The 57,671-nt window shown below is 42.8% G+C and carries 64 protein-coding genes, 1 tRNA gene and 1 pseudogene (2 of these 66 only partly in view); 27 read left to right on the forward strand and 39 right to left on the reverse strand.

The features are described 5' to 3' along the window. The 3 genes from gndA to NST45_RS15175 all read right to left on the reverse strand — a co-directional run. Positions 1–322, reverse strand: partial view of an NADP-dependent phosphogluconate dehydrogenase gene (gene gndA, locus NST45_RS15165; RefSeq protein ID WP_076104782.1) — the start only. The gene continues 1,094 nt to the left of window position 1, outside the view; 322 of the gene's 1,416 nt are visible here — the first part of the coding sequence; it begins with the start codon at positions 320–322; its stop codon lies beyond the left edge, outside the window. A 259-nt stretch (positions 323–581) separates the two neighbouring features. Beyond that, a complete protein-coding gene (locus NST45_RS15170) occupies positions 582–1,178 on the reverse strand; it encodes a hypothetical protein (protein WP_036686566.1) in 597 nt (198 codons plus the stop codon). 381 nt (positions 1,179–1,559) lie between these two features. Beyond that, entirely contained in the window at positions 1,560–2,849 is a 1,290-nt protein-coding gene (locus NST45_RS15175; protein WP_036686122.1) for an MFS transporter, read from the reverse strand. 97 nt (positions 2,850–2,946) lie between these two features. On the opposite strand from NST45_RS15175, the gene NST45_RS15180 reads away from it, so the two are divergent. Beyond that, complete coding sequence (locus NST45_RS15180; protein WP_036686120.1) at positions 2,947–4,422, forward strand: aminotransferase class I/II-fold pyridoxal phosphate-dependent enzyme; 1,476 nt, start codon at positions 2,947–2,949, stop codon at positions 4,420–4,422. Between the two features lie 130 nt (positions 4,423–4,552). Here NST45_RS15180 and NST45_RS15185 read toward each other — a convergent pair whose 3' ends face one another. Together NST45_RS15185 and NST45_RS15190 are read right to left on the reverse strand one after the other, a co-directional pair. Next, positions 4,553–4,864 carry a DUF1292 domain-containing protein gene (locus NST45_RS15185; protein WP_036686118.1) on the reverse strand — a complete coding sequence of 104 codons (312 nt, stop codon included), beginning with the start codon at positions 4,862–4,864 and terminating at the stop codon, positions 4,553–4,555. 80 nt (positions 4,865–4,944) lie between these two features. Beyond that, positions 4,945–5,499, reverse strand: a complete 555-nt coding sequence (locus tag NST45_RS15190; protein ID WP_036686116.1) for a copper amine oxidase — start codon at positions 5,497–5,499, stop codon at positions 4,945–4,947. A gap of 164 nt (positions 5,500–5,663) precedes the next feature. Here NST45_RS15190 and NST45_RS15195 point away from each other — a divergent pair, with 164 nt between their 5' ends. Next, positions 5,664–6,401 carry an MBL fold metallo-hydrolase gene (locus NST45_RS15195; protein WP_036686115.1) on the forward strand — a complete coding sequence of 246 codons (738 nt, stop codon included), beginning with the start codon at positions 5,664–5,666 and terminating at the stop codon, positions 6,399–6,401. Between the two features lie 65 nt (positions 6,402–6,466). On the opposite strand, the gene NST45_RS15200 is transcribed toward NST45_RS15195, so the two are convergent. The 4 genes from NST45_RS15200 to NST45_RS15215 form a co-directional block, all read right to left on the reverse strand. Then, a complete protein-coding gene (locus NST45_RS15200; RefSeq protein ID WP_036686113.1) occupies positions 6,467–6,706 on the reverse strand; it encodes a DUF3892 domain-containing protein in 240 nt (79 codons plus the stop codon). Positions 6,707–6,792: 86 nt separating this feature from the next. After that, positions 6,793–7,236: a GNAT family N-acetyltransferase gene (locus NST45_RS15205; RefSeq protein WP_036686111.1), complete on the reverse strand. Its 444-nt coding sequence runs from the start codon at positions 7,234–7,236 to the stop codon at positions 6,793–6,795. 107 nt (positions 7,237–7,343) lie between these two features. Beyond that, positions 7,344–7,556, reverse strand: a complete 213-nt coding sequence (locus NST45_RS15210; RefSeq protein WP_076100641.1) for a hypothetical protein — start codon at positions 7,554–7,556, stop codon at positions 7,344–7,346. 100 nt (positions 7,557–7,656) lie between these two features. Next, positions 7,657–8,730, reverse strand: a complete 1,074-nt coding sequence (locus NST45_RS15215; RefSeq protein WP_036686564.1) for a site-2 protease family protein — start codon at positions 8,728–8,730, stop codon at positions 7,657–7,659. Between the two features lie 202 nt (positions 8,731–8,932). On the opposite strand from NST45_RS15215, the gene NST45_RS15220 reads away from it, so the two are divergent. The 3 genes from NST45_RS15220 to NST45_RS15230 all read left to right on the forward strand — a co-directional run bounded on the left by NST45_RS15220 (position 8,933) and on the right by NST45_RS15230 (position 10,833). Then, positions 8,933–10,147 (forward strand): copper amine oxidase N-terminal domain-containing protein, encoded by a 1,215-nt coding sequence (locus NST45_RS15220; RefSeq protein WP_081382569.1) that lies wholly within the window; start codon positions 8,933–8,935, stop codon positions 10,145–10,147. Positions 10,148–10,309: 162 nt separating this feature from the next. Continuing rightward, on the forward strand, positions 10,310–10,612 hold the full coding sequence (locus NST45_RS15225) for a hypothetical protein (protein WP_036686108.1): 303 nt from the start codon (positions 10,310–10,312) through the stop codon (positions 10,610–10,612). Between the two features lie 149 nt (positions 10,613–10,761). Further along, positions 10,762–10,833 (forward strand) — tRNA-Val (locus NST45_RS15230). A gap of 143 nt (positions 10,834–10,976) precedes the next feature. Here the strand turns inward: NST45_RS15230 and NST45_RS15235 are convergent. Genes NST45_RS15235 through NST45_RS15250 form a run of 4 tightly spaced genes read right to left on the reverse strand, consistent with a single transcriptional unit; the run spans position 10,977 to position 12,068 of the window. After that, positions 10,977–11,156: a helix-turn-helix domain-containing protein gene (locus NST45_RS15235; RefSeq protein ID WP_076100890.1), complete on the reverse strand. Its 180-nt coding sequence runs from the start codon at positions 11,154–11,156 to the stop codon at positions 10,977–10,979. Positions 11,157–11,160: 4 nt separating this feature from the next. After that, a complete protein-coding gene (locus NST45_RS15240; protein ID WP_076100642.1) occupies positions 11,161–11,622 on the reverse strand; it encodes an ArpU family phage packaging/lysis transcriptional regulator in 462 nt (153 codons plus the stop codon). A 57-nt stretch (positions 11,623–11,679) separates the two neighbouring features. Further along, complete coding sequence (locus NST45_RS15245; RefSeq protein WP_143758675.1) at positions 11,680–11,874, reverse strand: hypothetical protein; 195 nt, start codon at positions 11,872–11,874, stop codon at positions 11,680–11,682. Between the two features lie 23 nt (positions 11,875–11,897). Next, positions 11,898–12,068, reverse strand: a complete 171-nt coding sequence (locus NST45_RS15250) for a hypothetical protein (RefSeq protein WP_178420353.1) — start codon at positions 12,066–12,068, stop codon at positions 11,898–11,900. A 585-nt stretch (positions 12,069–12,653) separates the two neighbouring features. Here NST45_RS15250 and NST45_RS15255 point away from each other — a divergent pair. From NST45_RS15255 to NST45_RS15295, 9 genes and pseudogenes are all read left to right on the forward strand, one after another. Continuing rightward, complete coding sequence (locus NST45_RS15255; protein ID WP_254924592.1) at positions 12,654–12,821, forward strand: hypothetical protein; 168 nt, start codon at positions 12,654–12,656, stop codon at positions 12,819–12,821. A 470-nt stretch (positions 12,822–13,291) separates the two neighbouring features. Then, positions 13,292–13,989: pseudogene (locus NST45_RS15260) on the forward strand (dihydrodipicolinate synthase family protein); the annotation flags it as partial. Between the two features lie 110 nt (positions 13,990–14,099). Continuing rightward, positions 14,100–14,285, forward strand: a complete 186-nt coding sequence (locus tag NST45_RS15265; RefSeq protein ID WP_143763110.1) for a hypothetical protein — start codon at positions 14,100–14,102, stop codon at positions 14,283–14,285. 370 nt (positions 14,286–14,655) lie between these two features. Continuing rightward, a complete protein-coding gene (locus NST45_RS15270) occupies positions 14,656–14,781 on the forward strand; it encodes a hypothetical protein (protein ID WP_256717054.1) in 126 nt (41 codons plus the stop codon). A gap of 143 nt (positions 14,782–14,924) precedes the next feature. Beyond that, positions 14,925–16,010, forward strand: coding sequence for a hypothetical protein (locus NST45_RS15275; protein WP_256715480.1), 1,086 nt, complete (start codon positions 14,925–14,927; stop codon positions 16,008–16,010). Between the two features lie 586 nt (positions 16,011–16,596). Next, positions 16,597–16,848, forward strand: coding sequence for a DUF3951 domain-containing protein (locus NST45_RS15280; protein ID WP_036686019.1), 252 nt, complete (start codon positions 16,597–16,599; stop codon positions 16,846–16,848). Between the two features lie 192 nt (positions 16,849–17,040). Continuing rightward, positions 17,041–17,571: a GNAT family protein gene (locus NST45_RS15285; protein ID WP_036686017.1), complete on the forward strand. Its 531-nt coding sequence runs from the start codon at positions 17,041–17,043 to the stop codon at positions 17,569–17,571. A 328-nt stretch (positions 17,572–17,899) separates the two neighbouring features. Beyond that, the gene (locus tag NST45_RS15290; RefSeq protein ID WP_036686015.1) at positions 17,900–18,106 is read left to right on the forward strand and encodes a hypothetical protein; all 207 of its coding nucleotides are present in this window, start codon (positions 17,900–17,902) and stop codon (positions 18,104–18,106) included. Positions 18,107–18,479: 373 nt separating this feature from the next. Next, positions 18,480–19,307, forward strand: a complete 828-nt coding sequence (locus NST45_RS15295) for a hypothetical protein (RefSeq protein WP_036686014.1) — start codon at positions 18,480–18,482, stop codon at positions 19,305–19,307. 162 nt (positions 19,308–19,469) lie between these two features. Here the strand turns inward: NST45_RS15295 and NST45_RS15300 are convergent, their stop codons facing one another. The 3 genes from NST45_RS15300 to NST45_RS15310 form a co-directional block, all read right to left on the reverse strand. Further along, the gene (locus NST45_RS15300; RefSeq protein WP_036686011.1) at positions 19,470–19,796 is read right to left on the reverse strand and encodes a YolD-like family protein; all 327 of its coding nucleotides are present in this window, start codon (positions 19,794–19,796) and stop codon (positions 19,470–19,472) included. A gap of 313 nt (positions 19,797–20,109) precedes the next feature. Further along, on the reverse strand, positions 20,110–20,310 hold the full coding sequence (locus NST45_RS15305; protein ID WP_036686009.1) for a hypothetical protein: 201 nt from the start codon (positions 20,308–20,310) through the stop codon (positions 20,110–20,112). Between the two features lie 416 nt (positions 20,311–20,726). After that, complete coding sequence (locus NST45_RS15310) at positions 20,727–20,966, reverse strand: hypothetical protein (RefSeq protein WP_339826071.1); 240 nt, start codon at positions 20,964–20,966, stop codon at positions 20,727–20,729. Positions 20,967–21,100: 134 nt separating this feature from the next. Between NST45_RS15310 and NST45_RS15315 the strand changes: the two genes are divergently transcribed. Beyond that, on the forward strand, positions 21,101–22,060 hold the full coding sequence (locus tag NST45_RS15315) for a hypothetical protein (protein ID WP_339826074.1): 960 nt from the start codon (positions 21,101–21,103) through the stop codon (positions 22,058–22,060). Between the two features lie 33 nt (positions 22,061–22,093). On the opposite strand, the gene NST45_RS15320 is transcribed toward NST45_RS15315, so the two are convergent. The 3 genes from NST45_RS15320 to NST45_RS15330 all read right to left on the reverse strand — a co-directional run bounded on the left by NST45_RS15320 (position 22,094) and on the right by NST45_RS15330 (position 24,224). Continuing rightward, entirely contained in the window at positions 22,094–22,528 is a 435-nt protein-coding gene (locus NST45_RS15320) for a hypothetical protein (protein ID WP_051491432.1), read from the reverse strand. A 308-nt stretch (positions 22,529–22,836) separates the two neighbouring features. After that, positions 22,837–23,427: a DJ-1/PfpI family protein gene (locus tag NST45_RS15325; RefSeq protein ID WP_038574385.1), complete on the reverse strand. Its 591-nt coding sequence runs from the start codon at positions 23,425–23,427 to the stop codon at positions 22,837–22,839. Between the two features lie 5 nt (positions 23,428–23,432). Further along, positions 23,433–24,224 carry an AraC family transcriptional regulator gene (locus NST45_RS15330; RefSeq protein WP_036686005.1) on the reverse strand — a complete coding sequence of 264 codons (792 nt, stop codon included), beginning with the start codon at positions 24,222–24,224 and terminating at the stop codon, positions 23,433–23,435. A 248-nt stretch (positions 24,225–24,472) separates the two neighbouring features. On the opposite strand from NST45_RS15330, the gene NST45_RS15335 reads away from it, so the two are divergent. Then, complete coding sequence (locus NST45_RS15335; RefSeq protein WP_339826076.1) at positions 24,473–27,034, forward strand: Ig-like domain-containing protein; 2,562 nt, start codon at positions 24,473–24,475, stop codon at positions 27,032–27,034. Between the two features lie 141 nt (positions 27,035–27,175). On the opposite strand, the gene NST45_RS15340 is transcribed toward NST45_RS15335, so the two are convergent. Beyond that, entirely contained in the window at positions 27,176–27,817 is a 642-nt protein-coding gene (locus NST45_RS15340) for a phosphoribulokinase (RefSeq protein WP_038570174.1), read from the reverse strand. Between the two features lie 118 nt (positions 27,818–27,935). Between NST45_RS15340 and NST45_RS15345 the strand changes: the two genes are divergently transcribed. Next, a complete protein-coding gene (locus NST45_RS15345; RefSeq protein WP_038570172.1) occupies positions 27,936–28,184 on the forward strand; it encodes a hypothetical protein in 249 nt (82 codons plus the stop codon). 132 nt (positions 28,185–28,316) lie between these two features. Beyond that, entirely contained in the window at positions 28,317–28,994 is a 678-nt protein-coding gene (locus NST45_RS15350) for a DUF1796 family putative cysteine peptidase (protein WP_038574383.1), read from the forward strand. Here the strand turns inward: NST45_RS15350 and NST45_RS15355 are convergent. Together NST45_RS15355 and NST45_RS15360 are read right to left on the reverse strand one after the other, a co-directional pair. Beyond that, positions 28,984–29,304 (reverse strand): hypothetical protein, encoded by a 321-nt coding sequence (locus NST45_RS15355; RefSeq protein ID WP_339823104.1) that lies wholly within the window; start codon positions 29,302–29,304, stop codon positions 28,984–28,986. The genes NST45_RS15350 and NST45_RS15355 overlap by 11 nt on opposite strands. A 257-nt stretch (positions 29,305–29,561) precedes the next feature. Then, positions 29,562–30,359, reverse strand: a complete 798-nt coding sequence (locus NST45_RS15360; RefSeq protein WP_339826173.1) for an SDR family oxidoreductase — start codon at positions 30,357–30,359, stop codon at positions 29,562–29,564. A 386-nt stretch (positions 30,360–30,745) separates the two neighbouring features. Between NST45_RS15360 and NST45_RS15365 the strand changes: the two genes are divergently transcribed. After that, a complete protein-coding gene (locus NST45_RS15365) occupies positions 30,746–30,937 on the forward strand; it encodes a DUF6199 family natural product biosynthesis protein (protein ID WP_036685995.1) in 192 nt (63 codons plus the stop codon). Position 30,938: 1 nt separating this feature from the next. Here the strand turns inward: NST45_RS15365 and NST45_RS15370 are convergent, their stop codons facing one another. Continuing rightward, complete coding sequence (locus NST45_RS15370) at positions 30,939–33,473, reverse strand: ABC transporter substrate-binding protein (protein ID WP_339823107.1); 2,535 nt, start codon at positions 33,471–33,473, stop codon at positions 30,939–30,941. Between the two features lie 288 nt (positions 33,474–33,761). Here NST45_RS15370 and NST45_RS15375 point away from each other — a divergent pair, with 288 nt between their 5' ends. Further along, on the forward strand, positions 33,762–34,817 hold the full coding sequence (locus tag NST45_RS15375; RefSeq protein WP_036685989.1) for a LacI family DNA-binding transcriptional regulator: 1,056 nt from the start codon (positions 33,762–33,764) through the stop codon (positions 34,815–34,817). A 176-nt stretch (positions 34,818–34,993) separates the two neighbouring features. Further along, the gene (locus NST45_RS15380; protein ID WP_036685988.1) at positions 34,994–37,429 is read left to right on the forward strand and encodes a glycosyl transferase; all 2,436 of its coding nucleotides are present in this window, start codon (positions 34,994–34,996) and stop codon (positions 37,427–37,429) included. A 93-nt stretch (positions 37,430–37,522) separates the two neighbouring features. Here the strand turns inward: NST45_RS15380 and NST45_RS15385 are convergent, their stop codons facing one another. The 4 genes from NST45_RS15385 to NST45_RS15400 all read right to left on the reverse strand — a co-directional run bounded on the left by NST45_RS15385 (position 37,523) and on the right by NST45_RS15400 (position 41,218). Further along, the gene (locus tag NST45_RS15385; RefSeq protein ID WP_076104769.1) at positions 37,523–37,831 is read right to left on the reverse strand and encodes a hypothetical protein; all 309 of its coding nucleotides are present in this window, start codon (positions 37,829–37,831) and stop codon (positions 37,523–37,525) included. Positions 37,832–37,935: 104 nt separating this feature from the next. Continuing rightward, on the reverse strand, positions 37,936–38,571 hold the full coding sequence (locus tag NST45_RS15390) for a pyridoxamine 5'-phosphate oxidase family protein (RefSeq protein WP_036685984.1): 636 nt from the start codon (positions 38,569–38,571) through the stop codon (positions 37,936–37,938). Positions 38,572–38,589: 18 nt separating this feature from the next. Next, the gene (locus tag NST45_RS15395) at positions 38,590–39,087 is read right to left on the reverse strand and encodes an HIT family protein (RefSeq protein WP_052097463.1); all 498 of its coding nucleotides are present in this window, start codon (positions 39,085–39,087) and stop codon (positions 38,590–38,592) included. 163 nt (positions 39,088–39,250) lie between these two features. Next, a complete protein-coding gene (locus NST45_RS15400) occupies positions 39,251–41,218 on the reverse strand; it encodes a beta-L-arabinofuranosidase domain-containing protein (RefSeq protein ID WP_339826176.1) in 1,968 nt (655 codons plus the stop codon). A 162-nt stretch (positions 41,219–41,380) separates the two neighbouring features. Here NST45_RS15400 and NST45_RS15405 point away from each other — a divergent pair, with 162 nt between their 5' ends. The 5 genes from NST45_RS15405 to NST45_RS15425 all read left to right on the forward strand — a co-directional run bounded on the left by NST45_RS15405 (position 41,381) and on the right by NST45_RS15425 (position 47,169). Beyond that, positions 41,381–42,247, forward strand: a complete 867-nt coding sequence (locus NST45_RS15405; protein ID WP_036685980.1) for an AraC family transcriptional regulator — start codon at positions 41,381–41,383, stop codon at positions 42,245–42,247. Between the two features lie 1,596 nt (positions 42,248–43,843). Continuing rightward, on the forward strand, positions 43,844–44,446 hold the full coding sequence (locus NST45_RS15410; RefSeq protein ID WP_036685975.1) for a YitT family protein: 603 nt from the start codon (positions 43,844–43,846) through the stop codon (positions 44,444–44,446). Positions 44,447–44,527: 81 nt separating this feature from the next. Further along, complete coding sequence (locus NST45_RS15415) at positions 44,528–45,790, forward strand: DNA polymerase IV (RefSeq protein WP_036685972.1); 1,263 nt, start codon at positions 44,528–44,530, stop codon at positions 45,788–45,790. A gap of 157 nt (positions 45,791–45,947) precedes the next feature. Beyond that, positions 45,948–46,712, forward strand: a complete 765-nt coding sequence (locus tag NST45_RS15420; protein ID WP_051491428.1) for a threonine/serine exporter family protein — start codon at positions 45,948–45,950, stop codon at positions 46,710–46,712. Between the two features lie 28 nt (positions 46,713–46,740). Further along, complete coding sequence (locus NST45_RS15425; protein WP_036685970.1) at positions 46,741–47,169, forward strand: threonine/serine exporter family protein; 429 nt, start codon at positions 46,741–46,743, stop codon at positions 47,167–47,169. A gap of 113 nt (positions 47,170–47,282) precedes the next feature. Here the strand turns inward: NST45_RS15425 and NST45_RS15430 are convergent, their stop codons facing one another. The 4 genes from NST45_RS15430 to NST45_RS15445 form a co-directional block, all read right to left on the reverse strand. Continuing rightward, complete coding sequence (locus tag NST45_RS15430; RefSeq protein WP_076105516.1) at positions 47,283–48,167, reverse strand: DegV family protein; 885 nt, start codon at positions 48,165–48,167, stop codon at positions 47,283–47,285. 534 nt (positions 48,168–48,701) lie between these two features. Continuing rightward, positions 48,702–49,163, reverse strand: a complete 462-nt coding sequence (locus NST45_RS15435; RefSeq protein WP_038570144.1) for a DIP1984 family protein — start codon at positions 49,161–49,163, stop codon at positions 48,702–48,704. Further along, on the reverse strand, positions 49,160–49,690 hold the full coding sequence (locus tag NST45_RS15440; protein ID WP_244886468.1) for a GNAT family N-acetyltransferase: 531 nt from the start codon (positions 49,688–49,690) through the stop codon (positions 49,160–49,162). The genes NST45_RS15435 and NST45_RS15440 overlap by 4 nt, the downstream gene beginning before the upstream one ends. A gap of 2 nt (positions 49,691–49,692) precedes the next feature. Next, a complete protein-coding gene (locus NST45_RS15445; protein WP_036685967.1) occupies positions 49,693–51,711 on the reverse strand; it encodes a Na+/H+ antiporter in 2,019 nt (672 codons plus the stop codon). Positions 51,712–51,961: 250 nt separating this feature from the next. Between NST45_RS15445 and NST45_RS15450 the strand changes: the two genes are divergently transcribed. Beyond that, positions 51,962–52,723 (forward strand): MBL fold metallo-hydrolase, encoded by a 762-nt coding sequence (locus tag NST45_RS15450; protein WP_339279695.1) that lies wholly within the window; start codon positions 51,962–51,964, stop codon positions 52,721–52,723. Between the two features lie 77 nt (positions 52,724–52,800). Here the strand turns inward: NST45_RS15450 and NST45_RS15455 are convergent, their stop codons facing one another. From NST45_RS15455 to NST45_RS15490, 8 genes are all read right to left on the reverse strand, one after another. Further along, positions 52,801–53,436 (reverse strand): NAD(P)-dependent oxidoreductase, encoded by a 636-nt coding sequence (locus tag NST45_RS15455; RefSeq protein WP_036685963.1) that lies wholly within the window; start codon positions 53,434–53,436, stop codon positions 52,801–52,803. 18 nt (positions 53,437–53,454) lie between these two features. Beyond that, positions 53,455–54,333 (reverse strand): beta-1,6-N-acetylglucosaminyltransferase, encoded by an 879-nt coding sequence (locus tag NST45_RS15460; RefSeq protein WP_036686534.1) that lies wholly within the window; start codon positions 54,331–54,333, stop codon positions 53,455–53,457. A gap of 82 nt (positions 54,334–54,415) precedes the next feature. After that, entirely contained in the window at positions 54,416–55,282 is an 867-nt protein-coding gene (locus NST45_RS15465; protein WP_339279694.1) for a VOC family protein, read from the reverse strand. A gap of 154 nt (positions 55,283–55,436) precedes the next feature. After that, on the reverse strand, positions 55,437–55,949 hold the full coding sequence (locus NST45_RS15470) for an N-acetyltransferase (protein WP_036685959.1): 513 nt from the start codon (positions 55,947–55,949) through the stop codon (positions 55,437–55,439). Further along, positions 55,939–56,283: a protein tyrosine phosphatase gene (locus tag NST45_RS15475; protein ID WP_076100670.1), complete on the reverse strand. Its 345-nt coding sequence runs from the start codon at positions 56,281–56,283 to the stop codon at positions 55,939–55,941. The genes NST45_RS15470 and NST45_RS15475 overlap by 11 nt, the downstream gene beginning before the upstream one ends. A gap of 36 nt (positions 56,284–56,319) precedes the next feature. Continuing rightward, positions 56,320–56,871 carry a GNAT family N-acetyltransferase gene (locus NST45_RS15480; protein ID WP_036685956.1) on the reverse strand — a complete coding sequence of 184 codons (552 nt, stop codon included), beginning with the start codon at positions 56,869–56,871 and terminating at the stop codon, positions 56,320–56,322. Further along, complete coding sequence (locus NST45_RS15485) at positions 56,868–57,626, reverse strand: peptidase E (RefSeq protein WP_141240364.1); 759 nt, start codon at positions 57,624–57,626, stop codon at positions 56,868–56,870. The genes NST45_RS15480 and NST45_RS15485 overlap by 4 nt, the downstream gene beginning before the upstream one ends. A gap of 5 nt (positions 57,627–57,631) precedes the next feature. Beyond that, positions 57,632–57,671, reverse strand: the 3' end of a protein-coding gene (locus NST45_RS15490; RefSeq protein WP_051491425.1) for a GNAT family protein. 563 nt of this gene lie beyond the right edge of the window; 40 of the gene's 603 nt are visible here — the last part of the coding sequence; the start codon falls outside the window, past its right edge; it ends in the stop codon at positions 57,632–57,634.

Below are 57,671 nucleotides of genomic sequence, written 5' to 3' on the forward strand. Positions count from 1 at the left end.
TATCAGGGAAGTAAGCATTCCCTCCGTCGATAATGATGTCGCCTTGATCAAGATGCGGCAGCAGTTGCTCGATGGTAGCATCAGTAGCTTTACCAGCTTGAACCATGATCAGAATTTTGCGCGGTGTTTCCAGCGAAGCTACAAATTCCTCAACGGAAAATGTGCCTACGAGGTTTTTACCTTCCGCTTCAGCAAGAAGATCATGTGTCTTCTCCGGGGAGCGGTTGAATACGGATACGGAAAAACCTTTGCTTTCGATATTTAGAGCCAAATTCTTGCCCATTACCGCCAAGCCAATAACGCCGATTTGTTGTTTTGCCATCTGGTCCTCCACCCTTTGCACCCTATATTTTTGTGAAATCCATTTCTCGCAGTATAAGAATACCACCCTTTATCAGAGACAGCAAAGCCTGCCCTGCGAATAGAGATCAATTTCATTGACAAATTCAGTCTAAGAAATGATCACAATGACTATTTTAACGTTTTTAACGTCAGAAGTGAACCCCTGTCTGCAAGTTCCAATACAAATATAAGACACCCCGATGAACGGGGTGCCTTGAAAGAACATTTGCGGCACTTGCTTACCATTCTAACATAAACAATTCCTTGGTCAAAAAGGCAAGCTCAGCTCGACATTTGTCCGCGCGAACCGTATCTCCAGCTTTTAGTGCATCATTTAACCGATCCAACTGTTCATCCACTTCAATTCTCCGCTGGCGAACCCGTTCTTCCCCTTCAATAGAATAAAAGAGTCTTGTCAGCTCCTCATCTGTGAGCATAGGTCCTTTCTGATATAACACACGCTGCTGATAACCAGAAATTTCAACTAGGCGAATCACTTCGCCAAACAAAATATTTTCAATAATAATCTGCCGATCCCGGAAACGTTTAACGATAGCATGCCCGCGCATATCCCCAATTAATTTCTCCATCCACTCTGACAAGCGAGCATCACGGATCATATAATCGCCCACAAGCTTATAGCCGTCCTTAATCCTTTGAAACCGCAATTTCACTAACTTGCGACCCGTACGGACCGAAATCACAAAGACCTGTTCATTCTCGCTCCAATATAGGGAATAACCTTCTTGAATCAAATCCTTGATCAGGTCCTGGATATGCTGTCTGTCGAACCGCAGTTCCAGGTTACAATATTCCACCTCGTCGTTTTTGTTCACGGCACTCCCCCCTAACAGCTTCACATCTGTAAAGCCAGCCTTCATTAGTTCAATTCCAGAGTAATCATGGCTGCCGGACCTCTTCTTGAGTTAACTTCCTTTTTGCGTTCGTCTTAATCTTATTTTATACTTCAGTTTATGTAGCGGTAACTTGGTTTATTGACTATTTTTACCCGCAACAGCCTTTCTCCAAACGCTGAGCGAGAATTTTAATGCCTTTTAGTCCTTTTGGAGCATAGACGTTCTAGTCCTTCAGCTGCACAGTGTCATACAGAAGACCTTCGAAACTTACTTCCGTTATATCTTATGTCCTTCTAATTTTCTAAAAAAACCGCTGATATACCGGATCATTCTTCGGTTATCAGCGGCTCTTTATTTTCCTCAGCTAGTCTTAAATTTCTGTTTCGTTCTATGCACAATAAGCAGATGCAGCCCGAAGAGCAGCAGCATTACAATGGCACTTGCCAGGAATGGGACACCATGTCCTACATGATCCCATAATCTTCCTGACAAAACTGGCCCCGCTACCATTCCTGATCCTTGGAGTGTCAGGAACAACCCCCAGACCGTCCCTCGTTCTCCCTTAGGTACTTGCTTAGCCAGAAAGGCATTCCATGCCGGGAGGATAAGCGCGTAGCTTATACCGACCAGTGCCACCGCGATAAAGGCAAGTGGCAGCCAGCGAACCTGAGAGAAAAAGGCCAGTGAAAAGGCAGCTAACAAAAAACCTATATTCAGAAACACCGTTGTCCCTATGCGGTCCACCAGCTTGCCTGCGGGAATAAGTGCAAGAACTGTAATCCCTCCCCCTGCAATGAGGAGCAAACTGAATTGATTGGGACTAACATGCAGCTCTGTACGTGCAAACAAGGTAACTACAGGCGTCATCAAGCCAATGGCGAAGGCTTGTAGGAACAACGCCGGGTACAGCCATCTGCTGACTTTCAGGGTAGTTCTCACCTGATGCAGCGTTCTTTTTATACTTTCTATCGGACTAAGCTTTTTACGATCCATTGCTCCGCCAAGTCCATGCATGTCCCTCACGACAGCATGAGACCCGCTGGAAGAGATTCGTTTAGGTAAGAAAAGGGCTACTACAACTACAGCGGCAGCACAACCTAACAAGACCAGAAAAGCCACATGATAACTCTGTCCACCCTGATCCATTAAAAAATTCACAACAATTGGACCGATTCCTGTTCCTGCGAGAGAGGCCATCTCAACAGCGCCCATGGCCGCACCACTGCTGCCGCTTTTGGTTGATCCGGCGAGTTCGGTAATTCCGGTCATCACACATGGCCAAAGCGGAGATGTCCCGATCCCAAGAATGAGACAGGCGATGGATAACGCAACGGCCGTTTTGGCATAGATTATCAAGCCAATGGCTACTAGAATCAGCAACAATGCACCTGTCATCGTCCAGCGGAACCCTATGCGCTCCATAACCCAGCCTGAAGGGCTGCGGAAGACGTTGTCCCCCAAATACTGTAGGGCAAAAGCGAATCCCACTACTGTCACCGACAGGCCCAGTATATTCTCCATATACACCGGCAACAAGGCAACAAGCAGCGAACCTTTAACAAATTCAACTAAAAAAATAATTACCCACATCTCCACAATAAATGGTGATGCTAAACTAATATTCATCCGTTGTTCAGCTTTCGTGGACATTCTATCACATCCAAATCCTAGTATTCTGAAGATTGTTTTGTTATACTGATGCTTGCCTTAAAAATTAACTATTCGCGAAAGGTTGTGACAGCATTAAATGAATCAACACCGTACTCCCCTCTTCACAGCTCTAAAAAAGCATGCCGCCGGCAATCCAGTTCAATTTCATATTCCCGGGCATAAGAAGGGGCTAGGAACCGATGCCGAATTCCGTGAGTTTATCGGCGATAACGCTCTATCCATAGATCTAATCAACATCGCACCGCTTGATGATCTACATCAGCCAACTGGCGTAATCCAGGAGGCTCAAAAGCTGGCTGCGAAGGCTTTCGGCGCCGACTATACGTATTTTAGCGTACAGGGCACGAGCAATGCCATCATGACGATGATCCTCTCTGTCTGCTCACCGGGTGAAAAAATAATTGTGCCGCGTAACATTCATAAATCCGTAATGTCGGCCATTATCTTCTCCGGAGCCAAGCCTGTGTTCGTCTCGCCTGTACAGGATGAGAATCTCGGGATAGATCACGGCATAACCACCAGTGCGCTGGAACGAGCGTTAAAGCGTCATCCAGACGCTAAAGGAGTTCTAGTTATCAATCCAACGTACTTCGGCGTATGTGCCGACCTGCGTTCGATTGTCGACCTGGCTCACCGTTACGGGGTACCCGTACTGGTGGACGAGGCACATGGAGTACTGATTCATTTTCATGAGGATCTGCCGGTATCGGCCATGCAGGCCGGTGCGGACATAGCTGCCACTAGTGTGCATAAGCTTGGTGGTTCCATGACGCAAAGCTCGGTACTGAATCTAAATGCGAAGACTGGGCTGATTAACCCACAACGGGTGCAGACCATTATGAGCATGCTGACAACAACATCAACCTCATATATTTTATTGGCGTCTCTCGATACATCTAGACGTAATCTCGCGCTGAACGGACATGAAATGGCGGAAAGAACGATCCAATTGTCCAACTACGCACGCGAGACCATTAACACTATCGAAGGCTTGTACAGTTTTGGTAAAGAAATACTTGGAACTGAAGCAACTTTCGATCTAGATCCAACCAAACTTAACATTCATGTTCGCCATTTAGGGATCACAGGTTACGAAACCGAAAACTGGCTGCGTGAGAAATACAACATCGAAGTTGAACTGAGTGACATGTATAATATTCTTTGCCTTATTACCCCAGGTGATACTCAAGAATCAGTAGATAAATTATTAGCTGCTTTGCGGGTGTTGTCCGCCATCCATTATAGCAAGGGTGAAATCTATGAACTGAAGGTTCAGGTTCCAGAAATCCCGCAGCTTGCTTTGATTCCAAGAGATGCTTTTTATGCTGACACTCAGTTAGTTCCGTTCCGCGAATCTGCCGGGTACATCATTGCAGAGTTTATCTATGTATATCCACCGGGGATACCGATTCTCCTCCCTGGCGAAGTCATTACTCAGGATAATATCGACTACATTATCGACCACGTCGAAATCGGTTTGCCGGTTAAAGGTCCTGAGGACCGCAGCATCACTAATGTTAAGGTGATTGTTGAAGCCGATCCTATATCCTAAGATCCATCTTTTCCTAAAAAAACTTCAATCATTTATACAAAAACCCGATACCATAATGAGTATCGGGTTTCTGTATATAAGCATCAACTGTCCCATTCACATAGAACAGCTTAAGTTTAGTCGCTAGAATCTATTCTTGCTGAGCAAGCAGATTGTTGTAAGCTTCTTCAACAGCTTTCCATTCTTCTTCATCTTCGATATTATACAATACCATTTCTTCGTCTTCTTCTTCCATACGCAGAATAATGCCGTCTGCTTCTGGATTCTCGCGCTCTAACAACAGAGCATATAATTTCTCGCCTATGTCGAACGTTTCTACAAGCACCATTTCCACATCTTCGCCCTGCTCGTTCGTCAAGGTCAGCACAAACTCCTCGTGCTCATGGTCGTGATCATGCCCGCAACCGCATGCTTCACCATGCTCATGTTTGTGATCGCTCATTGTAATACCTCACTTTGAATTGTATTATCCTACATCTGGTATCGTACCACGTTAGATTAGTTCAGGTCAATTTAGAACACCTAATTTAACGCTGTAATTACCTTCTCCGACACAAGTACGTAATCTGCATTTTTGGATGGCTTAATATAGAAGCCTACCCGATATTTGCCCGCTTCTTTAAAGTCATAAGTAAACTCAGAGGTTGGAAACCAGAAATTATCCTTCTGTGAGCCTTCAAGCACCTGCGACTGAATATCCTTAACGTTACCAGACGGATCTGTCATGGCTACTTTCACAGCTGAAATCTCTTCAGTCAGGCTATCTACCTGTGTTAATATCTTAATTTTCAGCTTGCCTACGTTGACATTGCCAAAAACCGTATCCCCTTTAAAAAGTACAATATGGACATTAGGTTTAAGAATCGTAACTTTCCCAGAACCGTCCCAAGTAACAACCCCGCCTGTTTCTCTAGCAGGAATGTACGTTTTTCCATCAATTAGATAACCGCCGTCTACAATTTCTTTTCCGTTGCTCCATACTCTAATTTTCTGATTAACGGAATCGGCGAATAATAATGAGCCACCCATTAAGGAAAAAGCAAACACGCACAAAGTGATTTTTTTCCATCTATTCATTTGAGACCCTCCAGATAATTCATGCTGTTAATATATACTTACTTTGTTTCAGCAAGTTGCGCTAATTTTAGGTGAATATTTCATTGATCTTGCGAAAAATGATATTATGGTCTTATTCGAAGCAGAAACATTAGCTATAACCGATTTCAGGAGGGTTCTTTCTTATGAGTCTAAGCCTACAAATGCTAGGAACAGGCAATGCTTTTGCGAAAAAATATTTTAACAACAATGGCTTGCTGCTAGATGAAAATTACACCCTGCTGATTGATTGCGGGATAACAGCCCCGCTTGCCATGCATAGACTTGGAAAATCCTTCAATGACGTAAATGCTACGCTCATTACACATATTCATGCGGATCACGTTGGAGGGCTGGAAGAGCTTGCGCTAACCTTAAAGCATGTGCACGGTAAAAAAATGACCTTGCTGCTTCCTGAGACACTTATAGAGCCCTTGTGGAACAATACATTAAAGGGAGGCTTGTACCAAGAAGATGCTGTATCTTCCTTATCTGATATCTTCGAAGTTAAGCCCTTGCAGCCTGAAATTACCTACAACCTCTCTCCTACTCTTTCATTAGAGATCGTACAAACACCGCATATTCCCGGCAAAAACAGTTATTCCCTTCTAATAAATAACGAGATTTTTTATAGTGCGGACATGACCTTTCAGCCGGATCTACTGATTAGCCTTGTGCGGGAGCGCGGGATCCGGATCATCCTGCATGACTGCCAATTAGGCGGAACAGGCGTTGTTCACACTACGCTGGAAGAGCTGATGTCTCTGCCTAAAGATGTTCGCGAACGGATCAAGCTCATGCATTATAGCGATGAACAACCAGATTTCGTCGGACTTACAGGGGAGATGGAATTTTTAGAGCAGCATGTGAATTATAAGTTCTGATCTTTGCATATAAAAAAAGCCGTACATAAACGTCTGTTGACGTATGTACGGCTTTTCGTGTTGAACTATGAAAATGTCGGCAAATTATCCAGATTGTTAGTTGGATCTCCATCCGCATCTCCGCGGATATAAGTTTCTCCATCCTTACCTTTAAAAGCGTTCACTCCGGCAATATTTCCGGCCTGTACTTCTTGCAGGGCTTGGTCATACGCCAGCACACGTCCTGTAGAGGTCTGGAAGCTTGTCAAATCGCCATCCCCATTTTTTTGAACAGCTACGAAAGATTCTCGTTCGTTATTTGGCACTTTAGCTCGCCCCTTGCACTTGGATTTGCCATCATTCGGCACATCCTAGCTTGCGTAAAGAGTCCAATAATTATGTGCGCCAATCTTTAAAGCATTTTTTGCATCCGTACATGTAATATACCTGCATCATAGAATGGCTCCGTAGAAATAACTTCATAGCCGAGTTTCTTATAGAAATTCTCTGCCTGACACTGAGCATCTAAAATTGAAGCTTCCAGTCCAAGCTCCCGAGCAAGCTCTTCCATAGCCAGCAACAAGACACGTCCGTATCCTTTGACCCGATAGTCTTTCAATACGGCGATGCGCTGCATTTTAGCAGTACCTGCTTTGTAATAGATCAATCTCCCCGTTGCTACAGGTACCCCTTCATCTATAATCAGAATATGGTGCGCATTCGGACTGATGGCATCGTATTCGTCAATTTCTTCCTCGGCCGGTACCTTTTGTTCCTCAACAAATACTTTAGTGCGGATATCCAGCCCCATCTGAAGCTGTTCCTCTGTAGTTACCCGTAAGATTTCTGCCGCCATGTTAGTTGCAAACTCCTCTCTCTATGTAGCCAACGATAGTTGTCTATTATATAAAATAATGACTAGAAAGAAAAGCCTACATATGGAATCCGTAACCTCTCAGTAGACTAATCCACAGAATATACTTCTTCAGGGATCGAACGGTTATATACGTCTTTCATCACAGGTGATAACGGAGGATACTGACTTTTAGATTTGCCATCCAGATTGGTCATCTCATTGATTTCCATAACTTTTGTGGGTTTCGCCGTAGAACAACCCACTACACCCAGTAGTAACACTAGGCAAACGCTGACTTCCCATTTCACAATTTTAGACATTAAAAAAGCTCCTTTCACCGCAGCTGCAGTTATACTCACTACAGCTTTGACGATTCAGGAGCTTTATAAACAATAGGAGCTATTCATTCCAGTTGCCCTCTTAGAGATTGACGTTTCCAACCAAATGGACTAAATACATCATCCCAACCAGAAAGCCTGCTAAAACAAAATAAGCTGTCCCATATTTCCAACGTGTACTGGCTGGTACATCGTAATACTTATCATTATCATGGACTGTATAGCTGATGTCACAATGCATTTTTAAATGAAGACCATTCTCTAACGTTACTTGCTCCAGCTGCGAAATTCTTACCTTTTCAATAATACATTGCTGTGGCAGTGTAGCTTTGCCATAATAATTCAGCTGATCCCATCTCACCACAACATACTGCTGTCTCTCTAGATCACTGTAGGTGGTAAAAGGTAAATCCCGGCGATGCTCAGCTCCTGGAATCATGTAACCCGCCTCTCTCAAGGGCTCCACTGGAATTAAGAAACCCTTAGTCACAGACTGCGGCCGGTTGTTGTTACGTCTTTTCACAAATTTGTTATACAGATCGTAAGCAAACATTGCCCAGATGATAAAGAACAAAATCGAACGCAAGTAAACGATTATAGCTAAGCCACCGACCAGACCCACAAGCCACAGCCAGCGCGTAACCGCGGTAGCGATACGTCCACCGTCTAGCGGATGGATTGGCAGCAGGTTAATCAAATTAAGCAAAAAGCCTATATAAGCCAGGGAATAAAGAAGCGGACTATCCATATAATATGCCGCTCCAAAAACAGCAGTAGACCCAATAGTACCCAGAATCGGTCCGCCAAAAGCTACATACGCTTCTGTCTTCGCATCCAGCGGATGTTTTTTCATAGTAATTAACGCGCCTAAAAAAGGAATAAATAGCGGAGCGCTGACGGGTAGCCCGATGCGCTTAGCGGCTATAACATGTCCCAATTCATGAACAAGCAAAAGCAGGACGATACCTATGGCAAACCCCCACGGATAAATTAAAGCATATGCCCCTATCGAAACCATCATGGAAATTAACGGCCCGGCAATTTTACCTATTTTCAGCAGAGACAAAATCGCCTTTCCTTTTAACAGGAGCATAGCGGCTCCGCCCCCCAACCATTTCAGCGGAGTAGAAGTATTCTTTTTCTGCTCATTTTGCATTTGCGGCAAGATCACAAGCTCCTTTATCTTTCAATTTTAAGAAACTACTGTACAGTTCCATCTATCTTATCATAGAAGCATTAAGGATATTTCTACAGTGAGCCCTTCGGAAAGTATACGACGCAACTTTTAGAAACGTTTCAGCGTCAAACCAACTATCTTGGATAAATTTTACTGCCATTTAAAGAAAGGGTTGGTTCACATGCTCTCTTTTCACTCCAAAGCTTGGTTATCCGTCTTAATGCTCTCAACACTTCTACTCCCTGCCACCGTGTCAGCAAACTCTTCATTAACTGTATCGGAGTCCTCTGCGCTCGCCCAAGCTTCCTTTGCTAATACTTCGCAAGTATACTACCAATTTGGCGTTCCAGGCAGAAACATTGGCGGACCTGCGCTGCTCAAAAATGGTGTAATCTACGTAGATGTTCGGGGGATCGCTGAGCAAGCTGGCTTAAAAATGGACTGGGATAAATCCGGCAAACGTGCTCTGTTCAAAGGCTGGACTAAAAGTTTTGCTGTTCGAATCGGGAGTCAAACTGGCGTGCTTGACGGGAAAGCGGTAGATCTAGGAGGAATACCTTTTAAATCCAAAGAAGATGGGATATATGTGCCGGCGCGTTTTATCGTTAAGGCTTTCGAAGGCAGTCATCTCCGTCTGGACTCCACAACGAATACACTTTTAGCGGATAATCTGAAGACCTACAATGTTTTTACAGAATCCTATGGAGGGCGTACCTATACGCTGGTCAAGGCTAATGGTGATTTATATGTCTCACAAGGCAAGGATACGGTGATAAAACTCACTTCACTCCAAACAGACTTTGACTGGGCAGGAATGAAGATCGAGAAAACGGCGGGGGGTCTGCTAGTCATTAAGATTATTGACTCCTATGGAGAGCCTCATATTAATACACGCGAAATCACACTTATATTCAAAAATGGTGCATTACTACGCAAGGCCACATTCGCCTACCAGTTCAGAGGAGATGCGGATTTCAAACCTTATGATGGCAACCTAATCTTGCATGATGGTAATACCTTACGTTTCATCCAAGACGGCACAGGCAATGTAATAGATACTCTTGATCTTGTAAAGCTGGGTGGCGAGGAGGATGCTTACTATGTAGAAGGCATTGATAAAGAAATCATACTGCTTCGTGGAAATCAGAATGGATTGCTTACCTTAATCAACCGCCAAACAGGCGAGCGAACCCTTTTGTATAAGGAGCTACTCACAGCAAAGGATCAGGAATACGCGGAAAATAACGATGTTCCTTTTAAAGGAGATAATTTGAAATTCGTAAAGCGGAGCGGTGACAAATTGTATTTTATAAATGACTCCCCGCTTACTGGCAAAAAAGAAGTTATCTACTCCATTGAAGCTCATTCCAATAACTCCAAGAATAATACTGATTAGAAAGTACAGTACAAGCATGTGTATTGATTAAAGAACTAATCGAATCCTCCTCAGTGATTATCCCTGAAAATTAACCTTCCTACATATAGGCAAACGCCGTGAACGTTGTAGGCAAAGGACCATAGACTGTTATCAGGATTGAAACATTCGAGGAGGATATCCATGGAATCAAATACAAATTTTCATCAACAGGTCGCTTGGAATTGCATGAATAAATATGTAGGTATAGTAACGACTGATGGTCAATCCTTTGACGGCTTCATCGCTCACGTGGACCAGAACTATATCACCCTTGCGGTTCCCAGCAACGAAATGGTCGATCGTATGAACGGAATGCCTGCTGAGCAATCGAACTATAGACAATTCGGGTTCCAGCCCGGCTTTTACCCAAGACGCCGCTTCTATCCACGCCGTATCCCTTTTTTCGGAATAAGCAGTCTATTTCTACTCCCGTTTTTTATCTGACTCGGTGCAGGGGGATGATGGGTCATCCCCTTTCTAGCTATTAACTACTTAGTCGGAGGAGATAAGAGAAAACACCACTCTACATCTATATTGATTATAAAAAAGAATTGCCATCCTACTCTATCGTATGGTATTATAAATTTCGTCGCAGGACGGTAGCTCAGCGGGAGAGCACTATCTTGACAGGGTAGGGGTCATGGGTTCGAACCCCATCCGTCCTATACTGAAAAAGCCTTATTATATAAGGCTTTTTCTTTTGTTCAGGAATGGAATGTTTAGGTTTTGACTGAAATACAAATTGGTGCCATTATGGTGCCCTGTAGTAGACTAAAGCAAAAGTGGTGCCATAATCGGCACCACTTTTTTATCCCTGTAACCATTTAAGAAATACATCTTTTGAGACTTTTATCATCTTTCCGACCCGCACGATATGAAATTGACCCGAGTTTAATAGTTCATATGTTTGACGCTCACCTATACCAAGTATTTGTTGGATTTCCTTCGCTGTAAGTACAGAGGGATAATCAGAAGTAGTCTTATACATTTGTTCAATCACCCTTCTCTTCCTCCTTCTCGATTACTAGATTCAAATTCAAGGCCAGCTTATAAAAAGCCTTCCAACGTATCTTGCTATATGTCCCCGAGCTAATCGGCGGCTGAAATTTAAAGTAATACACTTTCTCATGAGTAATATAATCATGCTCTGTTGTCATATAACGTTCTTTAATCAAGAACCCTTCCATCTTAGGCATGCGGTTCACCACTCGTTCTATCCGTTCACAGAAGCTCTTGCGGTTTGCTTGAGTATCTACATTATGAATAGCTATGTTGGAGGTTTGATCAGTTGTAACTCCAGTGGATCCTTTTGGGGTGTCTAACCATGCTGCGGTTGTCGTTGCCTCTCTCTCCTCGAAAGACAAAAACTTAAATATCCTATATTTTTCAAGAGCCGCCTCAACGGTAGCTTGCGTCCGTTCTCTATCTATCTCAGGCAAAAAACTCTGTTGCACCGGGCAATCCCCCCCTTTGTTAAGAATCCCCCGACCGAAGCCGGGGAGTATACCATCTTAGAACGGTAGATCATCGTCACCTTCAGGTATCGGCGGACCGTTTTCACCAGCGGCAGCGATCACCTCAATGGTTAGTTGATCCTTGTCTTCAAGCTCAATAGTACCGTCTGGATTAACCTTGCCTCGTACGCCTTCTCTTGGCTCTTCATGATCCTCTTCATCGTCATCACCTCGGAACTCTTCAATGCTCATTTGAGATTCAGCGATTTCCAAGACTACATCTGATCAGCCTTCCGGTAGAATTCATAGGAGTTTTCAGAGGATGTGTCACCCTTAACGATGAACTCCAGCACTGTCTTCTTCGCATCCTTCGTACTTTTGCTGAATTCGGTTGTCAGCGCCTGTTCTACGCCGTCAATGTTCAACACAACCACTGATCTCGTCATTGCGTTAAGCTCAGGCTTCTTCTCGTCATCACCTTTTACGTGGAACTATAAAAGTTCCTTTTTGGAATCCTTCGTTTGCTTATTGAAATGTGCTGCTATCTGAACTTTCATTTATAATTACTCCTCTCAAATTTGGGTTTTATGAAAAAATAACGTCTGCAGCTAGTGCAATAATTGAAGCAACACATATTGCTGCCATGTGCATGCCACGTTGCTTGTAAAGAATAGATTCTTTGTCAGCTGCTGAAATAAAAGATAGGATAGCGATAAAAGCAAAAATAATTTCAATCCACGTTGACGTCAGTTCCTCCCTCAATCCGTGATATATTAAATAAGAGGTGAATTTTATGAACGGTAAGAAAGTTATCACTATTCTTTTATCCATCTCTTTACTGGGTGTGATTGCTTACTTCGGAATAGCTTATGGATTACTATGGTATATCTTTAATGGGTAAGAAATGAAGATTATCCATCCCCTTTATAAGTTCAGTACAGCCAAACTATCTCTTATATCCTCCTTGTGGGAGAGAGTCTTTTTTTTGAAATTTGTTATAATTAAATAAAAACTTTTAATGAGGTGTTATCTTGCAATATTTTTTTTTAATACCGTTGGCATTTGTTTTGGCAATTCCCTTGGTTTTACTGTTAAAAGGTGATTATGGAACCAAAAACAAGGTTTCAGATAAAACTACTAGCATAGAGAAAAAATTAGACAGAATAATAGAATTACTTGAAAAAGATAAGGATGCATAAGCATTTTTATCTTTTTTCATGTCGCAATATGTATCTACTACGTCATAACCTTTGTGAGAGGAGGGCTATTAACCCTCTCTGTCCATGTATCTTCGTACTGTGAGTATCCGATTTTGAATCTGTTATGAGCCGATTTCAAGCGAGACGAACTGATAAAATAACTCAACTCACTGGGACACTCCCAGCGTATTACGCCATCTTTGATATCTTGATATACAAAGGTAAGGATACGGAGTTTGTACATCTGGAGTCCCGGCTACAAGCAAAGGTAAGAATGAGGAACTGGACCAAATCTGGCATGCTTCGAAGCCCAGTATTTACAGAGTTTATCGTATAAGCACTAATAGACCCTTCAGGCATAAGCTTGACAGGTTATTTTATGTTTGTTCTGAATCTAAATCGCTACGGGACAAACGTGGCAACTCATAATTTCTAACAACACCTAGCCTCTAAAATTGGTCCCTTTTTTTATTAAAGAATTGGTAAAGGCAGGAGTAGACTCAATTGGTGTACTGGGATCAACTGGAAACTATGCGCATCTTAGTAGAGGGGAGCGTTTGCGTGTCCTTGAGCTTGCTGTTAGTTCTGCTGAAGGGATTCCCGTGATGACAAGCATAAGTGCGATTCGAACTTCAGAAGTACTTCGATTAGCGGAAGATGCACAACAAGCTGGGGCAAGTGCAGTACTCTTGGCTCCTATCTCCTATCAGGCGCTAACAGATGAAGAAGTGTTTTTTGTATACGAACAGGTGACAAGTTCACTCTCCATTCCACTTTGTGTTTATGATAATCCCGGCACTTCACATTTCCATTTCAGTGATGAGCTGCCCAGCAAAATTGCTAGGTTACCTAATGTTTGTTCCATTAAGATTCCCGCATACCGTCAGAATCTGATAAAGCCAAGTTACGTGTAGAAAAACTCAGAGCTGTTATTCCACTCCATGTTACGTTTGGAATAAGCGGGAATCCATCTGCATATCTAAGCTTGAGTGCAGGTTGTGACTTATGGTACTCAGTGCTAGGTGGTTTATTTCCGAGGTTATGTCTAGATATCACAAGAATGACTCAAAGTGGCCATTTAGAAGAAGCACAACACCTTTCAACATTACTAGAACCGATCTGGAAGTTATTCAATAGCTACGGTAGCCTTCGAGTGATTTCAGCAGCAAAATCACGCTTAAAATATTACAACATTGTCAATTGTCAACTATTTTGCGTTCATTAACAATGAAGTGGGTATTTTATGAATATAATCATCTTATGCAAGGGGGCTTTAATATGAATCTCACACTGATTTTTCACGCAATTGAAACAGAATTACAACTACAAATACATTTAGTCAGTGGAGAGACATATGTTGGTTTTTGTCAGGAGAGCGACTCTTCAGGTTACTTCACAATAAGAACTAAGATTGGTTTATTTTCTTTTCCTTCTTGGGCGATCAAACGAATTAAAGAAGTGTGATATCGTAGGTTATTTAATGCATGCTCTAAATTCAAATCACTCCCAAACAAAATGGGATCCAGCAAGTTTAATAGATCCGGTGTATCCCCCTCTACAATCCCACCATAATCCATAAGATGACCTATTGGATCTGGTTCCAAACGAAACCAATCCAAGTATGAGTATCCATAGAGTTGCTGGATTCCCCACAATAAAGTATGTCTCTCTGTATTGAAAATCTTTATTGTTCATCAGTACAAAAACTCCTTGTTCTCCGAACTATCTATTTCTTCGCAACCAATCGTTTTTCTGCTTTAAAGTCCTTCTTAATAACTTTATTGTTGTTCATGTAATTATCCCACGAATCATACTTACAATTAGGTGAAAAGTTATGACTAATCACATCGATGTAAATACGATACTAAGTAAACACTTCCCGCTTCTGGCACATTTTTATTGTAAAGACACTTCTTGCATTGTAGCTGTGGCTCTTGAAGAAGAACGTGGACAAAATTGAGATTAACTCCTGACTGTCCTTGGTGGAGGGGAAGTATCCGATCTTTTTACAACTCCATAACAACTATCCTCCTAATTCTATAATAACTTGGTGTTAAGATGTATAAAGATTCATCATCTTAGATCCCAATGGAGGTAATCCGATTGAACAAGAAAAAGCGGTTCGCTACATTAGTTGTTATCCTGTTTTCAGCTGGTGTGCTTGCAGCCAGTGCTCTGATCGTCCCCAGCCTGATGAATTCCGTAGTTTTCGCCAAGAACAGTTCGTCAATTCAGGGCAGTAACCGGCTGGCTTTGAGCGAAAGCACGATACCCGTGCTAAAGGTGGAGGCGCCGGCGCCGGTATCCACCATACAACAAGACCTGTATCAACAGATGACAGCGGCGCAAATCCAGCAAATCTATGACTTTATAGACAAGGCAGAAGATCCCCATATTTCAGGTCGGGAACAAACCGAATCCGAAATCAACCGCAGACAAGTGTTGGACGATAAGTATGTGTATGACGGCCTCCGCCCCAAGCAGCAGCTGCCGTTAAAGGCTGGACAAGCAGATATGTATCTAGATTTAGAAACCAATACGTACACCTACCCGGAGAGGAGTATGACTGATGAGGAACTGTTACAGCTGATTGACTGGTACTACCGGCTGAATTACTTCGTGTCAAAACGAAATCCGCCTGTGCCTCAGCTTCAGCCTCAGAAAATCAGCCAGGTTGAAGCTGAGGCACTAGCCTCTGACAGTGTGCGCAAGCTGTTCGATGCCGACGTGTCCAAGCTAAAAATATCGAGAATGCTGATTGAGCTGGGAATAAACAAACGTCCAACCTGGACAGTTCATTTTGCTCCTTACAAGAATCTTACCCTGCTCGGATCAGGCGAGGTATTCTGGGAATATGATGTGTTGATTAATGCAACAACCGGTGCCGTAGAGGATACGACAGCCATTAATTTGGCACTGAAGAGAACTCCCATCGACGACGACGCAGCCGGCACCATCCAGAAGGATGCCAGTTGGATTCATAAAGCCGTGCAGGTCATCACGGACAAACAGGGAGAAACAAGAACCATTGTCAAAGCTTATCTAACCGACACCGAGTTTAACAACAAACGCGGAATGGTGGATGTTAAACTGTTGTTGGAAGATGGAAGTAGCTATATCGCGGAGTTCCGCTATCCCGATCAGACCCTTCGTTGCCTAATCTATGAAGCTTCTGACAAAGCCAATTAAGCGGAAACGTTACAGAAATACAGCAGTCGGGGCACCGCCGCCACACTGACTTTTTCAAGACCAGTTATTAATGTAATTGTGAGTATTGCGCGAACACCAGATGGTTCTGGTTCAGGTTGATCTGCCTTCTGAGGGGTAGCTGATGCTTCGTTTGAAACTTAACTTTCCATTATTATTCAATGTAGTAACTACATAAAAATTGGTCTTACCGTTAGAAACTGATATATCTAAAAACCTATCTTATTACCAAGAAGCACAGTAGATGAAATATACAACATTAAAGGTTCTGTCTCTAAGAGCAGTATCTGTCGATATGGTGCAGAGGTTACATTTAAAGATGAGATCGGATATCCATATGATTATGGTGTCTGTAAAACAACCTTTCTGTGATGCTTTAAAGTAATGTAGGTATGACTATTGTGCTACACTTCATTCGTATGTTCGAAGGTTCCACCATTTGTAAAATCTAGTGGCCCAAGCATTTCCTACTGTGCATCAAATCTCAGTCGAATGAATAGTACTCAGCAGCCTGATTCTTGTAAATATTACCATTTGATTATAAAATCAAACAAAGGCGGTGTTAACAATGAGATTAGTACTATTCATGTTGGCTGGAGTAGGCGCGATTTTCTATCTCTCATTAGGAATCATTATTGTAAAGGTAATCCTTACAAGAAAATTACCAAATAATAATTACACTCCATTTGACTACATCACGGCCCAATCTCCTGTTGAGTTTCACGATGAGAAAAAAGAGATAGAAGAAAATGCGGACCATGGTGATGATAAGGATAAAAACATCATTTCGTTATCAAAACGACGACCTTCTCTTCCCTGATGCGCAATAGGCTTCTACTTCGTCATAACCTTTGGAGGGATACTCCTACTCCTTTAATGATCTGTATCTTCGTACTGTGACATAAAAAAACTCTTACGTTATAATAGTGTTGAATTAAATATTGAAGGGACTGAACTATGCGCAGATATCGATATCTTAACCCCAAAATAAATAGATAATGGAGGTAATATATTGATTACAGAAATACAAACCAAAAGACTAAAATTAAGAAAAATGAAATTATCTGACTCTGCTAGTTTGTTTAACATTTGGTCTGATCCTGAGGTTACAAAGTTTATGAATATCAATAGTTTCACTGATGAAAGCCAAGCAGTAGAAATGATTAAAATTCTTAATAACCTGTCTTTGGAAAGCAAAGCTATTCGTTATTCCATAATCGAGTTAGAATCAAATCGCATAATTGGTTCCTGCGGTTATAATTCTATAGATTCTTCAAACGCTAAAGCAGAGATTGGATACGATATTAGTAAAGATTATTGGGGCAAGGGATATGCTCCTGAGGCCATTCAATCTCTGATGGATTATGCGTTCAACACTTTAAATTTCAACAGGATAGAAGCAAAAGTCGAACCCGAAAACAATAATTCCATAAGAGTTTTGCAAAAGTTAAACTATACATTCGAAGGAACAATGAGAAAGTGCGAAATGTCCAAAGGAAAGTTTATTGATTTAAGCATTTTCTCAAAATTAGTAACAGAGTAACTTTTAATGGGTGGGCCTACATTTTTATGGTGTAGGCCTTTTATTTACTTCACGTTGCTCAACTAAATGCGTACTGTGTATTAAGTAGAGCAACTGTTGTCACATCTTCCAAACGTAGAGGGCTAGACAGACTCTCCTAGCCTCTTTTTTTGAAACCAGTAAATTAACACCTCTTTACCGAAAAGATAGCTAGATAAAATCTCGACACAGCCGATTCCGGATCGAGCTTAACCGCCTTCTGCCAGCAGCTCTGAGCTTCTGTTTACAGATATTCAAATTAGGTATTTATTGATAATATTTATTCCTTAAGGAGGTGGACGCACTGTTAATGATCTTTGATAAGTTATTTAATATTTCCAAGGTTGCTGCATATGCAACAATTGCGATGTACACATTCTTCCAGTTTGTACTCACAAAACATAATACGGTAAATGATTTAATCAATAGCAACCTTTTAGTTTATGTCGTAGCTGCTGCTATTCTTGAAGCATTACATAATCTATATGACTTTTTATGTGGTCATCTAGAGCGGTAATTCTACTACTACCAAACCTCACCAGCCCAGCGTTCCGTTTCCGTTACTTCAATACCTCGACGAAAATAACTCGGAAATACGGGAGCGCGACCGCATGAGTCGCGGGCTCTCCCAAACTGACGATATGTTCGCTAGACAGTTGATTTCCACCGATCGCCTCACTTTCTTTTAATAAACTTTGGCCATACGCAGTACGTGTCAGTGCCATCGGGCCAAAGCTTACCCAGGCACACATCATGGCGCAACAATGGATAGATTTACTTTATTGGTCCCTATTAATCATCTATTTTTTATATGGAGCACTTAATTGACCATCTATTGATTACATTGTATAATACAGGTATATTATGTAAAATAAAGGCAGGTGAGGCTGTTGGATGGAAATATCGATTTAGATTTAGATATAAATCTTCTAGATCTTGATCCAGCCGTAAAAGTTCTTAAAATGATATATTCTTTTGAAAGCTGGCCCAATCTTCTAAAACTAGCAGATACCTTTTTCAACCGAATAACTCAAATTTATAATAATTACACACACAATAATGAACTGGAACTAAAACACCAACGACCTTTAATTTATTATTATGGATACAGCTTGCTTATGTTGGGACTAGCCCACAAAGAAATTGAAAATTATGATAAAGCTCGAACTTACATTAAAGCTTATAGCGATTTGAGTTGGTTCAAGGGATTAGATGCTGAAGGATTAAATGAGGTAGCCTATTATAAGTACATATCAGAACCAAATCTTTTAGAAGTAGAAGTGCTTTCTGGAAATATTCAATTCATAGATCGCTATGTTTCGTTCCTTTTATCCAACTCTAAAGAAGTTCTACCAGGACTAATAACTTTGTTAAAGGCAGCTACTAATTTTGATTTAAACATTGAATCTCATTTAGCTCTTTTCTCTAATAGAATTTCAAAATTTGAGGATACCGCTGCTGATGAAATTATAATAAATTCCTACCAAGAAACTTTTTTTATTAATATGATCAGATATAAAACAAAAATTCAAGATTATAATACAGCTATCAAATATAGCATGAAATTATTAGATTCTGCAGAGGTCACAAACTCTGATAAAATCTTTAAACAAGCAGTAGTATACTTCGAATCATTACGTTCATGTGCTGATACTACTCAAATTAAAGATTTTGAAGAGAAAATAATAAATTTCAAAGAAAGGGTTGAGTCTCTGTGAAGAAATTTGCTGTATCTTTATTGTTGGTCCTCACTATCGTCAGCATTGCGCCAGCACTGCCAAGTACCTCACCAGTGGTCTTATTCCACGGAGCAGAACATTAATATCAGAAGTACAGCGCGGGTTAGGAGATTGCTCCTAACCTGTTTTTTATTAAGTGAATTATGTAGTTATTGCAATAACATCCTCCATCTTGAACCAATCCCACTCATCCTCCGACCAGCGGAGTTTAATTCCCTGTTGTTTATCCAGTTTCATCACGATACCTCGTTTTAATATATTCTCCATGGGATCAAACAGAGTGAGTGTAATCGGGCTGTGCTCTTCCATCGAACGATATAACAATTTTTCAAAGCGCTCTATCTCCTGTAGATCTAGAGTGGGTTTTTCACGACGTTCCTGCTCATTATTGTCATCTATAATCCGGTTTTTATGTTCGGGCAATATCATTCTGCTACACTCCCATACGTTCTCTAATTTTTTCATCATGAAGTTGCCCTCCTAATAATCCGTCCAGTAATTCGTTTTGCTACCATCTATCCCCCACTGGAGCTCTTGTGGCTCTGACTTTTTCTTTTTAAACCTAGGGTCAATCCTTTCCCAGCCTTCAATAATTCGGGCGCTCTCTGGTGGAGTGTGCGGGGTCCATTCTATATATTTTTCGTTAACTAATTCCCTAAGCCCACTAATGATCTTACTTGGTGTCCGTCCACTCTTGATTTCTAACTCCTGTAAAGTTGGCATATGAGCATGATGCACGGCAGAGTGGCGCATGATCATTAGTAGCTTTCGGGCGGTGTCACTAAGCATGTCGCTTCATTTGCACAGGCTGCCAAGCAAGAATATTAGCCTCCAGAAATACGCGCGGAGCTCCGGTTGATAAGCAAGTTGCGCGAATATATTCTCCACGAATCCCTTTCACTTCAATTTTACGTTGAGATATCTTACCTGATTTATCTTGGTACACTATTTCAATGGTTTGACCGATTCTTATTTGCATAATTACTCACCTTCCAAGGATAAGAACATTTGTTTGTATTATAACCAAACGTACGTTCGTTAATCAATGTAAAAATATCCCGCCAGGCATGAATTATTACATACAAAGTCATCGCTCAGGTTTATAATTTGTTTTATAAGCATTTATTGCATTTCCGCAAACAAACTAAGGAGTATGAGTGTTTTTTATATGTTATAGGGGGAAACGAATATTAGGACCGATGACTGAGGTTGAAGCTATGCGTGAATGGTTTACTCTCTCCGGTACAGTGAAGGAGATTTATATTATTGAGGTAGATGAGAACGATAAGGTAAGACGCCAGATCGGACCCACAAAGAAGAAAAAGAAATAAATATAAAGGAAAATAACGTAAAAAAGCCCCATCGACCCATTAAGGTTGACGAGGTTGTTTTTAATTTTCAAAAAGGAAACTGAGTAAGCGAGACTATTAACAGTACAATCCCAATAATCGAGGATAGCACAGCCATTTTATCTTTAGTTTTCAAATACAATGCCGCTCCATTAAATATTAAAGCTCCGCACATCCCCAGCATAGTCCAAGAGATTATCACTTGATCCTGACCGCGGAAAAATGTGATTCCCAGAATGATTGTTGCTGCACTGAATAAAATACCGCACACCCTTAGTACTTTCAGCAAAATGTTCACCTCCGAAAAATAAAACACGCTAATCTAATATATTGGTTCCGTCATAAATTAAAATTCATAGATTACTATTCCTATATCTGGTAGAATCAACTAGCAATTATTAGCAGATTTAGGGGGATATAAGATTGAACAAAAAAGCTTTTTTATGTATCGTGGCAACTATTGTAATCCTTTCAGGATGTGGTAGTTCCACAACAAATTCAGAGAAAAAAAATACAACGTCTACAGGAGTTACACCGTCCGAAGCAACAGCCAGCCCTTCAGAGCCCACTCCTGAGCCAAAAAAGAAACTTACAGCTTCCGAGAAACTGGCTCTCAACTATGTGGAGATTTTCCTCAATGGTTCAGATATCGAAGCGAAAAAGAAATTCGTATCCGAAAATATACTTCCAGATGTACAACCCATTTTCCAAATGGCTGAATCTACTGAGACACCCGAGAATAATAAACTTAAGAATCCTACAGTAATTGAAACAGCTGATTATACGGACAAAGCTGGCGGAAAAGATAAACTCGTGCTTATCCAAGGTGAGAAGTCTTCCTCCAATAGCGAACTTATCATTTTTATTAAGGATGATAAAGTTGGTTGGGGATATTCGTCTAATGACAAGGACAAGGATGCATTTAACGAAGTGAGGAAACTCTTTAAGGAACCTGTAATTAATACTTCAGCTTCAGGTAATGCAGGTACAACTGAACAGTCTCCTGAAGCGACGCTTAAAGAAATCAGTAATTTTGTCGTTTCAGATATTTGGAATGATGGATTTGTTGATATCAGCTGGTATGCAGGTTCAGGAACTGGCTCTACGGGTCAAACAATAGATATAGATTTTACAATCGAGCAATTAGCAAAAGCAATGACCCAAAAAATGGAGTATGATAATTATATCAACAACCTTGATGCAAAATATGATTCAATTAAAAGCATCTGGGCTAAGCTCACGGGTGAGATGGATCGTATGTACAAACAAATCCAAGATACGCCTCCTATTGCAAATGATGCAACCACCAAAATAGATACAGGAATATTCACCCAGTACTTGAGAGCTTTTACTGATGAGGTTGACAAATTACCTAATACTTAGATTAAAAAATAAAGTCCCTGCCGGCCGCCACGGTTAGCAGGGATTTTGTTCGGCTTTAATGGCTTGCGACTCAAAATAGTAATCCACCAGAGCATAGATGAAACCAGCAATTCCGAAAAAAACAATAGCTGTACTACTATTCAAATGGTATTCCCGTATAAAGCGTTCATCGTACACCTCGTAAAAGAAACCATATCCCGCAATACCACTCAATAAGAATATCATTATGCGGCTTATTAAAGGATTAGCTATCTTTCGAATAACCCATGATAAAGGAAGCAGTATAACCGGGTAAAGAAGAACTGAAAAAAGGAACATCAGAAAAATAAAAGCAAACCCAATGTTTTGAAAACCGTAATATTCTGTTGTACTTATTTTATTTCCTTCCCAAAGCTCCAATCCAAAGGCTGCCAGGGTGAATAAAACCGTCGAAATAAACCATAACGTTATAGGCTTAACTGCACGCAAAACAATCCCACCATCTTTATGCTTTTTATACTTACAGCCGATTTTTCAAATTATCATTTCGCACTTGGTTCTATTGAGGTTAAGAATGGCTTTTGCCCTATTCTACTATTATATGAAATAAAGTACTCCTCATTTACATCTATTAACTTATATATTCCTTTTGGGATTGTGACTGTATTTTGATCACCGCTCATATTTTGTATTACTATTTCTCTTTTATTTACTGACACTACATTAACAACAGCTGAAGTCCCTGCCATCAAAAAGTACCATATGGATATTATATCATTAATTCCCATATATTATAGTTATGATTTCCCTTTGGAAGGGTTAATTGGCTTGTAATATGGGTAATCCATCTTCTCTTGAATTTCTCGAACTACATTTTCATTAGTAAGCGATTCTATGAAATATAAACCCAGATCAATCGAAGCTGCTACTCCTCCCCCAGTAAAAACATTTCCATCCCTTACGAACCGTTCCTTAACTACTTCGGAACAATAAGGTGCTAATAGTTCATATGCAGAAGGGTTGGTAGTCGCCTTCTTCTGATTTAAGAAACCGGCAGCTCCCAAAATCAAAGCCCCTGTACACACTGACACCTTGTATTCAACCTCTCGAGCAGTCTGAATCCATGTTATAAAATCAGTATCGAATCTAAGTTGTCGAGTGGATAACCCTCCAGGGATAAATATCAAATCATAGGCTGACAGATCAGGGGAAACCTGGTTTATTTTCAACGTCAATCCTCGATCATCCGTGACTTCTTCCTTGTTGGAACAAAAATCCCACGATACATTTTCTATCGCCTTTAGAACTCCCATCCGGGTAACCGCATCGTAAAAACCAACAAAATCTAACGTAGTCATTCCGTCAAATAGAATATAAGCCATCTTCAGCATTTTCATTCTACACACTCCTTCGATACTTTTCGGCGAAATTCATTGGGGGTTATCCCGTATTCATTTTTAAAAACACGATAGAAAGAGCGCAAACTGTTGAATCCGGAATCAAACGCAATATCCGTGACCGGATGGGTAGTGGATAACAGCAGCATATGAGCAAAGGCTACCCGTTGGCCATTGATGTAATCACGAAATGAAATATGAAACTGCTCCGAAAAGATTCGGGAAATGATAAATTTACTAATGCCAAGCTCTCTTGAAAGCGTATCCAGATTTATGTGATCTAAAAAATGCATGTCGATGTAAGCAAGGATTTTGGGGACGAGATCCATTTCTTTTTTGTAGTCTACTTTTTTCATTAGCAGTAACGGCAGAGCGTGCCCTAATACTACAGAGGTATAAGCCTTGAGCAGACGAACATCACATTGTTCTTTATATAGTTTATACAAGGTTGCCAGCAGATCTTGAAGCACCTTTTGTTTCGAAACTATAGGGTTATCCGGAACATGATTAAGCAAATCCCCCGCAAAATCCCCCGGAAACGTGGCGTCAAAAAAGAACAGCAGGATCTGGCTTTTCTCTATGGTTTTGTAGCTGTGAGGTTGATTGGAAAAAATAATCGCTATGTCTCCTTCAGACAAATCATACTCTTTTCCATTGATGTTGATATTGATTTTGCCGGACAAAACCATTGTTATCTCTACATTTTTGTGTAGATGAAGAGGATAAGTGTTATTGGTAGAAATAAAGGAGTGAAACGCCTGGTCACGATGCTGATATTTAATATTCATGTTTTTCTCCCTATCGTCATGGAATGCCAAGCACTATAGCTGCTGTAATACTAAGAACATAATATGAATTTGTTCGTTTGCGCAAGAACCAAAGAGCAATAGTTGGCACAAAAAAAGATTTTTTTGGCAGGTAAATACGCCCTAAAAGTTTTAAAGTATTACCAGTAAGCTGCTTGTCGCAGACCAGTAACATTTCACTGAGAGGAGGAAGTATAACAGGAACAGCATTCAGCGATAAGACTGTATCCATGTTATACGTCAAAAAGATGAAATGGAAGAGTAAAAAATCAGGTAAGGTTATGGGTGTCTTATTGAGTTTTTCGGTAGCGTTTTCATTTTTAGGAGGTCACACACTTGCAGCTTCAGGGCAGACAGACGGAGACAAAAGTTTTGCGGGTGCCTCTATTCTTGCTTTTCCTGGCGCGGAAGGTGGCGGCGCCTATACGAGCGGTGGTCGAGGAGGCGATGTATACATCGTAACTACCCTTGAAGATTACGCTGTAAAAGACAAACCGATTGCAGGCTCCCTTCGCTATGGGATTTTATCTACTCCTAAAGAGGGTCGTACAATTGTTTTTCATGTTTCCGGAACGATTGAACTGAAGAGCACGTTAAGTCTCAATAATATTAAAAACCTGACCATCGCTGGGCAAACCGCTCCAGGCAACGGAATTACCATTGCAGGTTGGGATACAAATATCAGCAATTCAGAGAATATCATCATACGCTACACCTCTTTCCGTCCGGGTGCCACTAATGTGTATAATGGCAGCGATTCAATGGATGCGCTTTGGGGGAGAGACAACAGCTACTTCCTCATTGACCATTGTTCCTTCAGTTGGAACACAGATGAAACTCTATCTTTATATAGAGGCGAAAATGGCACGATCCAGTGGTCCATTATTTCCGAAAGTCTGACTCTATCCGGGCATTCCAAAGGAAGACATGGCTACGGTGGTATTTCAGGCGGAGACAAAACAACATTCCATCACAATCTGTATGCGAACCATACCTCGCGAAACCCAAGACTAGGCGGCGGTTACGCAGGTGCTGCAGATGCTGATCATGTGGCGGTTGTTCAGTTCTCGAACAATGTAATTTACAATTGGGGCTTTAACGGCACTTATGGCGGAGGTTTTACTTTTACTAACTTTATGAACAATATCGAAATTGCCGGTCCAGGTACAAGAGATAATGTAACTAACAGAGTCATTGATGCCGGTGAAGCTACCAAGCTGGGCGGTTTCTACATCGCTGGAAACAGAATTAACGGCAAGCTCACAGGCTTACTGAATGATTCTTCAGATTATGTGAAATTTTCCGGTGTACAGAGTGGTGAACAAAAGACGACCCTTGCAGCCACACCATATCTTTCCGCGGACAGTACTGGAGTTAACCATGGTATTACCAATAAAGCATTTGATAATTATGTTAAGTCCGGCGTAAAGCAAGCGAATGAATCACTATTAAAAAGCATTCTGCAACAAGCGGGAGCTACCTATCCGCGTCGCGATGCTATCGATGCAAGAATTGTGGCAGAAGTCGAGCAGAACTCGGGAAGATATATCAACACTGAACATGAAGTCGGGGGTTACATTTCAGACTTTGGCGTCATTGAGGCACAATATGATAAGCAATTTGACACTAATCAAAACGGAATAGACGACAAGTGGGAAAAGAAAAATAAAATCTGGGGCATCAAGGATGCATACAAAACGGTTACTAAAAATGGTTACACCTGGCTTGAGCTTTATATTAACGGTCTAGTTGATATGAAACACGTCGCCGACAACCCCGTTGCTAAGCTTTTGGCGCCAGAAAACAATGCACAATTTGTTACCGGGAAAGAGGTCGAAGTTAAAATTAACGCTTCCCCTAAATCCGGAAACAAAATAAAAAAAGTTGCTGTATATAATGGCTCTAAATATCTTGGGGAAGCAGTCAAAAAAGGCAACACATATACGTATACCCTCAAGAATTTAACGGATGCTTCATACTATATCTCTGCAAGAGTGACCGATACCCAAGGAAATGAGACGCAGACCACAGCTGCTAACATTCATGTCAATACCGCTACCTCTTCCCTGGCTGGAAAGGGTTGGACTACAGCAGATATCGGTGATCCGTACATTAAGGGTTCCGGAAGTATGACAAATGATGTGCTTACCGTTAAAGGCAACGGAAAGCTTGGAAAAAGTGAAGGTGGCACAGAACGATCAGAAGCAAACAATGCAACCAAAGATGACTTCCACTTCGTGTATAAAGAAATGAACGGAGATATGGAATTTACCGCGAAGCTCGAAGAAATCGGGGCCGTTGACAACCATGCCTTCACCGGGCTAATGATCCGCGATGACTTGAATAAAGACAGTGCCGCGGCGGCCCTTGGTATCTCCTATGTGAAGTTGTCCAAAGAAACCAGCTGGTCATCTTATCTGACGGGCAGAAACATTAAGGGCGGAGGATTTGATGAATTAACTGAAACTTTAGACAGCGTATCAGCTGCTGAAAAAGCTGGCATTCAACTTGTTCCAGATATTCCGTTCAAAATAAATGGTGTGGAGCAAGGGTATTGGCTCAAGCTTGGCCGTAAGGGAGATGTTTTTTATGCTTACGGATCAACGGACGGAAAAGACTGGAAGCTAATTGGCGAGCGAACTATTGCTATGGATGGTTCGGTATATGTCGGATTTGCCGTTGACAGTAATGATGTTGCCAATAAGATTGAGCAACTGAACTATGCTAAGTTCTCTAACATTACTGTGGAGAATACATTCACTCCAATAGGTGACTCAGCGGTAAATAAATAGCATCTGTTCATCTACACAGTTCCAAAAACACGGAAGCCAGTAAAGCGGCTTCCGTGTTTTTATTGATATCCGACTGGACCAACACAATATATTGCCTGATTCGCTGTTCACTGTTTTTACTCCACGAGAATGAAGCTGACTTTACAACGTTCCCTTTTCAAGAACATACTCTTCATTGGAGTTTTTTAAAACGATATCAAATTTATGATGATAAGAATGCATAAACAACTCATATTGCATCCTACGCTGTTCATGGGATTTTCTTAAATAATTTATATCCGTTCCTCTTTCAGAAACATCACGTATACTCCTTCTCACCAACTCGGTTTCTCCATCCGTATATAAGTAGATTTTCAGATCATACAAATTTGGGTCAGTAAAAGCAACGCTCATGCCTTCTACAATATTTATCTTGTTTTGTGAAGATATGAACATACTTTTTGTATAGTCCGTGCCAATGGTGTAAAAATCCAACCCATCCCTCAACATATGAATATCTCTCTCTAAAGCAGATATATAATGAGCAGCAGGATGACAAGCTGTCACTTTATCGTGGTAATGTTCATTCTTATATTCATAGTCGATAGAAGTGTATTTTCTAAGACTAGATTCAACAATATAGGGGTCTGTATTAATATAATTCACATCATCCTGCTGCAAAAGCTTTAAAAGATTATGAGCAAACGTTGTTTTTCCAGATGCACCATGACCCGAAATCCCAATGATGATTCTATTAGCCTCACCGCTAATCAAATTAGCTATCTTATGTAACACCTTGTCCATATTATTCGCCCCTCTCCCTACTCGATCCTATGTATTCCTTACTCCGCTATGGTTTAGCACATTAAAATCTATGGTGCATTTTATATAAAGAAACTTAATAGAAAGGGGTAGATCTTCCATGGCTACTCGTCAGCCTGATTTAGTGTTGATCAGTTGGAGCAGAAATCCTTTGGTTGCTGGATCAGCACGTAGGATTATTGCCGCCCGTGTTATTGGAAATGCCGTGCCTTGCAGACCTAGCTTGAGACCCAATGGATTGCTTAACACCGCTTTGGCTTGCTTATTAGACAACGATGTTGGTTTTAAAGTAGTCTTTCGTAAAAAGACTTCAAACATTAGCGGATATATTTTGTTACAACGTAACTAATAGGTTTAGGGGGCAGTGAAATTGCTGCTCTCTTTTTTCTGTGTTTCTCATTACACTTAAAGTCCAATCATTCCTAGAAAATGGTGTATATAATTTATTAGGAATTGAATCTGATTGAAAATGGGTGCGTCCATGAAATTACAAGCTGTGAAAAAAAGCTATGATTTAATAGTAAGCTTAGGGATGTCTTGTGCTCCTGCTATAAATCTGCAAAGAAATAGCTTGAGGAAATTCTCCATGCCACTCGACTGGATGGTTTCTTATTCATTGGCTGATGTAAATAGACTGTATAAGAATAGATTTCAAAATTTCATGGAATTAATAAATCTGCAAATCCTTGATGAAACACATTTTTTTCTGGAGGATGGAATACCAGTCTATCCTAATTGGAACAAAAATGCATTAGTGAAATCCTATTTTATTCAGGATACTTTATATAACATTATCTCCGTTCATGATTTTCCAATCCACCAAGGTAAACACTGGTCTACAACCTATCCTTCGTATAAAGCGAAGCTGGAATTACGAATTAATAGATTTTGGGACAAGTTAATCACCAGTAAAAAAACTTTATTCATTAGATGGTCCGCCTCATATGAACAGGCTGTAGAGCTACAATCGATTTTATCTGGTTTATTAAAACCGAACGAATTTATTATTCTTATTCTTAATCCCGTTCGTGAAGCAACCTCGGTACAAGAATTAAGTTGGAATATTAATAATATTTGTGTGTTAGAAGTTCCTGAGGATATGAACGATTATGATAGCTGGGATTATATTTTGAAGGACATACAAGTAACTAATAACTAATTTCGCTTTGATCGATCAAATGATTAATTATTTCCTGTGCTGCAAAAACATATGGATACAAATACAGCCTACTGATGCTGACCAATAAAGAAATAGGGTTACTGATTCCAAAATCGTATTGACTCCCATGCGCTGCTGGATTTGCGGGTTCAGGCTCTACAAGATCATACTTATCCATCAGCCTTTCCTTGGTTCCACTATCTACTACTGTTCCGTTTCCTTTATCCGCAAGGACAGATCCCGATTGAAAACACGCCATGAATAAGACACAGCAAATTGTGAGGATTGCTAGTTTCTTTTTTCGCATCATACATCTCCTAATTCTTTCTGTGGTCTCCCCTAAAACTTAGAGCCGTTCAAATTATTTCTTGGGTAATCGCAGGAAACCTATGTATTCGACAATCTTGATCAGTATAGATCATATTCTATGAAAATAATGGGAGAAAAAGCCTCGAATTCGATAATACTCCTTTCTATATATAAAAACAAAAGCACCCCGCACTAAAATTAGCAGGGTACTTTTGAATGATTCGCCGTATTTACAATATCAACATTCCGCTGAGCGGCTTATGGAGTTGGTGTTCCGCCGTTCGCATTCAGTGTTTCGCCACTGATATAGCTAGATTCCTGGCTAGCCAGGAATACATATGCCGGAGCCATCTCCGCAGGCTGTCCCGGACGACCTAGTGGTGTGCTCGCACCGAACTCCTTCAGCACTTCCTCCGGTTGCCCACCCACAACTTGAAGAGGTGTCCATACAGGACCTGGCGCCACTACATTGACGCGAATTCCCTTATCAGCTACTTGCTGAGCGAGAGACTTACTGAATGTATTAATAGCCGCCTTGGTAGTCGCGTAGTCCAAAAGGATCGGCGAGGGATTATAAGCTTGAATAGAAGAAGTGTTAATAATGGTGCTGCCCGGTTGCATATGCTTCACTGCAGCTTTGCACAGCCAGAACATGGCATACACGTTCGTCTTAAATGTGTCGTCAAAATGCTTCGTAGTGAGATCAGCGATGTCTGGGACGAATTGCTGTTTGCCCGCGATATTGGCTAAAATATCAATTCCACCTAGCTCCTTAACCGTAGTATCGACGAGTTGTTCACAGTATGCCTCATCCTTCAGATCACCTGGAATGGCGATTGCAGTACGACCCGCTTCCTGCACTAGCTTGAGCACCTGCTTTGCATCTTCCTCTTCCTCAGGCATATAAGATAGAACAACATCTGCACCTTCGCGCGCAAAAGCAATAGCAACAGCACGACCTATACCGCTGTCCGCTCCCGTAACTAACGCTTTACGTCCGGTCAGACGCCCGGTTCCTTTATAGGTATCTTCTCCTGTATCAGGTACTGGATTCATTTTCTTCTGCAAACCCGGCTCCTCTTGTTGCTGCTGAAATTCCGGTCCAGCCTTAGTGTACTGAGTGGTAGGTCTTGCATCGTATATTGGTTAGACATCGATCAATTCCTCCTTTATTTTTAGAAATACATTTTTATATTTTCCGAACTCTTTGTTATGTAAACACAACAAGCACGCCTCTAAACATTCACCTTCGATAACACAGCCTTAAATAGTGCCGCAAAAATACCCCAACCACCTGTCAAGGTGGCTAGGGTATCCCCCGCCTAAAAAGAATCCCGTTGTTCTCATTACGATAGCTTAAATAAATATATGGAAGCTCACTCGTTAGTTGGGGAACGCTCCGTATAGTCTGGCGTATACATTAGATAAAGGAGTGATAAATCATGGGCATTTTTATATTCCTCTTTGTACTGTTAGCATTGCTTAATATCTTCTTTCCTCATTTGGGATGGTACATGCGCTATGGCTGGATGATGAAAGGCGATGTTGAGCCCAGTGATGCCTATTTATTAATGACTCGCCTCAGCAGTATAGTGGCACTTATTATCCTCGTTTTTATCTGGACTAGTTTCTGACTTACCCTAACGCTCTTAGCACATCTTCAATCTTGCGCTGATGCGACAATACCCCGTAATTCATCCAGGCCATAAAATCCACCTCATATACACAGCGACTACGCACAGCGGGCAGACTGCGCCAAAGCGGTGTATCCAGCAGTTCCCGTCCTTCTCCTTCCTGTCGATCAAAGGTAATGAACAAATGATCTGCAGTCAGGCTCGCAAGCTCTTCTCTTGTTAGGCTCACCCGCTTCTGTCCACGGGTCAACTTCGGAACCAATTCATGGGGCTGCAAACCTAAATCATGATGGAGTACGCTACCTGTATAACCCAATTGCCCGCATCCATAGAGATTGATTCCGTAGGAAGATATTCTTAAGCATGCTACAGTCTGCCCTTGGACAGAACGGTTTAGCACTCGTTTAGCTTGCTGCGCCCGATGCTCATAATTGCCGATCACTTCCTGGACACGGTCCGTTCTGCCAAAGACGGCTGCTGCAGAAAATAACGTGGCACGCCAATCCTCCTGATGAAAAGGCAGCTTGAACAACGGAGCAATTTGGCTGCACTCATCCAGGTGCCAACGCTGAAAGCCATCATCCAGCAGGATCAGTTCGGGCATGTACTGGGAGAGCTCCTGCCAATCGCCAGTTGAAATATCAACCGCAGGCACATCGTTGAGGGACAGATACTCCTGCTTCCCCCACTGAGCATGAGAATATTGCGCCACCGGTGTAATATCCAGAGCCAGCAGATAGTCTTCCAGAAAAGGAGCGAACACCCGCAGCCCTTCCTGATGGAAGCTTCTGTATTGGCCGGGCGTAACGCCCACCGATCTTTTGAAACGCCGGTTAAAATAATACTCATTGCTATATCCTACGGATAACGCGATATCATGCATACGGTCATTCGTAAGCAGCAACTGCTGCTGGGCCCTTTCAATACGAAGTCCGTTCAAATGCTCTAAGGGAATCCGCCCTGTCACTTCTTTAAAAATCTGTGTGTAGCGTGCACGTGTAACGCCTGCCACTTCAGCCAATTGATCGACGGTTATAGCGTGATTATAATGTTCCTGCATATAGCGGATGGAACGCTGCACCGCCTCATGGGCTCCTTTCATCTGGATGACAGAGGAATTTGCCCGCATGATCAGCAGCAGTAACTCTTGAAAGCGGGTATGGCCTGCGAACCATTCAATCTCTTCCGTACTTCTGCGACTATGATAGATAGCCTCAAGCAGTAGTGCACATTGTGAAAAAGGTCTGCAGCTTAGCGGACCAGACCGGAGAATTCCTTCTCTAGTCCCCTTTTCCATTCCACTCTGCTTACTTCCCCCGGTTTCGATTACTTCAAAAGTAAGCCTATAAAAGCTAAGTCCTCGCTCCTCGGCATTGATTCTGCTTATAAGCCCCGGTTCGAACAAGAACCCGACACCTTTTTCCAGGGGAAAACGCTTCTCCTCGGCTTCTAACCATCCCTGTCCTTCCGATACAATGATCAGGGTATGATCTTGAAACACTAAGGTCTGTCCGTTCACCGATAAGGATTGGGCTTCTATGTTAATCAAGCTATAGAATAGCCTCTTTTTATTGCTGTCTTGTAAATCTTCTGCCATTCTATAGACATTCCCGTTCTTCACCGCAAGCAGACTCTTCCACAATGGACCCTCAAGTATTTGAATCGCTTCCTGATTCCCTTCAGTATCCCAGCCCCCATTATCAGGGAACACAATAATATGATCCGCGTCGAGCTGAGGAATAAGCTCTTCAGAAATAACAGATTGAAATTCGGTCATTTCTGCCGCCATAGGCACGGGTGTCAGCCCAAATTGATCATAAATCACACCGGTATAGCGGTTTTTAACACCAAATAGAGCAAAGGTTTTATCCGCTACGTTAAGCCGGATCACCGCTACTTTTTCCTGACCCAGGGCCTGTTGCAGCTTAGCTTTCCCCTCTGCCACCTTCTGATCATACGCTGCAAGGACGGATTCCGCCTTCTCCGGAATACCAAGGGCATCTGCAATAGCTGTAAGCATTTGTCTTGAGTCTTGCAACACCGACTCAGGTAGACGATAAGTTGGTACTATCTTGGAATATAGTTCATACCTCGCCGCATCAGCGCCTCCGTCCACAATAATCAAATCGGGGTCTTTTTCCAATAATGCCTCCACGCTACCCGTGATATCGAATTCTGGCACATCCAGATTTAAATAATCCTGTTTGCCCCAGCTTGGATGATACCACTGAACCACCGGTGTAATGCCCAATGCCTTCAAATAATCTTCTACATAGATCCCGGCTACCCGTTGCGGTTTAACTGGAATTTCAACATCCCCGAATTCCCCGGCAATCGTCCGGGTTGCACCCTCTTCTGCGGCATTTCCACTTCCTTCAGTTGGTGCGCTAGTGCTCGCTGAGGTAGATTCCTCTGCATTCTCTGTCTTAGCAACGTTTTCTTTCGCAGTATTGTTATTCGTTCCGCATGCTGCCAGCGCGGTGATTGCCATTATAAGTACCGCTGCCCACAAAAACTTCTGACCCCATCTTGCCATTGATCCCTTCACTCCTATGCTTTATTGTCATTGATTATCATTCTCAATAACCTTTATCACAATAGTAGCATGACTTTCATAGCTTTCAATGCACTTTCTCCGCAAAAAACTTATACAAACTATTTCTAGTTATTCTGCTCTATCATTATTTGGTAGGATTCTTCTTCTATTTAAAATAGGTCACCCTTTATTAACTTGATCGCAAAATTTCTTTTTTTACGATTGATTTATACGATGCTTTCGCTTACAATAAACTCATAAACGCGCGTTTATGAAAAGAGGGGAAACATGCGCAGCGAAGATATTGCTAAGTTGGCCGGGGTTTCCCGAAGTACGGTATCCCGCGTGATCAACAACTATTCCAATGTTCCTGAAGAAACCCGGGCTAAAGTGCTGCGGGTGATTGAGCAACATCAGTACGAACCGAACAGCTTTGCACGGGCTCTGGCCGGTAAGAAAACCGATACCATCGGATTGTTCGCCATCAGTATGAACGAGAAAGAGAACACTACCCGAATTTATCAGAACAATTACTTTGCACCATTCGTCGATGCCGTAGTCGACACGTCGAATGCCCGCGGATGTTACGTTCTGATTCATACGGTATACTCTCCGGACGATTTTCTGAAGGTAAAACAAGCTTTTCTGCAAAAACGGATTGACGGTGGTATAATTGTCGGCACTCAGAAGGATATTAATATCGTCCGCGAAATGGTGGGACTCGATTCTCCGCTTGTACTGATTGATTATGATATCTCAGAGATTATGTCGGAGCATCTTGACCGCAATCATCTGGCCATTGTGAACTCCAAAGATTACGAGGGCACCACAGAAGTGATTGAACATTTAATCTCCCTAGGCCATCAAGAGATCGGCATCATCTGCGGGCAAATGAATACGTACTCTGGTCGAGAACGCTACACGGCCTATGAGGATACGCTAAAAAAACATGGTCTGCCTATGAATGAGAAGTTTATCCTAAAGGGTGATTTTCTGAAAGAGACGGCTTATGAAGAGGTCAAGAAGCTGCTTGCTTCTGGTGAACCTTTGCCGACTGCCTTCTTCTCTTCCAACGATGACATGGCTATTTCAGCGATGGAAGCGTTCTCCGAACACGGAATCATTGTCCCTGAGGATATCTCTATTGCTGGTTTTGATGACATTCAGCTGGCATCCCGTATTCAGCCTAAGCTGACCTCTGTACGCTTGCCGATTTATGAAATGTCCAAGGCTGCAGTGGAAAAAGTAATCGAGCTGTGTGATTCGCAGCAGCCGACTTTCAGCACGATCAGCTTTCCAGCTCGTTTAGTGGAGAGAGATTCCTGTCAACCGCCGAAGAAGTAGCACAGATTCATCATTCACTGAAGAATACATATTTTTCTGTGAAGCTGCTATCATTGGTTCTCGAAATCACTGCCTAATACTATCTTTTAGAAACAACGGAAAGAATCCCTTCCCTCGAGGGAATTTTTCCTGAAACTTATAAACGCGCGTTCACAATCGAAAGGAGACTTTCTCACATGAAATTCGGTACCTTTGACGACACTCGTAAAGAGTATGTAATTAACACACCAAAAACACCTTACCCTTGGATTAACTACCTTGGTAATGAACAATTTTTCGGACTTATTTCTAATACTGCTGGTGGCTATACCTTCTATAGAGACGCTCGTCTCAGAAGATTGACCCGTTACCGTTACAACAATATCCCAATGGATGCTGGCGGCCGTTACTACTATCTTTATGATGATGGTGATTTCTGGACTCCAGGCTGGATGCCAGTAAAACGTGATCTGGACTTCTACGAATGCCGTCACGGTCTTGGCTACACTTCCATTACTGGTGAACGCAACGGCATCTCTGTAAACCAGCTCGCTTTTGTACCTATGGGTCATAATGCTGAGGTACATCGTCTTGTAGTGAAAAACACGGGTTCCGCGAAGAAATCCGTTAAGCTGTTCTCTTTTGCAGAATTCTGTCTTTGGAATGCACAAGATGATATGACTAACTTCCAACGCAATCTCAGCACTGGTGAGGTTGAAGTGAAGGGTTCTGTTATCTATCACAAAACAGAATACCGTGAGCGCAGAAACCACTACGCTTTCTACTCTGTTAACAAAGAAATCGCCGGCTTTGATACTGACCGCGAAGCTTTCGTAGGGATGTACAATGGTCTGGAAAGCCCGCAAGCTGTTGCTGCAGGTGAACCAACTAACTCCGTAGCGAGCGGCTGGTCCCCTATCGGATCGCACGCCCTGAACATTACTCTGGAGCCAGGCGAAGAGCAAAGCTTCATCTTTGTCCTTGGTTACATTGAAAACCCGGAAGAAGACAAATGGGAATCTCTGAACGTAATCAACAAAAAACCAGCAGAGGCTATGATCGAGCAATTTGCTACAGACGCTCAAGTGGACGCCGCTTTGGCTGCACTGGCTGCACACTGGGATAACCTGTTGTCCAAATATCAAATCCAAAGTGGCGACGACAAGTTGAACCGTATGGTTAACATCTGGAATCCATATCAATGTATGGTTACCTTCAACATGTCCCGCTCCGCTTCTTACTTTGAATCCGGTATTGGCCGTGGTATGGGCTTCCGGGATTCTAACCAAGACTTGCTCGGATTTGTGCACCAAATCCCTGAACGTGCTAAAGAACGTATTCTCGATATTGCCGCTACACAATTTGAAGACGGCAGTGCCTATCACCAATACCAACCACTCACTAAAAAAGGTAACAATGAAGTCGGTACCGGCTTTAATGATGACCCGCTTTGGTTGATCCTTGGCACAGCTGCTTACATCAAAGAAACTGGCGATACTTCGATTCTCGATGAGCAGGTTCCTTTTGACAGCAATCCGGATAACACGGCTACTCTGTTTGAGCACTTGAAACGCTCCTTCGAGCATGTAACTAACAATCTCGGACCTCACGGCTTGCCGCTGATCGGTCGTGCAGACTGGAATGACTGCTTGAACCTGAACTGCTTCTCTACAGAGCCGGGCGAATCTTTCCAAACTACTGCCAACATCGAAGGCCGCGTAGCGGAATCCGTATTTATCGCCGGTCTGTTCGTCTTCGTTGGACCGGACTATGCAGAAATCTGCCGGATGCGCGGACTTAATGATGTAGCTACGGATGCAGAAGCTAAGATTGACAACATGCGTGAAATCACACTGACTCACGGTTTCGATGGTGACTGGTTCCTGCGCGCTTATGACCACTATGGCGACAAGATCGGTTCCAAAGAAAACGAAGAAGGTAAGATTTTCATCGAACCACAAGGTATCTGTGTTATGGCCGGTATCGGTGTGGAAGATGGTCAAGCTGAAAAAGCTCTGACTTCCGTGCAAGAGCATTTGGATACTAAATATGGTATCGTATTGCAACAGCCACCATATTCCAAGTACTATCTGAACCTGGGTGAAATTTCTACGTACCCTCCGGGCTACAAAGAAAATGCTGGTATTTTCTGCCACAATAACCCTTGGATCATGATCGCTGAAACTGTACTTGGACATGGCGACAGAGCGTTTGAAATTTACGCTAAAATTGCTCCTGCTTACTTGGAGGATATCAGCGAAATTCACCGTACTGAACCTTATGTATACTCGCAAATGATCGCAGGTAAAGATGCCGTTCGCCACGGGGAAGCTAAAAACTCCTGGTTGACTGGTACTGCTGCTTGGAACTATGTAGCGATTACACAATCTATCCTTGGTATTCAAGCGGACTTCAATGGTCTGAAGATCGATCCTTGTATTCCTACAGAGTGGGACAGCTTTGAAATCACCCGTGTCTTCCGTGGAGATACTTATGTGATTCAAATCAAGAACCCGAACCATGTATCCAAAGGTGTAGCTAGTCTTACCTTGGATGGCGCAGCTGTAGAAGGTAACATCATCACTCCTGTTGGAGACGGTGCTGTACACCAAGTAGTTGTAGAACTGGGTTAATATAAAAAATCCGCTCAATCGTTCAAACGAACGGTTGAGCGGATCAAAAATTAACAGTAGATGACCCCTGAAGGATTCAGGGGTCATCTTTTTTTAACCTTCCACAATATCTGCTCTTAAATCACTCGCAACCTCAAGCATTCTAGGAATCACGGCTTCATTGGCGCCAGAAACATAAATATCGCCCTGATAATGTCTAAATGGGATTGTTGTATCACCATAGCTCCACATAAAGAAATCTCCCTCAATGGACATGGTAGTGGCACCTGTTACTGTAAAAACTGATGTATAGGTGAAATCAGGTTTGGATGCGAAATATTGCTTACACTCTTCTAAAGATAGGGTTGGTGCTGAATCTCCATCATTCTGCATTGCTCTTGTCATCCGATAACGTTTACTCATTGTGATGCCTCCATTATTATCTGTAAAATGATCAGTTGCCTTATCCAGATCAAATATAGCATACAATGAAGGGCAAATCCCATTCCATTTCTAAGTCAAAAATGTTAATATAGCCGTTTTTCATAGCTTTCTTTTAGTGATTTCGAGATATCCTCTGGAGTAACTCCAAGTTTGCGGGCATGCTGCGCCAGTATTTTTGATGGATTAGGCAATACTTCTTTCGCAAGCCAATAATCGTCATCCCACAAATGTGACCGCTTAAAGGCTTTTGCACAATGCATATAACATTCTTCAACTTCCACGCCAATTCCAATGACCGGGACTTTACCATGCGCTTCCATAGGTTTCAATATTTCTTCATCCTTAACTATACTCGCGTGCCCATTTATTCTTAATGTTTCTTCAAGTCCGGGAATGATGAATATCAAACCGACTTTTGGGTTCTCAAGTATATTCCGCAAAGAATCAAACCGTCTATTCCCAGGGCGTTCAGGGATCACTAAATGTTTATCATCCAACACGTGAACAAAACCCTCTGCGTCCCCGCGCGGAGAGACATCGCAAGCACCGGACGAACCGCTTGTAGCCATAAAAAGCATTGGGGATTTTGAGATATAATCACGGCAATGATGATCTATAAAAGTTATGGTTTTGTTGTTAACCAATTCGCTTGGGTACCCAAATAAAGACCGTAACTCTTCTTCTGACTCTATAACTTTTTCGAAAAAGTTTGGCTTCATACTTCTCCCTCTTTCAACTTAATAAGCCCCAATATTCTTATTGTTGCTCAAATATCGTCTTAATAATTGGGCGAAATTTTTTCTTGCTGTCTCATCCGATAACTTCCCATAAGTGCCATACAGATTATCCGCATGATATCTTGGAAACACATGTAAATGATAATGCCATACATCTTGGCTGCCATCCGGCTCATTATGTTGTCTAGAAGAAACGCCATCACATTTATAAACTTCTTTAAGACCTTTAGCAATTTCAATTTCCAGCTCATGTATCCGGTTTGAGATCTCAACATCCAATGTGTAAATATTCTCGATATGCTGATTAGGGATGATTAGAACATGCCCTTCATTATTCGGATACCAATGAGAAGCAATAAAAGCCGTTATGTAATGATCTTTATAAATAATATCCGCTTGCTTAGAACGCACATGTTCATTTTCAATGCCCGAAACCAACAAACAAAAGGGACAAGTATAACCCTCTGGAGCATGATTATAAATATTGCCCGCCTCCACTGTTATAAGATTTAAGAATATTTCTATGTTTCTTCTAATTTCGCCATTTCGCGTGTGTTCTCCTTTTTGCAAAAAGAAAAGGACAGACTGTAAATTACAGCTGTCCCCCTTGGAAAATACTGATAAAACACAGTCATTCCCGAGATCTATGTCTACCGATAACTTAAACGCTGGCTTCCGGAATCCATACCTTCATTTCACCACTGCCACGATTTCCCCATAAGTAATACGGAACCGCCTTAACCTTAACGGTTTGAACTGGTGCTTTTACTCTGCTGTAAAGCTCACCATTCCAGCCCTCTTTATCTACACGCAGCCCCTCTGCCTCGACAACAACAGCGCCGCCGAGCAATGTCTCATCAAAAGCCGCAGTAAGTTCACTGCCTTCTTTTAAAGAAATTGAGCTTAAAGGCTCACCATTATCTATACTTTCAAGGCAATACACAAGAGGTCCACGCTGAATCGTTACTTTTTGAGCATCTGCACGCAAATTCGGATGTGCGTAGATACGATGTGCCTCCATAGGGTCATGCACTTCGATTACATCTCCTGCTCTCCACAGTCTCCGGATAACGAGGTATCCCTGCTCGATGTTCTCAGCAGTATTCATTACTTCACCGTTGACTCTGATCTCCATTCCTTGGCTCCAAGATGGAATCCGCAAGGCAATTCCAAACTCTGCTTCCACTGCGGGATTAATCTTCATCGAGACTGTACCTTCCCATGGATAGTTACTCTCTTGCTGTATCGCAACATCTGTTCCACCCAGCTTTGTTGTCAGCTCACTGCCAATATACAAATTCGTATAGAGCGTATCACCATGGATCGTATAGATATATTGATTAAGCGAAGTCAGCAGACGCGCCACATTCGGAGGACAGCAAGCGCAGCCAAACCAGCCTTGACGCTCGGACTTCACATGATGTTTATCTGGGTTGCAGCTGCATGCCTTAGGCCATACTTCCAGTGGATTTACATAAAAATAGTGCTTACCATCCTGTGCCATCGAACCCAACACATTGTTATAAAGCGCCCGCTCCATGACATCGGCATAACGTGCATCCGGCGATATTCTCAGCATCCGTTGTGCAAAAAAGATCAACCCAATAGATGCACAAGTCTCTGCGTACACCGAATCGTTAGGCAGATCATAATCGAAGGTGAACGCTTCACCCCGATGCGTAGATCCGATCCCACCAGTAATGTACATTTGCTTAGTAGTGATGTTATTCCACAGTCTCTCGCATGCTTCGCGAAGGGTATCATCTCCCGTAAGTGCAGCTAGATCAGCCATAGCAGTATACATATAAACCGCACGCACAGCATGTCCTACAGCCACTTCCTGTTCTCTTACCGGAAGATGACTTTGGTAGTATTTTAAATCTAAATTCTCCTTCTGACCTGTGAAAAAATTGATACTCCCCAGATTATCCCATTGTTGCTTTAAGAAATTCGGCTGTTGACCTCGCTCATTAATAAAAAAGCTGCTGAGCTTCAAATACCGCTCCTCACCTGTGAGCCGATACAGCTTAACGAGCGCAAGCTCAATCTCCTGATGGCCATCATATCCCCGCATTTTTCCTTCTTCCGGACCAAACACAGAATCGATATGATCAACCATTCGGCACATGATGTCGAGCAGTTTTCTTTTGCCTGTAGCCTCATAATAAGAAACGGCTGCCTCAATGAAATGCCCAGCACAGTACAGCTCGTGGCAATCGTTCAGATTAGTCCAGCGTTTGCCGGGTTCTTTTATCGTAAAATAAGTATTTAAGTACCCGTCTTCCTGCTGCGCTTCTCCAACGAGGTCAATCACTTCATCCGCTTGACGCTCCAGCTCGGGATCACGTTTGATGCTTAAGGAATAACCTACGGCCTCCAGCCACTTGGCTACATCACTGTCTTGAAAAACCCAGCCGTAAAATTCGCCGCTCTTCCGGCCCGCAGCAATCTCAAAGTTAGCAATGGCATGACTGGGCTCAGCTCCCGCTGCTTTGTCGTGCAATGCCTCATATTGATACGGGATTACAACATCCTGTACCAGCTTTATATAACTTCCCCAGAAATCATCTTTAATGCTAACGGATTGATCTTTTACAACTTGCTGATCCTGGATCGTTTTATTCATCATCATCTTCCCCTTAGCCTTATTTTATACTCGCTAATTACAATTATAGAGCGTACAATAGATAAAAAATATAATCAGAAGCAACCCCTTTTTTGTACTATTTCACACTCCTATTTCCAAGGACAATTTGAGCTCGGACTACGATAAAAAGAGAGGTAGAACACAGTGAGTCCTTCCTATGTACATTTCGCAGCGCCGCCTTTTCCATATTTTCTGGAATGCAATCACACTGTTTATCAACCCGGAGAGCAGCATCCAAATAGAAGCCATATCGGCTTATTTGATCTGATTATTGTAGAGCAAGGTTGCCTATTTATCGGTGAAGAGCATAATCAATGGGAGGTTGCGGCTGGGCATACGCTGCTTCTGCTGCCTGACCGCTATCATTATTCCGTTAAGTCTTGCGAGGAGCTGACTTCGTTTATTTGGATTCATTTTCATACCCTCGCAGATTGGTCAAGCTCTGAAGGCGAGCCTGTGTATATCAACCGAGAGACACATTTCCGGCAGTTTCTTACTCATCCATATACCATTCGCATCCCGCAGTTTGGTCCCCTTCCTGATCCCTTTAAACGGAGTGGACAAGCTGAGAAGCTTTTACAGCTGTCCACTGGAAGACGTTCCAGTGCAGTTTGGGAGCAGCAAAGGATTTTTGAAGAAATGCTGCGGATGATGGATCTAGCGCAGCATGATACTTCAGAAAGTCATGCGGTAGAGATTGCCGAGAAGACAGAGACTTATATCCGCAATCATTATGCGGAGCCTCTCTCCAATGCCTCTCTGGCGGATGCGCTGCATTTTCATTATAACTACCTTGCCCGCTGCATGAAACGCGTATATGGACTGACTCCGATGGAGTATTTAACGGATTACCGTTTGGAACAGGCCAAGCTGCTTCTGCTTAAAACAGAGATGCCTATAGCTGCGATCGCAGAACGTATCGGTTTCGAGAGCACCGCCTACTTCTCGCGTCGCTTTACTCAGCAGATCGGAATCTCTCCGCTTCGCTTCCGCAAGCGGTATTCCCGATAACAGCAAAAACAGCACGTCTCATAATGGAGGCGTGCTGTTTTCGTTGTTAATGCGATGCTGTAGCTTTCTTGTGGGAGGCTGGCTTTCTTCTGTGCTGCTGGCTTACGTGATTAGCTATGGCTTAATTGGATGCAAGATGCTCCTCTAGCTCGGAGAAACTTAAGTAACTATTGTGATGGAGCAGTACTCCGATTGGCACATTTATTGTGTACCCGTGATCCGTCCTAAATCCTTCTGCTGTTCTTACTTCTTGCTCCTTGCTCCTTGCTTCTTGCTTCTTGCTTCTTGCTTCTTGCTTCTTGCTTCTTGCTTCTTGCAATAATTTTACCAGTTTACCTTCCTAGGCGCGGCGCACTCATACTTACCATAGATCAACGCTGATTATGCGGCTCGACCCTCCAAAGCTTATCAGCAAGTAACTCACCGTATAGCCACCACACTACTCTCTGTATCCCCCGGAGACGCGTCTGCTTAATCATTCATAGCATTCCCCGTTGCGGACCGGATTGCACCTATTTTTGATTTTCCGCCTATTTTGCGGCAGTTTCGGACTGTATAGCTCTTATTGCCCATAATTTGCCCGCATTTGGACCACATTTGTAGGAATAGCTGCAACTGATTCCGATAGTGTGACAAAACGAGCGAAATCATGGAAATAAGCGCAACTGAGTCCGAACAGTTGCTAAAAAGAACACTGCCTGCCGCATTTGATCCTAAACGTGCTACCCATTGTTTAAACTAGCTGTCTGGAGCTCAACCTAGCTACACTGTGCGGAATTATCTACCTATAGCTCAACCTATCTACACCGTGCGGAATTAGCTACCTATGGCTTAACCTAGCTACTCCGTGCGCAGAATTTGTTACCTGTTGCATAACCTAGCTGTCTACGTCTCGAAATCAGCTACCTTTTGCTCGATCTTGATCGTATCGGACCCTATTGCACCTATTTGTGATTTTCGGCCCATTTTGCGGCAGTTTCGGACTGTATAGTTCTTATTGCCCTTGATTTGCGCAGAGAAGGAGCGCATTTGAGCGAATAGCTGCAACCGAGTCCGATAGTGTGACAAAATGAGCGGAATCATGGAAATAAGAGCAACTGAGTCCGAACAGTTGCTGAAAAGAACGCCGCCTGCCAAATTTGCTCCTAAACGTGCTGCCCAGTGCTTAAACTAGCTGTCTAGGGCTCAACCTATCTACTCCGTGCGGAATTAGTTACCTATGGCTTAACCTAGCTACTCCGTGCGCAGAATTTGTTACCTGTTGCATAACCTAGCTGTCTACGTCTCGAAATCAGCTACCTTTGCTCGATCTTGATCGTATCGGACCGTATTGCACCTATTTGTGATTTTCGGCCCATTTTGCGGCAGTTTCGGACTGTATAGCTCTTATTGCCCATAATTTGCCCGCAATCGGACCATATTTGAGGGAATAGCTGCAACTGGGTCCGTTAGCTCGAAAAAATGCCTTATATCTGCCTAATAGGGTCTGCTGGGTCCGCATGATTAGGCCCGAAATCAGTTTTTTTGCTTCACTGCAATTTTTTGGAAGTGACAAGCATATTTATAAGACATGCCTTTAATGTGGAGATGTTAAATATGCAGTCATTATTAAGATACGCGATCATCCTGATCGGAAGTTTGCTTATTGCAGCAGCAACTAATTTTTTTCTAGTCCCATATAAAATCCTAGATGGGGGAATAATAGGAATAGCCCTCATCATCAATTATTTATCCGATGCCAAAATCGGTATAGCTGTCCTTCTCTGCAGCTTTCCGATATTCCTGTTAGCCTGGCTGAAGGAACGCGATATCTTTTTCAACAGTATATTAGGCTTATTGACCTCATCGTTTCTCATTGAGCTTCTCGGTCCTTTGCAGTACCACTTTCTGTATTATTTTGAGTTCGGCTCCATTTCCAGCGCCATTATTGGCGGTTTTTTAATGGGAACGGGTCTTGGGCTTATGCTGCGGTTCAAAGCCAGTACAGGCGGAACGGATCTGCTGGCTCAATATATCAAAAGGTATCTCCCACTTAATCTTGGACTCATCATTTTTTTGACGGATTTCATAATTATCGGCGCGGGAGGACTCCTAATTTCTAAAGAAACCTTCTTCCACTCCATCCTCACGATTATCGCTGGGGGTGTGGCCACAGGTCTCTGCACCTTGGAGACTGAAGAGAAATGGAAAAAAATATGAATATACACGATCATATGTTCGTATTATAATAATAAGAAAATCATCTACCGTATCTCTACCTCACCTGGAGAGTGTGAATCTATGAATAAAGAGCGTGTTATTTTGTTATCCGATTGTCAGAGCTTTTACGCCTCCGTGGAGAAGGCCTCTAATCCGCAATACAGCAACAAACCGCTTATTGTCGCCGGAGATCCAGCTAGACGAAGCGGGATTGTGCTTGCCGCTTGTCCGTTAGCCAAATCTTTTGGCATTACTACCGCCGAGACCTTGAAGGAAGCACTCGCGAAATGCCCCGAAGTAATCGTCGTCAGACCGCATATGCAGCAATATATCGATGTTTCCTCCCAAATCACGGACATTCTACGCAAATTCAGTGACCTCGTAGAACCTTATTCCATCGATGAGCAGTTTATTGATATCACCGGCAGCCTCAGCTTATTCGGAAGCCCAAGACAGATCGCTGCGACCATTCAGGACTTAATCCGCAGAAATACAGGTGTGCGCGCACGTATCGGTATAGGTTATTCCAAGGTTACCGCCAAAATGGCTTGCGACCTGTGGGCCAAGAAGAACCCGGAAGGTCTATTTACTCTCACTCAGGAAGAGCTTCCAGATGTACTTTGGCCGCTGCCCATTAGTGAGTTGTTTATGGTAGGCCGCCGCATGTCCGCGCACTTCCAAAGCATGGGCCTCACAACGATAGGCCATTTGGCACAGATGCCGCTAAGCGAGCTGAAATGGCGCATGCGGGAGAAATTCCATAAAAAATGCGATATCGATGCCGAGCTGTATTGGCGAATTGCCAATGGCATCGACGATAGCCCTGTAAGTCCCGCTACCTATGAAGTAGCACCCAAGAGCGTCGGGCACCAAATGACACTGCCACGGGATTACTATACACTGCAAGAGATCAAGACCATCATTCTGGAGCTCTCAGAGCTGGTGTGCAGGCGCAGCCGCAAACTAAAGGTGCATGGTGCAGTCGTGTCTGTTGGCTGCCAAGGCGCCAGCTTTGATGACCCCAGCGGCTTCTCGAGGCAGACTACGATGAGCGATCCTACGAATGCAACCCAGCTGGTATACGAGGCCGCCCTCGCTCTTTTCAAACAGCATTGGGAAGGTCAGCCTGTGCGCCGAATTCATCTAAGCCTGTCCAATCTGTCTGACGAAAGCCAATATCAGCTAACCTTATTTGAGTCGCGCCCCCGCTACCGCGAGCTCGAACGGGCCACTGATGCGCTGAAGAATAAATACGGAGAATCGATCATTGGACGCGCCGCATCGTTCACAGATGCCGGACAACTTAAGGACAGATCCGGAAAAATTGGCGGGCACTATAAATAAACAGTGCATCTTTATACATTTTATTTCTTAAACTATATTAAAATATATCCCATATCGTTTATAATGCTATATTGAGGTTGTTATTTTCACACAATGAAGCGACAATCATAAGTATATACACATAGATATGTAACATTCCAGGGGAGGACCGGAGAAGTTGGAAAGCACGAGCAACACTAACACTACCTATTATGAAATCGTTGATCTCTGTCTTCTTGCTGGCAAGATCATGCTGCAAAACGGTGCAGAAACCTACAGAGTAGAAGATACAATGACACGTATGGCTGCTTCTCTCGGTTTTCCAGGGGCACACAGTTATGTGACGCCAACCGTTATTATGTTCACCACAAATAGAACGGAACCCGTTAAGTTATATCGGATTGCCGAGCGAACCACAGATCTGCAGAAAGTCTCGGAGGTTAATGATATCTCGCGGCGTCTGAACGAGCGTCAGATTACAGCCGAGGAAGCTCGGACACGATTAGGAGAGGTCGATGATGCCGCACATGCGTATCCGGTATGGCTGCAAATCATAGCTGCGGCACTTACCGGCGCTTGCTTCACCGTTATGTTTAAAGGCAGCTTGTGGGATGCTCTCCCCGCATTGCCGATTTCCGGGTTAGGTTATGCTGCGGTTATCTACCTGCATCGTCTTGTGCAGACTAGATTTTTTGCAGAGTTCTCTGCTTCCTTCCTGATCGGACTTCTAGCCTTCTATTCTGTAAAGCTGGGTATAGGTCAAGAAATGGACAAAATCATCATCGGCTCCGTGATGCCTCTAGTACCCGGTCTACTCATTACAAATGCCGTTCGTGATCTGATGGCCGGTCATCTGGTCTCAGGCATATCCAAAGGAGCCGATGCCTTTCTAACTGCTTTTGCGATCGGTACAGGCATTGGGCTTGTACTATCACTATTTTAATTCTCCATGTGAAAGAGGTTAGCCCTTCATGATTTTGCAACTTATAACCAGTTTTATCGCCGCGGCAACCTTCTGTATTTTATTTAATGCGCCTAAGCGCGCTCTACTGCAGTGTGGTTTTGCTGGAATGGTAGGCTGGATGGTGTATGTAATCCTTGATGTAGAGTGTGGGCCTGTTGTTGCTACGTTTGCGGCTACTGTAGTGGTGGGCATCGTCAGCCAGTTATTTGCACGATCCTTCAAAATGCCGGTTATTATTTTTAGTGTAGGCGGCATTATCCCACTTGTTCCGGGTGGCCTTGCTTACGATGCTATGCGCAGATTTGTGGAAGAAAACTATAATCTGGCTGTAGAAATCGCTGTTCGGGCATTAATGCTCTCTGGCGCAATTGCAGCTGGACTTGTACTGAGTGAAGTTATCGGACAAATGTTCCGCCGGCGTGCAAGCAAAGCATAATCTTCATACAACCAACGTCATCTCATAGATTCAAAAAAAAGAAATCGTCTCTTGGTATAATGAGGATCATCCGTCCCTCTTCCAAGAAGCGATTTCTTTGTTTACTGTCCTATCTACACAAGTACTGCTACAGGTTCGACCTCCGAATCAATACTATTGATCCGGTTATTTTTAATCCAAGAAAGTCCTACGGTACCCTCACCCGCATGAACAGCCACGGCAGGAATGTAAGTCATAATCTCCGTACGTAAATCAGGTGCCATCTCTTTGATGTCTTCTTCTAGCTTCAGCGCCATTTCTAAATTATTGGAATGCATGATGCACACATCGCTAACAAGTCCAGCATCCTGTTTAAAGATATCTAACAGCGCCTGCTTCGTCTTCTTCATCGTACGGATTTTTTCCACAACAATGACCTTACCCTCGTCAAAACGCAGCAGCAAATTTATCCGCAATAATTGACTAAGCACTACTTGTGTACCAGAAACACGCCCACTACGGTGAAGCTGGGACAAGCTTGCAGGAATTAAGTAGAAGGACATATTTTGAATGATATTCTCTATCTTTTCTTTAATTTCTAGGGCAGTAAAGCCCATCTTGTGCCAATGAATACCTCGCGTGATCATTTCCCGAATCGGATAAGCGCCAACCTTGGAATCAATTCCAATAACATTAGCTTCCGCTATTTCAGCACCTTGCATGGAAGCATTGTATGTTCCGCTAAGCCCTGTCGAAAGATGCACAGCAATAATCTCATCATATTCTTCCTTCAACCGTTCGTATAACTCGATAAACTCACCGATTGGCGGCTGTGAGCTGCCTACTTGATCATGCTGACGCATTTTCTCATAGAACTCATCGATCGTAATATCTATATTTTCTTTATAACACTCGTTGTTAATAATCAGACGTAAAGGAACAATATACACATGGTTGTTCTTGGCGAACTCAGGATCGATTGTACATGTACTGTCGGTTACCCAGGCAATTGATTTCATGGTCACTTGTCACTTCTCTCTTTCATGAAAGGAATAGTAGAATGTTTGAAGAGACAAGGGCCACTAAACCTTCTCGGCCAATGAATCACTCTCTCATCCTGTACAATCAACATACGAATAGACCAGCGGTTTAGGAAGTCCTCGTGCGTATTCGTAAATTATACAAGATAACGAGCGATAAGATAGGCAAAACAGGACGATAATGCAAATTTTATTCATCTTTTTTCAACTTTATTCGACATTATTTCACATTATGTATGACGAATATACCTATCCTAATAGAGCCACTTCATGTTATGTAAAAGCCTAACCACAGCAAAAATATCCCCGTCCCCGCCCTCACCGTTCTTGCATAAATCAGCGCTTGGTAGTTACATTAATAGGTACTCTTTACAGTTGTTACAGTACGGGGCTAAGTTATGATTTGGTCAGATTTGGCCCGGCATCTGTCAATTTGTCCAACTTTCCCTGTTGGCGGGTTGCGCTCGCCTTTATGAAGATCAGTTACCTTCTGCTGTGATAAAGCTTAGCTTATTACGGTGTAAGTAAGTCTACCGTCCAGTTTTTCTCCTGAATTTTAAAATCCAACTCCCGATAAGACTTAGACAGCTCATCAATCTGCTTCTGAATCTGGGCGACATCCACCGTTCTCTGGAAACGAACCTCAGAGCGGCTGTACCGATCCTGAGTGATCGATGCTTGCTCAAGCAAATCGCTAAAAAGCTTCCGCAGCTGAAGCATTTTATCCCGTTCGGCTAGGGCATCAGCAATACTCCACTTCTCATTGAAGGCCACAGATGAATTCGTTCGATTAATTGCTCGAATCAAAATCGTCTGCTCGTTAACAGCTATTTCCAGCTCACGCAAAAGAGCCTCCGGCTGTTCTGCCGGTTCTTCCCCTTCCTGCACCTTAACGACCCGATCGAGCCGCTGCTTTAGCTGCGCGATTTTACGAGTAAGATCACTTCGGTTCACTAATGCTTCCGCAAGTTTCATATTTGAGTTCCCCCTAAGATTTTCTGATAGCTGGCGATATCCAGTCTTCGACCAAATTTACAGCCAATCTCCTTGAAGTAGGCGCATTGTTCATATCCATTCTTTGAGAAAAGCTGGCGACTGCGTTCATTCTCTGCGCAAACGGTAGCTACTAACACATGGAAATCCAGTTCGGCAGCTCTCTCTTCAATAAAGCGTAAGGCATGCTGTCCTATTCTTTTACCCACACAAGCCGGTTTCAAATACACACTAATCTCCCCAGAGCTATCATAAGCCGGCTTACTCTTATGTCTAGCAATCAGAACATAGCCCTGAATAACATTATCCCAGGATAATATAACGTATGATTTGAACCGCGGATCATCATTCATCACTGATTGCCGCATTTCGTCCAAACTTAAAGGCTCGGTATGAAAAGAAACCGTAGTGTTCAGCACGTAATAGTTATAAATATCGAGTACATCCGACAGATGCTCTTCGCGAATTTCAGTGAATAACAAACTTTCTCCCATTACTTTGTTCAACACAGCTAATCCTCCCAAATGGATGTTTCCAAATGATCGACGAACTTGCGTAATTTACCGGCTAGCTTGCGGTTAATGGTTCCATCCTGGTACATTTGCTGGACCTTATCCCGTTGCTCCTGAATAGCTTTCAGTTTCAATTCCAGCTTTTGATCATCAACAAGACCATCTTTAGTCCAGCCTTGTCCCTGCTGGAGGCGTGAGATCAGCTTCTCGTAACTGTCTGCGACCTTCTCAGCTGCTTTACGGTTGTTCTCATTCTTACTTGCATTAATAGCAGCAATCGCTGCATGGGACATAGAGATCTTAGCTTTTCTGGCACACTCAGCCTGTTGCAGCATCAGTTGACTAGCTTCCCCTTCATTCTGGCCAGAGAACATCCCCGCAAACAGCCGTCTAATCTCTGTAATGGAGATTCTGATCTGAGAGTTTAGACTTCTGGCTAGAAAGACTTCACTATGATCCAAGAATTCTTCCATCTTCAGCGCCACTGAGGCAGGAATCTCATTGTTGGCCAGCAATTGGCTCAGCTCTTTGCGTTCGGCATGCAGACCCACAATCCTTGCTTCAACCCCAAGTCGGCGGAAGTTCTCCAATGCGGGGTCATTCGCCTGATCTTCGCGGTTAAGACTATAAACTTTTTCTTTAAACTCACTCAAAGCTGGCAATGCAGATTCCTTGCTCTCTTCTGTCATCATACTTTGAAGCAAGGTTATCCCGGCGGCAACAACCTTAGATTTGGCCGCCTGCTCAACCTCAGTATCACCCGGTTCAGCAACCGGCTCTTCTTTACCTGCGAGAATTGGTAAAAAGATACTAGCGATCAGCAGTGACATCAGAATCACACCCGCAGCGATAAAGATAATTAGATCACGTTCAGGAAAAGGTGAGCCATCCCCTAACACAAAAGGAATCGAGAAGGCACCGGCTAAAGTAACCGCGCCTCGCACTCCTGAAATTGTCAGGATTAGCATAGACTTAATAGACGACTTTTCCATTTTTTGCAGGCCGGCGCCAGCCAGGGAGAACACATACACCCATATAAAACGCAGCACAAAAAGCAGCAACGTTATCGCTAATACATAACCAATCACCATAAGATTGTCCACAGCTGTATCCCGGTAGATCACTTCAATAACATCTGGAATCGACAACCCGAGAATAAGGAAGACCAAGCCATTCAAGATGTAGAGCAGCACAGACCATGTGCTGGCGGACACCAGCTGTAGCTTATACTGTGGCGAAACTGCACGGTCCTTCTCGACAGCATGAATTATGCCTGCTGCAACCACAGCTAAAATACCGGATACCCCTATTTCTTCACTAATCAGATACACAATGAAAGGAGTCAGGATTTGCAGCAGCACATGCACTGTGATGTCCTCCATCCCCAGTCTGCGAATAAATACGCTGAACCGAATCAGGAGGAACGCGAGTATTGCTCCGACAATTAGTCCACCTAGAGCAATAATCACAAAGCTAATGGAGGCTTTCGGCAAAGAAAATATGCCTGTAACAGCTGCTGCAATAGCAAAGTTAAACGCAACAAGACCAGAGGCATCATTCATCAATGATTCACCCTCTAGAATACGATGAATACTCTTGGGAAGATGTACTCTCCCAGCGATTGCGCTTACCGCCACAGCATCTGTCGGCGATAAGATCGCTGCCAGCGCAAAAGCAGCTGCGAGTGGAATGGTGGGGATCATCCAGTTAATGGAATATCCAGCGATAAGCACTGTAGCAAATACCAAGCCTAGTGCCAGCATTAAGATTGGAGCACGCAGGTTCCATAACTCATTTCTTGGTGTTCGCTTTCCGTCATTGAACAAAAGCGGCGCAATAAATAACACGAAAAACAACTCTGGCTCCAGTGACATATGTATTCCCAAAGGCAATAGTACGACCACTACACCCAAGCCAATTTGTATTAAGGGTATCGGCACGAAGGGAATGAATCGGTTTATGATGTTGGATATTGCGATAAGCCCAAGTAGGACGAGTACAACTAGAAATGTCTCCAAACCACATCAACTCCCTTTTTTTTATTTGATTATTATATCGCAAAGCTTTAGGCAAGGGCAAAATCTAGCAAAAGATTCTCAATAATAAAATCCCCTACAAATTCCACAAAAATTCCATCAGATATATATTGACATAAATATTTATTTGTGTTATAATAAAATATTTACCCATTGTGTTCGTTTCTAGTTTTGAGTAATATATGCATTAGCCTCACGGCGTCGCTCTTATTATCAATCACGGAGGGATATTATGTACATTGCTCAAGGAATAGAAATGCTCGAGATTACAGCGCAGGTTATGGGTGGAAAAGACACGATTTACCCCACGCTACTCTGGGATGGACATGCCGCCGTACTCGTCGATACCGGATTCCCGGGTCTGCTCTCTAATTTCAAAGAGGCTCTAAAAGAAGCGGATGTGCCTTGGCAGAAGCTCCGCACCCTTATTATCACGCATCAGGATTTAGACCATATCGGTTGCCTCCCTGCCCTATTGGCTGATGAAGATCTAGAGCTTACTGTTCTGGCTCATGAAATTGAGCAGCCCTATATTCAAGGAGAGCGAATGCTCCTTAAGCACACTCCCGAAGCATTAGCGGCGGCAGCGGCTATGATCCCAGCTCATGTACCTGAGGAGTGGCGGCGTGCCTTCCTCTCTGTATTAGCCCATCCTCCTAAAGGAAAAGTGGATCAAACGCTTGTGGATGGAGAAAAGTTACCTTTTGCCGGTGGAATTACGGTGATCCATACCCCAGGCCATAGCCCAGGGCATCTCAGTCTTTACCATCATGATAGCCGTACACTTATTGCTGCCGATGCCTTGACCGTTCAGAATGGCGAGCTACAGGGTCCCACTCCTTCCGCCACACCTGACATGGAGCTGGCTTTGTCCTCTCTGACCAAGTTCTCTGAGTATGAGATCGATACGGTCATTTGTTATCACGGCGGACGCTACCGCGGAGATGCAAACAGACGTATTGCTGAACTAGCAGAAGGAAAAGGAAAGCTGTAATTGTACAAAAGAAGACAGAGCCTGAAATCCGGCTCTGTCTTCTTTTTTCATATATGATCGCTATTCTTAATTATCACTTAAGACTCTGAACCCACCGTAAACCGTTCACGAATATGCTGCGGCTGTTCGATTTCATCAACAATAGCAACGGCATAGTCTTCGTAGCTGACATAACTCTCGCCTTTGGAGTTCACCAGAAGATTATCCTTACCTTTTACATAAGAGCCCGTTCTTGTGCCAATGGCAAAATTAGCAGATGGACTAACAAAGGTCCAAGAGAGTGAATCTGTTCCTTGTAGTATCTCCAAATTCTTAGCTTGATTCGTCGCTGTTGGCTTAATGAAGTCAGGAAAGTCATTCGTATCCGCTACTTTAAGCGTTTTGGCTTCATCTACATAAAGACTTCCTGCACCGCCAACTACAATCAATCTTGTATCGGGCGAAGCCTTCAAAGCTTCAATAAGCACATTCCCGGCATCCACATGCAGATGTTCTTGTCCAAACGGCGCACCAAAAGCATTCACAACCACGTCGAACCCCTGCAAATCTTCAGTGGTAAGCGCAAATACATCCTTTTCGATGACATTCGCTTTCCTATTTGTTACTTTAGATGCATCCCGTACAATCGCTGTAACTTCATGACCTCTATCCAACGCTTCCTGCGTAATTCGACTTCCAGCTTTTCCACTTGCTCCAACAACTGCGATTTTCATATGATTGTCCTCCTGAGTTTACGATGTTTTCGCTTTAGTATTTATATCAAGAAGCTCCTGAACGATGGTTCTATCGATATCGAGATCAAATTTTCTCCCCCAAAAGCATTCCGTGCCCCGTTGAGTGATCCGATCATAGTCTTCTATCGTTAGTGTTCTAGGATAATCCGGTCCTGTTTCCCAATCTGTATACCGCTTAATTTCATTCAGTACATGCATCTTATAAACGCTATTCAAAATTATCGTATGGAAAAAGATTTCATCTCCACATAAAGTGTTCCTAAAAAATCTGACGTATTCCGGAGAGCTTTTTGTAAAATCCAAGATGTATTCCATACATTCACCTGTAATTGACATCCAGTTCGAGCCTTTATATAAACCTTTCGGCAAAGCGCCTAATTTTCTTTGCAGAAACGGAACGCTCATAATTAGTTTAATGTACCTCATTCTGATCGCTGTCATACGCCGGGTCCTTGAGATGAGGAACCTAGGATAATAAACTGAGACCCGCTCGTAACATCCCCAAGTTTCCGCTGCATTAGGCAGCTGCAAATACTTCACAAATTCCTTACCCTCATTCATCTTAAAGAAATCTAGAATCACTTCATTTGAAGCTAGAGGCAGATCCTGACCGCTTAAGATGTGAATATAATTGAAATCCCCATGTTCTTTGATCAGCGAAAAGCACTTCAAAATACATTCAATTTGACTGTAATGCCCCCACTGTACATCAATAGGCTTTTCCACAAAATGAATATCGTTACGATGAATAATATCAGCCTCAATATTACTTTTCTGATCGACATGCAGGAAAAACTCTACGGACTCGTTAGTTAAACTATCGATTAGCATATTGATCTGCTCCGGATTTTTATGACAGAGAATTATATACGCCATTTTGAATGCTTCCAACAAACTTCACCCTTCCGCCCACCTATTTCCAATATTATAAAATAAATGGACGAAAATGGATATAGATTTATCTTTCTAAAACAAGTCTGATTCCAATGTTCCATGGATCTTGGAATGTAGGATTTCCATTCTCTTCTGTAACTGCGTAACCAGCCTGCCGAACTCGCTCCACCACAGCGTTACGTTCCTCTTCATTCGCAAGAATTAATGTGAAATAATCAATCCCTACAGTATCAGCTGGAGCCGCAGGTGCACCCTGTCCGGCCCAAACATTCAGCCCGATATGGTGATGATAGCCACCAGCAGAGATAAACATAGCAGCACTTCCATAATTGGCTGTTAGTTCAAAACCAAGCAAATCGACGTAGAAGGCTTTCGCCTTATTTAAATTCCCCACATGAAAGTGTACATGCCCAATCACTGTTCCTGCTGGCAGCCCGTTCCATGATAAACCTTCAGAAGCAGCCAGTAGTCCATCTACATCCACTGGATCAGTGGACATCATTACATGCCCTTCCGCATCATATTTCCATTCACTCTTAGGTCGATCTCGATAAATTTCAATCCCATTATTATCTGGATCCTGAATATACAGTGCTTCACTGACCAGATGATCGCCCTGCCCCACCTCAATCCCCGAAGAGATCAAATTACGCACAACCAATCCAAGGCTAGGACGATCTGGAACAAGGATAGCAAAATGATACAACCCAGCCACAGAATTAGGACGGATCACCCGCGCATTTTCAATCTCCCGCAAAATCAATAACACATTCTGACCGTCAGCGGTCATTTCAACTTTGCGGCCAGTCTGCCGTAAAACGCTTAATCCCACAACATTCTGATAAAAGGTGAGCGAACGCTCCAAATTACTTACTCTAATCTGCACCAGACCGATCTGAGTGTCTGGTTGAAGTATTGTTTTAGTCTTCATTATAAATTCCTCCTAATCGCGCTGTAACTGTTATAGTTACAAATTAACTATCTTTAGTATAGTTACCTTCTATATGTTTGTCAATTACCTATAAAAAAATCATGTCGACTGGTTCACAGCCAAACATGATTCACAAGAACATATAAGAAGTAATTCAAAAAAAGGTTTCCGGGTATTTCAACTCTCCCTTAATCCTCTGCAGTACGCCTTCCTTCAGCTCACAGACCATAAAGACTCTCTCCGGTACCTCAAACTGCTTCAACTCGAGCCCATGTGGCCCTGCGGGTTGAAATCCGAATCTTGGGTAATATTCGGGATGCCCGATCAAAAAAACAAGCTCATATCCAAGCGTTCTACATCTTTCTAACCCTTCTTGGATCAGCGCCTTGCCGATTCCTTGCTTCTGAACGTTCGGCAGAACAGCTAATGGGGCTAACGCAATCACATCAGATAACTTCTCCCCATCTTGAACTACAGCCTTACTTAACAGTAGATGTCCTACAATCTCATTATCCTTTTCCGCTACAATCGAGAGCTCCGGGATAAACCCCTGCGAATTTCTAATGTTTTCGACCAACCGCGCTTCATCTTCCCGATCACCAAAAGCCTTAACATTCACTTGAAATACTCCATTATAGTCTGCCACAGTTTCTGTTCTAATTCTCATTTTTGTTGCTCCATTCCAGAAAATATTCGGATACACTGGATTCCAGAAGGCCGATCAAATCTTCATCCATATACTTATAGTCATCAGCTATGTTCAGGCAAATTATTTTTTTGCCAATTACACAACCTCTAAATTTATCTTGAATTCTTCGAACATGTTTCTTCTCCATCACAAAAATCACATCCGCCCAACCCAAATGCCCTTCAGAAATTTTGATTCTGGCATGATCTTCAGTCCCTGCAGATCTCACTTCATGACCATCAATTCCTTGAAAGATCTTCTCCGCAGTTAGACTCCGCCAGCGATTCTGGCTGCAGACAAACAGTAGTTTAATAAGTGCACCTTCCTTATCCGATTGTTAAAAAGATATTTATTGTCTCGCCTGCTTCGTGTATTCAATCAACCAACAATCTCTTAGCTCTCCTTCATGTTGCTCGTGCTGTTCAAGGTATTTCTTCTTCACAAAGCCAATCTTCTCATATACTCTAAGGGCTCTCTTATTCCAGGCTTGCGGGTCCATGACAATTTTGTCCGCTTGTTTTATTTCGATAAGATACTTAACCGTTTCTTTAATGAGCCGTGAACCAATTCCTTGATTCCATAAAACAGGCTCGCCAATGAACTGGTCCATCCCAAAGATTTGACCTTTGAATCCCACGTAGCCGTACACTTCTAATTCTTCATCATCTATAAGATAGAACTGGAGATAACCTATATCCCGCTCCTTGTATTGCACTATACACCGCGTGACTTCTGCTTGCTCGTCGTAAAAATGCTCCCTCACCAGCTCCAAATCATGCGGGCGATCACGGCCTTCATAGAACTCCAGTACAACGGGATCTGAGAGCCATTTTACAAGTAATGCGGCATCGTTTAACTCAAGTGTTCTCAGTCTGATCTCTTGCTTTTCAAAAATAATCATAACGCGCCATACAGTTCATAAAGAGGTCTGTAGCTTGGATGTTCTTCTATTTCCGTTACGACAACACCTTGCTCGGAGTCAATCACACGGTAGGCTTTAGCTACTTCTCTGGTCGACATCACTTTATATTCATTATCTTTATAGATGATTGCACAATTGTTATCCACCGCGATTCCCGGCAGACCTCCACCTTTAACCATGCGTGTAAAATCTTCAACCCGAATATCCTCATTATAATGCGGACAATGAATGCCCGGCAGAATCCCCATGGCTGCAAGCTTGATATACTGCCATTCACCCTGGTCGTCGAACGCTTCAGAGTCACTATGCCCATATTCAAACCAACAGATGGAACCTGCGCTAAGCCCGGCCAATACGGTTCCAGAGGAATAAGCTTCTTTCAAAAGCGTATCTACCCCTGTATTTTTCCAAATCTCCAGCATCTTTCGGGTATTGCCTCCACCAACATAAATCAAATCAGCAGCTGTAATTAAATCTGTAATCTCATCCTGAGTGTAGGTTTGGCTCACAAGCAATAAGTGACTTGTTTCACATCCGAGAATATCGCCATATACTTTGCTAAAAGTATCACAATACCCCGGCGCATCACTACTGGCTGTTGGAATAAATAACGCCTTCGGCTTAGCCTTTTGAGTTAGCTGCACAACTTCACGATCAATTTCCAGCGTTTCAAGCTCGATTAACTCTCCCCCGCCAATAACTACGATAGTGCCCATGTTTTCCCCTTCTTTCACTAGGATTACATCCTATTGCTTACTCTTGGCTTACCGATGCTTGCA

The sequence above is a fragment of the Paenibacillus sp. FSL R7-0163 genome, from assembly GCF_037969975.1.
GTDB classification, from domain to species: Bacteria; Bacillota; Bacilli; order Paenibacillales; family Paenibacillaceae; genus Paenibacillus_AQ; species Paenibacillus_AQ odorifer.

What these genes read in the sequence shown, in the direction of transcription:
- NST45_RS15220 (WP_081382569.1), top strand. Translation starts at nt 8,933, where the DNA reads ATGCTCTCTTTTCACTCCAAAGCTTGGTTATCCGTCTTAATGCTCTCA.
- NST45_RS15470 (WP_036685959.1), bottom strand. Translation starts at nt 55,949, where the DNA reads ATGAGAATTAGAACAGAAACTGTGGCAGACTATAATGGAGTATTTCAA.
- NST45_RS15235 (WP_076100890.1), bottom strand. Translation starts at nt 11,156, where the DNA reads ATGTATAAGACTACTTCTGATTATCCCTCTGTACTTACAGCGAAGGAA.
- NST45_RS15400 (WP_339826176.1), bottom strand. Translation starts at nt 41,218, where the DNA reads ATGATGAATAAAACGATCCAGGATCAGCAAGTTGTAAAAGATCAATCC.
- NST45_RS15175 (WP_036686122.1), bottom strand. Translation starts at nt 2,849, where the DNA reads ATGTCCACGAAAGCTGAACAACGGATGAATATTAGTTTAGCATCACCA.
- NST45_RS15250 (WP_178420353.1), bottom strand. Translation starts at nt 12,068, where the DNA reads ATGACGAGATCAGTGGTTGTGTTGAACATTGACGGCGTAGAACAGGCG.
- NST45_RS15280 (WP_036686019.1), top strand. Translation starts at nt 16,597, where the DNA reads ATGAGATTAGTACTATTCATGTTGGCTGGAGTAGGCGCGATTTTCTAT.
- NST45_RS15340 (WP_038570174.1), bottom strand. Translation starts at nt 27,817, where the DNA reads ATGGACAAGGTGTTACATAAGATAGCTAATTTGATTAGCGGTGAGGCT.
- NST45_RS15225 (WP_036686108.1), top strand. Translation starts at nt 10,310, where the DNA reads ATGGAATCAAATACAAATTTTCATCAACAGGTCGCTTGGAATTGCATG.
- NST45_RS15450 (WP_339279695.1), top strand. Translation starts at nt 51,962, where the DNA reads ATGTACATTGCTCAAGGAATAGAAATGCTCGAGATTACAGCGCAGGTT.
- NST45_RS15190 (WP_036686116.1), bottom strand. Translation starts at nt 5,499, where the DNA reads ATGAATAGATGGAAAAAAATCACTTTGTGCGTGTTTGCTTTTTCCTTA.
- NST45_RS15245 (WP_143758675.1), bottom strand. Translation starts at nt 11,874, where the DNA reads ATGAGCATTGAAGAGTTCCGAGGTGATGACGATGAAGAGGATCATGAA.
- NST45_RS15375 (WP_036685989.1), top strand. Translation starts at nt 33,762, where the DNA reads ATGCGCAGCGAAGATATTGCTAAGTTGGCCGGGGTTTCCCGAAGTACG.
- NST45_RS15425 (WP_036685970.1), top strand. Translation starts at nt 46,741, where the DNA reads ATGATTTTGCAACTTATAACCAGTTTTATCGCCGCGGCAACCTTCTGT.
- NST45_RS15365 (WP_036685995.1), top strand. Translation starts at nt 30,746, where the DNA reads ATGGGCATTTTTATATTCCTCTTTGTACTGTTAGCATTGCTTAATATC.
- NST45_RS15460 (WP_036686534.1), bottom strand. Translation starts at nt 54,333, where the DNA reads ATGGCGTATATAATTCTCTGTCATAAAAATCCGGAGCAGATCAATATG.
- NST45_RS15430 (WP_076105516.1), bottom strand. Translation starts at nt 48,167, where the DNA reads ATGAAATCAATTGCCTGGGTAACCGACAGTACATGTACAATCGATCCT.
- NST45_RS15205 (WP_036686111.1), bottom strand. Translation starts at nt 7,236, where the DNA reads ATGGCGGCAGAAATCTTACGGGTAACTACAGAGGAACAGCTTCAGATG.
- NST45_RS15215 (WP_036686564.1), bottom strand. Translation starts at nt 8,730, where the DNA reads ATGCAAAATGAGCAGAAAAAGAATACTTCTACTCCGCTGAAATGGTTG.
- NST45_RS15435 (WP_038570144.1), bottom strand. Translation starts at nt 49,163, where the DNA reads ATGAAACTTGCGGAAGCATTAGTGAACCGAAGTGATCTTACTCGTAAA.
- NST45_RS15265 (WP_143763110.1), top strand. Translation starts at nt 14,100, where the DNA reads ATGAATCTCACACTGATTTTTCACGCAATTGAAACAGAATTACAACTA.
- NST45_RS15335 (WP_339826076.1), top strand. Translation starts at nt 24,473, where the DNA reads ATGTTATACGTCAAAAAGATGAAATGGAAGAGTAAAAAATCAGGTAAG.
- NST45_RS15410 (WP_036685975.1), top strand. Translation starts at nt 43,844, where the DNA reads ATGCAGTCATTATTAAGATACGCGATCATCCTGATCGGAAGTTTGCTT.
- NST45_RS15185 (WP_036686118.1), bottom strand. Translation starts at nt 4,864, where the DNA reads ATGAGCGATCACAAACATGAGCATGGTGAAGCATGCGGTTGCGGGCAT.
- NST45_RS15210 (WP_076100641.1), bottom strand. Translation starts at nt 7,556, where the DNA reads ATGTCTAAAATTGTGAAATGGGAAGTCAGCGTTTGCCTAGTGTTACTA.
- NST45_RS15415 (WP_036685972.1), top strand. Translation starts at nt 44,528, where the DNA reads ATGAATAAAGAGCGTGTTATTTTGTTATCCGATTGTCAGAGCTTTTAC.
- NST45_RS15345 (WP_038570172.1), top strand. Translation starts at nt 27,936, where the DNA reads ATGGCTACTCGTCAGCCTGATTTAGTGTTGATCAGTTGGAGCAGAAAT.
- NST45_RS15370 (WP_339823107.1), bottom strand. Translation starts at nt 33,473, where the DNA reads ATGGCAAGATGGGGTCAGAAGTTTTTGTGGGCAGCGGTACTTATAATG.
- NST45_RS15300 (WP_036686011.1), bottom strand. Translation starts at nt 19,796, where the DNA reads ATGATGAAAAAATTAGAGAACGTATGGGAGTGTAGCAGAATGATATTG.
- NST45_RS15385 (WP_076104769.1), bottom strand. Translation starts at nt 37,831, where the DNA reads ATGAGTAAACGTTATCGGATGACAAGAGCAATGCAGAATGATGGAGAT.
- NST45_RS15350 (WP_038574383.1), top strand. Translation starts at nt 28,317, where the DNA reads ATGAAATTACAAGCTGTGAAAAAAAGCTATGATTTAATAGTAAGCTTA.
- NST45_RS15330 (WP_036686005.1), bottom strand. Translation starts at nt 24,224, where the DNA reads ATGAATATTAAATATCAGCATCGTGACCAGGCGTTTCACTCCTTTATT.
- NST45_RS15195 (WP_036686115.1), top strand. Translation starts at nt 5,664, where the DNA reads ATGAGTCTAAGCCTACAAATGCTAGGAACAGGCAATGCTTTTGCGAAA.
- NST45_RS15290 (WP_036686015.1), top strand. Translation starts at nt 17,900, where the DNA reads ATGATCTTTGATAAGTTATTTAATATTTCCAAGGTTGCTGCATATGCA.
- NST45_RS15480 (WP_036685956.1), bottom strand. Translation starts at nt 56,871, where the DNA reads ATGATTATTTTTGAAAAGCAAGAGATCAGACTGAGAACACTTGAGTTA.
- NST45_RS15380 (WP_036685988.1), top strand. Translation starts at nt 34,994, where the DNA reads ATGAAATTCGGTACCTTTGACGACACTCGTAAAGAGTATGTAATTAAC.
- NST45_RS15270 (WP_256717054.1), top strand. Translation starts at nt 14,656, where the DNA reads ATGACTAATCACATCGATGTAAATACGATACTAAGTAAACACTTCCCG.
- NST45_RS15180 (WP_036686120.1), top strand. Translation starts at nt 2,947, where the DNA reads ATGAATCAACACCGTACTCCCCTCTTCACAGCTCTAAAAAAGCATGCC.
- NST45_RS15355 (WP_339823104.1), bottom strand. Translation starts at nt 29,304, where the DNA reads ATGATGCGAAAAAAGAAACTAGCAATCCTCACAATTTGCTGTGTCTTA.
- NST45_RS15360 (WP_339826173.1), bottom strand. Translation starts at nt 30,359, where the DNA reads ATGAATCCAGTACCTGATACAGGAGAAGATACCTATAAAGGAACCGGG.
- NST45_RS15455 (WP_036685963.1), bottom strand. Translation starts at nt 53,436, where the DNA reads ATGAAAATCGCAGTTGTTGGAGCAAGTGGAAAAGCTGGAAGTCGAATT.
- NST45_RS15390 (WP_036685984.1), bottom strand. Translation starts at nt 38,571, where the DNA reads ATGAAGCCAAACTTTTTCGAAAAAGTTATAGAGTCAGAAGAAGAGTTA.
- NST45_RS15465 (WP_339279694.1), bottom strand. Translation starts at nt 55,282, where the DNA reads ATGAAGACTAAAACAATACTTCAACCAGACACTCAGATCGGTCTGGTG.